Origin of the sequence: Clostridium sp. D5, assembly GCF_000190355.1 — a bacterium.
In the GTDB taxonomy this organism is placed as follows: domain Bacteria; phylum Bacillota; class Clostridia; order Lachnospirales; family Lachnospiraceae; genus Faecalicatena; species Faecalicatena fissicatena_A.
This window is the reverse complement of sequence record NZ_GL870821.1, coordinates 1-57,671: the sequence shown is the minus strand read 5'-3', so window position 1 is coordinate 57,671 and position 57,671 is coordinate 1. Positions and strand designations below refer to the sequence as shown.

The following is a 57,671-nucleotide window of genomic DNA, read 5'->3' as shown; positions in this document are numbered from 1 at the left end:
TCTCTGATAAAGTCTTTAATTTCTGCAATTGTAGAAGCATAGAACTGCGGTTTTACAGAAAGGACAACTACCTCTGACTTCTCAACGACTTCCTTGTTGTCCGCTGTCACATGAATACCATATAATGATCTTGCCTTCTCTCTCCCTGGCTCAAATATATCGGATCCGATGATCTCCTCCGCACCAAAGATTCCTTCTTTAATAATACCGCCCATGATAGCACCTGCCATATTGCCTGTACCAATAAATCCTAATTTCATAACTGTCCTCCTTGTCTAATTTTTATCAATCAGGCCCAAAGGGGTCAGACCCCTAATCCGGCCTTTTTTGTATACAATTTCATTATTTGTATACAATATATCATTTTCTCTCTATTATGTCAATTGCTATTTCTTAATCTCAACAAAACCACATCCAATACTCTTCCCCTTTTTACCGCACAGTAAAACAGCTTTCCTTCTCAAGAGGAATCTCCTCCGTATCCATCCATTCTATTGTTATAAAATGTCCCTGGTTAAGTCCTACAAGCAGCTTATTTATCATCGGCTCGCGCCCCTGGATTTCCATTACTACGGTACCATCCCATTCATTTTTCACCCAGCCGGTCAATCCCAGTGACTGGGCCAGATATTTGGCAGTGTAGCGGAAACCAACGCCCTGAACCCGGCCATAAAATACGATATGTTTTCTTACTTCTGACAATTTTATCACCTCTTTTTCTTTCCCCTTGTCCGTTATGTCTCATAATACCACAATTTTTCACTGCCCCACAGGTCTTTCGTTACTGTTCACACGGTAAGGTCTGAACAGTCATAATCTTTCCACTTAATCTACAATGTATCAGGTTGCATTCTTCCCCGACATCCTTTATAATTTGTATACAGTAACTCATTTCGTATACAATTGAGGTGTAATATATGGCTGAAAAACATATTTCGCTGGCCGACCAGGCTTACGAGACGATCCGCACGAACATCCTGAACCTGACCTACCCTCCGGGCATGCAGCTGACCGAGGCGAAACTGACTGCCGATTTAAACATGAGCCGCAATCCGGTCCGGACAGCAATCAAGATGTTACAATCCGAGGGACTCATCGTCACCGATTATTATAAATCCATGACAGTCAAGGAGATCACTGACAAAGACATCCGGGATATCTACCAGCTCCGGGAACTGCTGGAGGGAAACGCATTCCGCCTGATTTTCACAACAGGACGGCACGAGGAATATTCCTTCCGCATTGAAGAAAAAGTCGTACGCATGTGCGCTTCAGCGGGCGACATCTATCAGTGGGAACTGGCAGATACCAATATGCATATGGAAATCGTCAGTATCTTTGAAAATGAACGTATCAACCGGATCTATGAAAACAACTTGTCCGAGCTCATCCGGATGGGCCAGCGTTCCGTTAAAAATGGGATGAATATAACAAAAACAAATGAAAATCTGAAAAATATGGTACAGCTTATGCGGGAAGACAAATGCGAGGAGGCCTATGCCATCCTGAAGGCAGACCATTTTACAATTGGAAAAGAGACTGCTCTGGGATAACCAGACAGTCTCTTTTTTTGTCCTGAATTTACCTGCGGGCTGCTCCCTTACAGTTCGATCTCTATCCAGTCTTCCTCCGGATAATCCACTACATAGCAGTCATTTGCATAAACCCTTTCCGGCAGAACAATCAGCACATGCACAACGTCCTCTTCCACCGGCATCGGTCCGAGGTGCCATACACCTGTATTCAGCTTTACGACTGTTCCCTTCGGTACTACAAAGGCTTCTGTCAGCTCAGGTACCGGATCTTTCGTCGGAGGAGCCACATGAATCACTACATCACCGTCCAGCGGCAGGATGCCTTCCCCTGTGTAGTTATGATATTCCGCAGAGTTTACGATCATCTTGTCAGCTTTTTCCGTGACAAGAGAGGAAAACGTAACCGGGACATTCCCGGAAACAGGAAGTGCTACTTTGTCATTGAAAAAGGACCCAAGAGCGTTTCCTGCCGGCTCAACCAGATTATAGAATGCCCCATACTTTGAAAATGCTTCTGCTGTCAGTTTCTGTGCTTTGATTGTTCTCATTTTCTACCTCCAAGGATCTGAAATTTTTCTTCTATTTTACCACTTAATCCTCGAAAGCGAAATCTGTTGCCCGAACAAAATATTAGACAAAACAATTGTTCGTTAATAATTTCAAATATGATAAAGCTTCTTTAATGAAAGCTCTGCTCTGTTCTTTCAATTATCTCATCCTGCAGTGCCTTGCTCAGATTCCTGAAATGGTCGCTGTAGCCCGCCACACGCACAATCAGATCTTTGTAATCATCGGGATGCTTCTGCGCCTGGATCAGCGTCTCTCTGTCGATTACATTGAACTGGATATGATGTCCGTCCATATTAAAATATGCGCGCACCAGATTCGCCATCTGTTCCAGCCCTTCATCGCCGGATACCACACTTGGCGTAAACTTCTGATTCAGCAGCGTACCGCCGGTCTGCAGGTGGTCCATCTTTGCACAGGATTTCACCACAGCAGTAGGCCCATTCGTATCCGCTCCCTTTTCCGGAGAAATGCCTTCTGATACGGGTTTGTGTGCCAGACGTCCGTTTGCGCTTGCCATCATCACATCCCCGAAATACACATGACATGTGGTCGGAAGCATATTGATTCTGTACATTCCGCCCAGCATATTCGGCCGTCCTGTCACCTGTCCTCTGTAATACTCAAAGACCGAACGCATAATATCATCTGCATAATCATCGTCATTTCCGTACTTTGGAGTCTTGTTACGCACCAGATTCGCGATCCGGTCATGCCCTTCAAAATTATCCTCCAGCGCCTGCATCAGTTCTTCCATTGTAAATTTCTTTTGATCGTATACGTTATATTTGACAGCGGACAGGCAGTCGGTTATGGTACCGATGCCCACTCCCTGCAGATACTTCGTATTATATCTTGCACCCCCGCCGTTATAATCTTTTCCTTTTGAAATACAGTCGTTCGTAATAATAGAAAGGAATGGTACGGGCATCTGCTCGGCGTAAATCTTCTCAATTACATTACTTCCCTGGATCTTAATATCAATGAAATACTTCATCTGCTTCTTGAACGCATCATAAAGCTCCTCATACGTAGCAAAATCCGCCGCATTTCCAAGCCTTGGTCCCAGCTGTTTTCCGGTCATCTTATCAACCCCGTTATTCAGCGTCAGTTCAAACACCTTCGGTATATTAAAATATCCGGTCAGAATATAAGCTTCGTTTCCAAATGCCCCCGTCTCTACGCAGCCGCTCGTTCCGCCGCGTCTTGCGTCCTCCAGGGATTTACCTGCATTAAGCAGTTCCTGAACGATTGCTTCCGTGTTATAAAATGCAGGCTGCCCCCAGCCCTTTCTGGAAATCTCACATGCACGTTTCAGGAATTTCTGAGGTGTCTTTCTGCTGATCTGGACGTTTGAGCTTGGCTGCAGCAGCTTCATATCGTCCATGCAGTCCAGAATCAGATAGCTGACATTATTTACTCCATTCTCTCCGTTCGGCGTAATACCACCCGTGTTCAGGTTCGCAAAATCTGTATAAGTGCTGCTCTCCTTCAGCGTAATGCCTACCTTCGGCGGCGCCGGCTGGTTATTAAACTTCACCCAGAGGCACTCCAGCAGTTCCAGTGCCTTTTCATCGTCCAGAATTCCAGTCTCCACATCTTTCTCATAGAACGGATTCAGATGCTGGTCCAAACGCCCCGGGCTGTAGGCATCCCAAGGATTCAGCTCACTGGTCACTCCAAGATGCACAAACCAGTACATCTGAATCGCCTGCCAGTAAGTCTCCGGCTTGTGTGCCGGAACCACATCACAGTTGGCTGCAATCTGAAGAAGCTCTTCCCTGCGCTTTGCATCTGCTTCCTTTTCCGCCAGCTCTCTCGCATAGGCAGCATATCTTTCGCCCAGAATCATGATGGCATCGCAGGCAAGCTTCATGCCTTCCAGTTCATTTTTCTTATCCAGCGCTTCCGTATCATTCATAAAATCAAGCTGGCCGATTGCATTCTGAATATCCTCTTTATAATCCAGGAAACCTTTTTCATAAATTTTTACAGAGCCGACCGTATGCCCCGGCCCTCTCTGCTCCATAAACTCTGTAAAAATACCGGCCTCATACGCATCTTTCCACTCCGGTGTCATCTGGCGGAGAATACGGCTTCTCATCGAACGTTTCTCCCAGTATGGGATCATAACCTCTTCCTGTACTTTATAATCGGTTTCTTTCACCTTGAAATTAATCAAATCCCGGTCATTCATGACATGCATATCTTCTACCGTATGGCAGCAAAGTTCAGGAAATGTCGGCGCTGCCTGGGGGGAATCCCCCTTTTCTCCTACGATCAGCTCTCCCTCGCCGATATACAATGTCTTTGTTGAAAAATAATCCTTCAGAACCTGTCCGCGCAGTTCCGGTACGGACAATTCCCCTTCATACTTCTTATAAGTCTCAGTTTCACTCAGCGCGCGCTCCAGATCAATATGTGCAGGTGTCTCCAGACTCAGTTTTCTAAGTGCCTTCACGCGGGCATTCATACCTCTTTCTTCCATCTTTTTAACCTCCTATTTTTACATTCTGAAATCCGGCTTCCCGGAACATTTCCACAAAATGATTCATTTCTTCCTTGTCAGGTGCATGCAGGCCTGTGCCCTCATAGCACTTGCCTATTTTTGTATATTTCCCGGAACCGGTGTTGTGGTATGGGAGCAGATTCACTCCCGCTGCATGGATATTTTTCTCCTGCAGGTACCGGATCATCGCCTTCATGGCATCTTCATTCCCGTTCACCTCTTTGATTGTCGGAATGCGGATATAGATCCTGGCTCCATCGCGACTCAGCCTTTCCAGATTTCCCAGAATCAGCTCATTGCCCGCCCCCATATACTTTTTATGCAGCTTTGTATCCAATGTCTTGATGTCATACAGAAATGTATCCGTATATGGCAGTATCCGCTCATAATTTTCATACGGCGCCTGTCCGCAGGTATCAATTGTGACAGAAATCCCGAAGTGGTGCAGCTTTTTCACAAGCGCCTCCAGATAATCCATGTCCGCAGTCATCACTTCTCCGCCTGAAAGCGTGACACCTCCTCCCGATTCTTCGTAAAACATCTCGTCTTTCCTGAGTTCTTTTACAAGTTCATCGACTGTGTACTCTTTTCCGGCGATCTCCCTGAGGTTCAGATTGCAGTAATCCGTACATATCCCACAGGCTGTACATTTAGCCCTGTCTGTAACGGCCTTTTGGCCCTCCATCTTAATCGCCCCATTTGGACAGGCTTTCACACAGCTTCCGCAGCCAACACACCTTTCGCTGTCATACAGCAATTCTTTTTTTAAGCTCTGCGTCTCGGGGTTGTGGCACCAGACGCATCTCAGACGGCAGCCCTTGAAAAACACGGTTGTCCGGATCCCATCCCCGTCATGGATAGAATACTTCTGAATGTCGGTTATCAGACTCATAGTTCCAATCCTCACTTACCTTTTATAATGTAAATTAAAACATGTTTTAGACCATTGTTCGTACTATAGTCTAAATGTAACATATGACATCTGCTTTGTCAATATTTTATCAATGGTTTTCCCTGGATTTAATATGCCCTAAAAAACAGATAAATCCCTTGAAAATCTGGTTTAAAGCTGCGGTGATTTATTTTATCTTATCATCAAACTGCACAAAAATGTGAACCTTTTCCGAATCATATTGTAATATTTATTTATTGTGCTATAATTTATTATAAATTCGTTCTGATTATAAAGGGTAACACCTGAGTAAAAAGGCGCACAGAGATATTATACGGAATTTTTCCGTTATTAATAAGGGGATTACTGCCCCTTTTATCGCCTGCGCCTTTGGTGCAGGTATTTTTTTGCACTTGTTTAAATTAACAGAATAAGAGGAGGTTTTATGGAGACAAGAATCGCTCTGATTGGAATTGTCCTGGACTGTACAGATTCAGTGGATGAACTGAACCATCTGCTCAGCGAATATGGCCAGTATATTGTCGGCAGAATGGGGATTCCATATCGTGAAAAAAATATTTCTATTATCAGCATAGCAATGGATGCGCCAAATGATATCATCAGCGCGCTCTCCGGGAAACTGGGGATGCTGCCGGGCGTCAGCACCAAAACAATTTATGCAAAGGCAAAGTAGACATATGACTGCAGATTTTAAAACAATTCGAACGCTTTACTGCCGCGTTCTTAAAAAGGAGATTTTTTATGAAGCATTTGATCGATAAACTGGAGCAGACCGGCTCCCTTTCCAGAGATGAGTGGTCGGCCCTTATCCGGGGCCGCACGCCGGATCTTGCAGAATACTTATTTGAGCGGGCTCGCGCAATCAGACATAAATACTATGGTCACGATGTGTATATCCGCGGCCTGATTGAGTTTACCAATTACTGCAGAAATGACTGTTATTACTGCGGTATCCGCAGGAGCAACACCAGCGCGCACCGCTACCGTCTGGACAAAGAAGCCATTCTGGAATGCTGCACGAAGGGATACGGCCTTGGGTTCCGTACTTTCGTCCTGCAGGGCGGGGAGGACGGACACTATACGGATGAAATTATGGTTGATATCGTACAAAGCATTCGAGAACATTTTCCGGATTGTGCCATCACTCTCTCCATCGGAGAGCGCACACGGGAAAGCTATCAGCGCCTGTATGATGCCGGTGCGGACCGTTATCTGCTCAGGCATGAGACCTGTGATGCAGACCACTATCAGAAGCTGCATCCGGAATCCCTCACCGCCGCCCACCGCCAGCAGTGCCTCTGGGATCTGAAAGAGATCGGCTATCAGACAGGCACTGGTTTTATGGTAGGTTCGCCCTTCCAGGCTCCGGAAAATCTGGCCGATGATATGCTCTTCTTAAAAAAACTGAATCCGCAGATGGTAGGAATCGGTCCTTTTATTCCCCACCATGAGACGCCTTTCGCCGAATATACTGCCGGAACGCTGGAGTTGACGCTGTTCATGCTGGGGCTGATCCGTCTGATGCTGCCGAAGGTTCTGCTGCCTGCCACCACCGCTCTCGGGACAATTGCCCCAAACGGCAGGGAAAAAGGGATTCTGGCAGGTGCAAATGTAGTGATGCCCAATCTTTCTCCTGTAGAGGTACGGGGAGATTACCTGCTCTACGATAACAAAATCTGCACCGGGGATGAAGCCGCCGAGTGCCGGAAATGTCTGGAACGCCGCATGAATTCCATCGGCTATGATATTGCGGTTTCCCGTGGTGACTCGCTCAATACGGCCCCTGTTACCGCCGAGTAAAACCTGATCCTGTTAACTATATTTTTACATATAAAAGAAAAATGGAGGATACAAAAATGTATGATGTGAATTCCAAACACGCCGATGACTTTATTAACCATGAGGAAATTCTGGAAACGCTTGCTTATGCAGACGAGAACAAATGTAATGTAGCACTGATCGATTCTCTGATTGAAAAAGCAAAAAAGAGAAAAGGACTTACCCACAGGGAAGCCACTGTCCTGCTTGCCTGTCAGATCGAGGAAAAGAATCAGGAGATTTTCACGCTGGCGGAGCAGATTAAAAAGGATTTTTACGGCAACCGTATTGTTATGTTTGCGCCTCTGTATCTGTCCAACTACTGTATCAATGGATGTACATACTGCCCTTATCACAGCAAGAATAAACACATTGCCCGGAAACAGCTTTCACAGGAGGAAATCCGCAAAGAGGTTATCGCGCTGCAGGATATGGGACACAAGCGTCTTGCCCTGGAAGCCGGGGAGGATCCGGTCCGCAATACAATGGACTATTATCTGGAATCCATTAAAACGATCTACAGTATCAAGCATAAGAATGGAGCTATCCGCCGCGTGAACATTAATATTGCAGCAACTACGGTGGATAACTACCGTCTGCTCAAAGAGGCAGGCATCGGCACCTACATTTTGTTCCAGGAGACTTACCACAAAGAAAGTTATCTGGAGCTTCATCCTACAGGACCAAAGCATGATTATGATTATCACACCGAGGCTATGGACCGCGCTATGGAGGGCGGCATTGATGATGTAGGTGTTGGCGTGCTTTTCGGGCTGGACAAATTCCGCTATGAATTTGCCGGACTGCTGATGCATGCAGAACATCTGGAAGCTGCATTTGGTGTGGGGCCGCATACAATCAGTGTTCCGCGGCTGCGCCATGCCGATGATATCGATGCGGATTCTTTTGATAACGGAATTGATGATGATACATTTGCCAAGATTGTTGCCTGCATCAGAATCGCAGTTCCTTACACCGGAATGATTATTTCTACTAGGGAGAGCCAAAAATGCCGTGAAAGAGTACTGCACCTCGGAATCTCCCAGATCAGCGGCGGTTCCCGCACAAGTGTGGGCGGTTACTGCGAGCCGGAACCGGACGATGCAAAATCTGAACAGTTCGATGTCAGTGATAAAAGAACTCTGGACGAGGTCGTTCACTGGCTGATGGAAATGGATTATATTCCAAGTTTCTGTACCGCATGCTACAGGGAAGGACGTACAGGCGACCGTTTTATGTCTCTGTGCAAGAGCGGCCAGATCCAGAACTGCTGCCATCCGAATGCTCTGATGACTCTTAAAGAGTATTTAATGGATTATGCTTCTCCTGAGACGAAGGCACTCGGTGATAAACTGATTGAGAAAGAGGTATTGAACGTTCCAAACGAGAAGGCACGTGCAGTTGTGATTGATAATCTGCGTCTGATTGAGCAGGATAACAGGAGAGATTTCCGTTTCTAGTATATCGAAAAGTAAGTTAATTATTATTCGATGTACCAGTATATTTTACAGGAGGTTATATATGAGTTTAAATTCAACGCCGTCTTCAGACAGAGTCCATATCGGCATCTTCGGCAGGAGAAACGCGGGAAAATCAAGTATTATAAACGCGATTACCGGCCAGAACCTTGCCATTGTATCTGACATCAAAGGCACGACCACAGACCCGGTTCTCAAGGCGATGGAGCTGCTCCCGCTGGGACCCGTGGTTATCATCGACACCCCCGGGCTTGACGATACCGGGGAACTGGGTAAACTCAGGATTCAGAAAGCATACCAGATTCTGAATAAAACGGATATCGCTGTTCTTGTCATTGACAGCACTGCCGGAATGACAGAAGCGGATGCGGGTATCCTGGACCGGATTATGAAAAAGCAGATTCCTTTTGTTATAGTTTTAAATAAATCCGATATTGCAGGAACCTCGAATGCGGCTTCGTCTGTGAATATGCCTGATGTTCCTTCCGACAATATCATTGCGGTGAGCACTGTTACCGGAGAGAATATCCATGAGCTCAAGGAGCTGATTGCGCGGCAGGCACCGGCTGAAAATGAGCAGCGGATCGTGAGTGACCTGATTCAGCCATCCGACTTTGTGGTTCTGGTCGTCCCGATTGATAAAGCAGCTCCAAAAGGGCGGCTGATCCTTCCCCAGCAGCAGACAATCCGTGATATTCTGGAAGCCGGCGCTGTATCCATTGTAGTAAAAGAATCGGAGCTGGAAGAAACACTGCGGCAGCTGGGCAAGGCACCGGCACTCGTAATCACTGACAGCCAGGTATTCGCGAAGGTATCCGCTGTAGTGCCTTCCGATATACCGCTGACCTCCTTTTCCATTTTATTTGCCCGTTATAAAGGCAGTCTGGATACAGTTGTAAGGGGGGCAAAAGCACTGGATACACTGGCAGACGGAGATACCATTCTCATATCAGAAGGCTGTACCCATCATCGTCAGTGTGAAGATATCGGAACTGTTAAACTGCCCCGCTGGATTACCAGCTATACCGGTAAAAAAGTGAATTTTGAATTTTCAAGCGGCACAGAATTCCCCATGGACGTGTCGAAATACAGGCTGATCGTCCACTGCGGAGGCTGTACGCTGAATGAAAGAGAAATGAAATACCGCCTGAAATGCGCAGAAGATCAGGACATTCCTATTACCAACTATGGGATCGTTATCGCTCATATGCAGGGAATACTGGAGAGAAGTATCGAGATCTTTGGAGGGGTCAGACCCCTTTGAGCTCCATTTTCAGAATAGTTTTACAATTTAAAAACCCGGTTGCCCGGGTTTTTTTATTTGATCTGCAATGAGATAAATCCGTATAACATCAAGCCTGCCCCGCATAAAAACAATGCTGCAGATATAGCAATTAGTCCTATTACTGTTCCTGGTCTTCCTTTCGGGAACAGTTTGTCACGGTATCCAGGTGTACGGCTGTGCAGCAGGTAATTTCCGATATATAAACAGGCTGGAGCTGCTGCACACATCATCATATAGAGCCCCGCGCTCATCATAGGCAGCGATTTACTCTGATATCCTGCTGCATTCCATGCCCCAAGTTGTGCATACACATCCTTCATTCCAAAAAGCAGGATAATCGGCAGCAGATTGTTGATAAAGTGAAAAAAGCAATTATAAAACATATTCCCGCTTTCCAGTAATATCCATGCCAGGACCACGCCGCCTACAGCAGTAGGGATGAACCGGAAAACATCGCCATGGAAGGCCCCGAATATAGCCCCGCTTATTAAGATTGCTGCCCATTTATATTTCTGCGGCTTCAGACTTTTCAGAAAGATTCCGCGAAAAACAATTTCCTCACAAATAGCTGGCGTGACTGCAATGATAAGAAGCGCTGCCAAAAAAGGAATATTCAGCATTTCTGAACTCAGGCCCGCGTTCACCCCCTGGATTTCTTCCGGGAAGAAAATACTCACAAGCAGTACCAGCGTCATTTCAACAAGAAAGGCGCCCACCCACATCAAAACTGTACCAAAAATACCGACTCCTGCAGGCTTTCTGAAGGGAAACAGTTCCCGCGGGTTTCCTCTAAAAGCAAGCACCAACCCCAGTGCGGCCGCCAGCATCAGCCATTCTGCCAGCAAAGATCCATAAATACCAAACGGAGACAGCAACCCGGGTGAAACTATAAATATAACAACTGCCGCTGATGCCAAAACTGCCAGTCCCTGCCAAACTTTGAGTTGCTTATAATTTTTATCCATTTGTTAACTCCCCTCTAAAAAACTGCTTGGTAACCTTAAAATGTAAAACAATTCTGAAAACGGACTTCAAGGGGGTCAGACCCCTTTGCAGAAGGGTCTGACCCCCTTGAGCAGTAGGAAACTATTTTCTTTCCTCGTTTCCATCCTGCACCGTTTTATTCTGTTCTGATTCCCCATTGTGTGCCTCTGCTTCCAGCCTTTTTGGAAATATAATTTCTGCCTTATACAAATCTGCATCTGTCGAGATCTTCAGGTTGCCGTGCTGCAGTTCCGTAAAGGTTTTTGCAATTGCAAGCCCCAGTCCGGAACCTTCTGTATTTCTTGAAGCATCTCCCCGGACGAATCTGTCGGTAATTTCCTCTGTGTTGAAGCTCAGCTCTGTCGCAGAAATATTCTTCATGGAAATATACACCTGGTTTTCCAGTTCCCTCATTTCTACGTATACCCTTGTATGCGGCATTGCATATTTTGTGATATTTACGATGAGGTTCTCGAAAATCCTGTAAGTTTTCTGACTGTCCAGCCAGAGTACGATCTTGTGCTCTGGAAGATTCCATCGGAAATCCAAATTTGTTTCTTTTATTTTATTATCATACTCCAATCCCACCTGTTTTAGCAAATCAACAATGTCAACCCGCATAAAATTCATGGTTATATTTTTACTCGTGGCCTTGCTGATTTCAAAAAGATCCTCTATCAAAACCTTCAGCCGAAGAGACTTGCGCTCTAATACTTGAATATATTCTTTTCTTTTATCCACGTCTGTCTCGTTCTTTACAAGATCCGTATATGTTATGATTGCAGTCAGCGGTGTTTTCAGATCGTGCGAAACATTGGTGATCAGTTCTGTCTTCATCCTCTCACTTTTCACTTCCTCTTCCACTGCTTTTTTAAATCCGTTCTGAATCTTCTTGAGTTCTTCTTCAATCGGATTGAATATTCCCATATCACCTTCAATTGGAGTATCCAGATCTCCCTCGGCAAGCTGATTTGTTGCACTGAGAAGAAGCCTATACTTTCTCTGAATATCATTCGAGTATTTTTTCAAAAAGATAAACAATACGACAGAATAAACAAAAAGCGCTGCAATTCCATAAAACCAAAGGCTGCAGACAACAAGCAGCACGACAAAGTTAATGGCTATTATCTTAAAAATAGTCCGGTTTGTTTTATCCTGAAAATCAAGATGCATAAGCATATCATACTGCTTTTTAAAGAACCGTTTTATCCGGCTCCATATGCCCCCGGCACCTTTCTTTACTTTTTCCCCATATTCATCACCGCCTTGTTTCATCCAGCGCAGAAACCTTGCACATAAAGTTCTCTGCTTCCAGTATTCTTTTTTCATAGTAAACATCGCACTCAGACAAACAAAGCCCCAGAATGCAATTCCAAATATCAAAAGCCACATCGCTACATTAATGACAAAGGACAGTACTGAATTTATCTGGCCATTGATCCCTGTAAGGTATTCTACTATCCCGCCGTCAATTGTAATCCATACCATCTTTGCCGGGTAATACGCCGCACTAACCAGCACCCCCAGAACAATCAGTACAACTTCAAAGGGAACGCTGAATACTTTTTGTCTGCCATATTCAAAACTCTTATTTACGGAAAGGACGATTGCCGTTACTGCAAGTACAGCTGCAAATAACATGATAAATCCGCCGAACATGGCATTTGACATGAGTTCTGCCACCGAAGAATCAATATTCATATCATTACTTTCAATATAAGAATTTAGATTCTCTTCTGCCACTCCATAAACAATCTGTACCTCTGAAGGGTCAGAAATTCCTCTCCATTCGTTATTTATAACCTGCTGTTCCAGTAAATACTGCTCGATCTCATATTCTGTTCTTTCATTGAGCATACTTCCGTTTACCTGGATGTCGGACATTTCTCCATCCTCCTGGAAAGTAAACGCTGCACGGAAGGCATAATCGGTATCCTCTTTTTTTGCCAGATTCTCAAGTACCGTTTTACTGTTGCTTTCCAGAAGTGCATTTCCATCCCAGTCAAATACTTCATAATCCATGTATTTTCTTAACAGGTCAAAGCGATCCCCACCGTACCGTTGTAATACATATGCTCTGTCTGTTTCTTCATATACCTCATTATATAAAATATAGTTGCCTTCAATCAGACCTTCTGATATCCTCATGATTTCATCTGCACTGGCTGTATTCCCATCCAGCCTGGACTGCATTTCCCGTGAAAAAACAGGATACGCCAGCACCATCCCTAATGAACAGATAAGCAGAACCGCAATAGTCAGTATTGTTGCCAGTCTACGACTGCTTTTCAATTTTGTATCCAACTCCCCACACCACCTTCAAATATTTTGGATTCTTTGGATCCACCTCAATCTTCTCTCGTATATTCCGCACATGTACCATGATCGTATCTGTGCTTATTGCCTTTTCCTGCCATACTCTTTCATAGATTTCTTCCGCAGAAAAAACACGCCCCGGATTCTTTGCCAGAAGCAGCAAAATCTTATATTCAATCGGTGTCATTTTCACCGGATTGCCGTCCACCAATACTTCGACCCGATCCTCATTGATCTCCAGACCGCCGATCACATGCACATTTTCCTTGGGCTCCAGTTTTTCCATAAACCGGCGGTAACGCCTCAGCTGTGAGTTCACCCTGGCCATCAGTTCCATGGGCGTAAATGGCTTCGTCACATAATCATCTGCACCAATATTCAGCCCCATAATTTTATCTACTTCCTCAGACTTCGCCGAAAGCATAATCACCGGAAAATCATACTTCTCCCTCAGCTTCATCGTCATCCTGATTCCATCCATCCTTGGCATCATCACATCCACGATTGCCAGATGGATCTCTTCCTTCTCCATAACTTCCAGGCCTTCCACTCCATCCGCCGCCTGATACACCTTGTACCCCTGGCTTTGCAGATAAATCTGTACGCCTTCTCTGATTTCTTTGTCGTCCTCTACGATTAATATATGATTTGTTTCCATAACTTCCTCCTGATAATTTTTTTCAAAGGGGTCTGACCCCTTTGGCATAGGGGTCAGACCCCTAAACTTTTAAATTTCTTTTACCAGTATACCACATTTCGGCATATTTGCACCGGTTGGAAGTTCCGGAATATTCTTTTTATTGACTTCTCCGTAGTTATGGGCTGCGATTGTCACTGTGGAAAATGGAAGTGGAATCACGTATTTATCCCATCTCCAGGTCATTCTGAGTTTTGCGGAATAGGAAAGAGATATCCCGACAAAGTCTTCTTCAGCCTGTTCTGACAGATAAAATGCCAGTTTTTTCGGTTCGTGTCTGGGACCCAGCGGGCCGTCAAGGGCAACGGCGATGGAACGAGTTCTTTCATATGCGTTCTGCATAATGATTTTGAGCGCTTTGAAGCTGGCAAAGCCGTCCGGGACTCTAAGCGCGTGTCCTCCGCTGCGCTCTATCATCTTCTGAATATAATCCCCTCTTGTATCTGCAGTCACGATCACATCTACCGGACTGGTCTGTTTGGAAAGTTCTGAAAGCACCATATTCATAAAGAAACTGTCCTCGTGCCAGAATCCGAAGATCTGACTGCCACCGCTGATTGAATTTTCGGCCCACTGTATTACGACTGTTTTTTCAAGAAGCTTTAAATAGCCTGTAAATAGATGACCCAAAACGTTCTGCCCGATTTCTCTCATTTTCATATGCTGATCCCTCTTTCTCTCTTTCATTTATACACTGTGCATACAGCATTTCTTCATATATGGCCAGTCTGGATGATCTGAATCCCGATGCGGTCAGCCCGGCCTGCACTTTTAACTTCTCATAGTTCTCATTCTGCATTGCTTCCACAATTCTCGCAGACCACTCTTCTATATCTTCACTCGTGGCATAGCCGTTTTTCCCGTTCACTACAATGTCCTCCACACCGGTGGCATTGACAGCGACAACCGGAATACCTGCTGCAAATGCTTCTACTAATACGATTCCCTGTGTCTCGGATTTAGATGTGAATAAAAACAATTCACTGGCCCCCAGAAAATGTTTCATTTCCTGATTATCTACATTTCCTACAAACACTGTCTCCTCCGATATTCCAAGCTCCTCTGCCATCTTTTCGAGTTCGTCTCTCATACTTCCCTCTCCGATAAACAGCACCCGGAATGATTCCTCCATCCGCTCTTTCAGCCTTGCAATTCCCTGAAGCATAAACCGGGGATTTTTCTCCTCCTCCAGGCGGGATACTGTACAGAATAAATGTTTCCGCCCCTGCAGATACTGCGCTCTGACTGCTGCAGATTTTTCTTCATCCCTGATATAAAAGGAATCCTCCAGTCCTGTCGGAAATATTGCCGTCGGGGTCCTGGTCCCTCCATTGCGCATGGCTTCCTGCATACTGAAAGTCGGAGCCAGTACCAGATCGCACTGGTTCGTAAACCACCGCATAAAGCCCGGCACTACTGTTTCTTTTCCCAGTCGGTATATCTTCTGGCTCACGGCGCTTTTTTCCTCTATGGACTGAAATGGCCGTATATAGTGAAGATAGTCCTCATATTTTGTATGGTATGTGTATATCACAGGCAAATCATACTTTTTCCCCAGATATAATGCCATCGTCCCCACAAACATCGGATGATGTACATGGATACAGTCAAACTGTTCTTTTTCAAATACCTGTATAATCTCTCTGCTGACCAGCCTGGGATAAACCATTCCGTTTTCCATCTTTCTACTGCTGGTTTTATATCGGATTACACGCTCTCTGCGCCCTTCCTGCGGACCTTCTTCCTCTTCCCGAAGCCGTCCGTCATCTGTCTGTTTATATTCGGGGGCAAATACTGTCACCTCATGTCCTAGTTTTGCAAGTTCCCTGGCCTGTCTTTCGACGGAAATGGGTACCCCACCTACGAAAGGTTTATAATTATTGGTCAACATTGCGATTTTCATGCTTTGCTCCTCCTCTGTCTGCATCTTATCTGCCTTCTCTCTGCGCCTTCCCGGGCCTTCGTCTATGCCAGCAGCTTAATTGCCGCATCTCCGAAAAAGTACCCGGCTCCGACAAATACCAGGTTCCATAAGAAAATGCCAACTGTAGAACTAACCGTATATTTCAGGAAATCCATCTTTACCATCCCTGCCGGTATCGATATGATCGTCCGCACCATGGGCAGCAGCTTGCTGACAAATACTCCGATGCATCCCTTCTCACGCAGCATTTCCATCTTCTCCTCTATCACAACCTGATGTTTCGGAAATTTTTTAAAATAGAACCCCATCACTTTCGAGCCGCCCAGCCTTCCGAGAAAATACAGGATCCAGCTTCCAGTCAGCCCTGCCGCAACGGACAAAAGCATTACAATCGGAAAACTGATGTCGCCCTTTGCGGCCCAGATTCCTGCCAGCGGCATGATCAGTCCTGCCGGGAAACCCGGAAGATTCATATATTCCAATAGGACAATCAGGTAGATAAAAAAGGCACCATATTCAAGAAAATATTGAGTTAATGTCTGGATATTCATAGAAACAGCCTCCTTTAGCTGTTTATAGGATAAAACAGATTTCTAAAGGAGGCTGGTATAAGAACCAAAAGAAATTCTTAAGAGTTTATAAGATTTTATGAATCACGCCCCATCTTCCGAAAAATCGGAATATAGGCGACAAAGGAATACAGCATCAGTGCCCCGCACAGAAGGATCATTCCATTCACCGCGCTTTCCGGAAGCTGAGGAAAGAGGATCAGCAAAAACATCACAACATACAGCACCGCCGTACACACCTTACCGAACCATTTTGCCCCATCCAGCATCTTCCCTCTCCGGAGCATAATAATCCCCATAATGCCCATGAACCCTTCTTTTACAATAAACAAAACCATCAAGGCAATCATATATGGATAGCGGAAGCATAAAGACAGGACAATCGCACCCTGGATCAGCTTATCTGCTATGGGATCCAGCGCTTTTCCCACCTTTGTGATCATATGGAATCTGCGCGCCACAAAACCATCCAGGAAATCCGTGATTCCGGAAATTCCTATAATAACCGCAGCTATATAATAATCTGTCACAGTTTCCGCAGTCACATATCTCCATACAATTACCGGAATCAGCAGAATCCGAAAATAGCCCATCAGATTCGGTATAGAAAACAGCTGTTTGCGGATTGGTGTATCTTCATTCATTTTTATGCTCTTCCTCTCTGCTCATATTATGTCTTACTGTTCTTCCCGCCGCAATGCACAGGAGAGATCAGGCATGAGGGATATCCGTATATTCAGAAATCTCTCTGCTGATCGTACACAGATCATCCACATTCAGATCGTGAATATCTTCATGTCCTGTTATCCGCGCAAAAGTCCTTAATTCCTCAAAGCTGCAGTTCAGGAAATTACCAACTCTTCTTGCCGCTGCCTCTGACTTAAAACGCTCCCTGAGCTCCGGGTTCTGAGTGGCAACCCCTACCGGGCAGTTTCCGCTTCCGCAGATACGGAACTGCTGGCATGCTGCCGCAATCAGTCCTGCAGACGCAACGGCAACAGCATCCGCTCCCATCGCAATGGCCTTGGCAAAATCGGAGGACACCCGCAAGCCTCCTGTGATCACAAGGCTGATACCATCCGCTCCAACTTCCCGCAGATACTTCTTCGCACGGTAGAGCGCATATATCGTAGGAACGCTGGTTGCATCCCGGATCAGTCTCGGGCTTGCACCTGTGGCGCCGCCTCTTCCGTCAATGGTTATAAAATCCGGCTCCGCAAAAACACAGAATTCCAGATCCTTTTCGATCCTGCCTGCCGCAATCTTTACTCCGATCGGACGTCCGCCGGAAGCCAGCCTTAGCTGTGCTACCAGATCTTTCAAATCCTCTTTGCTGTTGATCTCTTCAAACTTGGACGGACTGATCACGTCCTTTCCCAAAGGCTTATTTCTGACCGCGGCAATCTCCGGAGTCACTTTTCCGCCTGGCAGGTGGCCGCCCATACCGGGCTTGGTTCCCTGACCGATCTTCAGCTCAATGGCATCCGCATTCATCAGGTTTTCCGGGGTCACGCTGTATTTATTCGGCACATATTCAAATATATACTTGTGTGCCGCCGCCATTTCTTCCGGGAGAATACCGCCCTCTCCGCTGCACATTGCCGTGCCCGCCATTGCAGAGCCCTTAGAGAGTGCTATCTTTGTTTCTCTGGACAAGGCACCGAAAGACATGTGGGATATGTACACGGGGCCATCCAGAACCATAGGTTTTTCCGCATTTTTTCCGATCACTGTTTTTATATTTACAGGGGCGTGTTCATCCAGCGGGGGTGGATTGAGCTGCGCACCCAGGAGCAGGATATCATCCCAGCCCGGCATCGGCATCTTTGTACCCATGGCCTCGATAATCGGCTTCCCGCTGACTGCCATCTGATGAATCTCTTCCATATACCGGCATGAATCATCTTTCCGGTAGAATTCGGGGGAATACGCCAGAGGATCTACTTCTTTTTCCACCGAAGGGATCTCGTGTTCCTTCTTTTCCTCTTCCTCCCCTTCTTTCTCAAATACACGAACCGGCTGTCTGCACACCGGACAGGCCGCTATTTCAGAAAAGGGCACGTCTTCCTTCTCCTCATCATAGATAAAACCGCACACACCACATTTAAACTTTGCCATCTTATACCTCCTAATTGTCGCTTCTGTTTTTCCCTGCCGCTCTGATTCCAGTTAATAGTTATATTATAGCTGTTAAAAATTTCCGGGTCAACATAAAAACAGGAATTATTATTATTTTTCTTGTAGTTTAAAATCCTGATAAAAAAGTAAAAGCCTACCGTGGAAATGCAGAAACTTTCCGGGCAGGCTTTTTATTCTGATCTGTTTTCAGATCCGCTTGTTGATTATATCATCAATCATTTTTGACGCCTCATTTTTCGTGATTGTATCCGGGTTCCACTCCATTTGAACCCCGTTGTTCAGCATCAGTTTCTTTAAAAACCCAATCTGCTTTGGAGTAGCAGGCATGGCTTTTTTCTGCTTATAGCTCAGTGTGACCGGCTGGAAAATCTTTGGCTCCTGTGCCTCAAAATAATGGGCAAGCGTCTGGTATAACTTGGCTGTGGCAAGAGCATCATGGTAGGCACGGTGGGCAGCATTATTTTCTATATGGTAGTAATCACACAGGCAGCCCAGACTTTTGGATTCCATATCTTTATGTACTTTTCTTGCAATCTTCAGCGTATCAATTCCCGCACGCTCAAAATCCAGGCCTTCTGCCATGGCTCCTATTTTCACAAAACTGTAGTCAAATATAACATTATGCCCGATCAAAATATCATCCCCGCAGAAATCAAGAAAATCCGGGATCACATTCCGGCTGCTTCTGGCATCTGCCACCATCTCATTGGTAATTCCGGTCAGATTCATAACAACCGGCGAGATATTCTCAGTGGGGCGGACAAACTCCATAAAACGCTCCTGCACCTTTCCATCGCGCACTTTCAGGGCGCCTATTTCTATGATTTCATTCTGTTCCGGGTTCAGCCCGGTCGTCTCCAGGTCAAATGCGATATATGATTTCAGCATACTGTATCTCCTGTATTTATCCTTCGTTCAAAAGCTTCAGAACATCAAAAAGTGTATCAAACCGATGCCAGACCATATTCAGAATCTCCTCATCGGGTTCTACCAGGTCCGGTATCATAATGGCACGCATCCCAGCAGAAACCGCAGACCTGATACCTGAAGGCGCATCCTCCAGTGCCACCGCATTAGCCGGGGCAACCCCGATTTCCAGGCAGGCCTTCTGATAGACCTCGGGGCTTGGTTTACTGGAAGTTACCATGTCTCCAAATATTGCGCCATGAAAATACCTCCAGAGTCCATGCTCTTTCAGAAGCGTGCTGGCATGTTCCCTTCGCGATGATGTGGCAAGGGCAATCCGGTAATCCTTATCTGCAGCAAATTCCAGGAGTTCCACAACCCCTGGTTTTATATCCAGCCCTTCTCCGCTTATAATCTTTTGATACTCCTTGCGGGTCAGCACCGTAAAATCCGCCATTGGAAAATCCGGATCCACATTTTCCTTGAAATACTCTTCCCGGCGTTTCACGTTAAATCCAATTGTATTATAAATATGTTCTCCGAAACATTCATAGCCAAGCACCGCTCCTGCCCATTCCCAGGACCGCTGCACGACTCTTTCCGAATTGAAAATGAGCCCGTCCATATCGAAGACAAGCCCATATACTGGTGGTTCAAATTGACTATTCAAAATAGAATCCCTCTGCCGCTTTGTCTCATTGCTGTTACTATTGTAACACTTTTATTGTACAAATCCAATTACTGCTGTTCACGAAATTTGATTGTCCCGCTCTCTGCATCCATACTCTCCACAATCGCCAGAGACTCCAGCTGGAAGCCCAGGTTCCGGATCATGCGTCCGCCGGACTGGAAGCCTTTTTCAATGGCGATCCCAATTCCTTCCACTGCACCGCCAGCCGATTGTACAATCCGGATCAGACCCTGAAGCGCACATCCATTTGCCAGGAAGTCATCGATAATCAGGATATGATCATCAGGAGAGAGGAACTTCTGTGCAACGATCACATTGTTCTTGCATTTGTGAGTAAAAGATTCCACCTCAGCAACATACATCTCCCCTTCCAGGTTAATGCTTTTAGACTTTTTAGCAAAAACAACAGGAACATTAAAGTGCTTTGCCACAATACAGGCAATTCCAATCCCGGATGCCTCAATGGTCAGAATCTTATTAATCGGCTTATCCGCAAAACGTTTTCTGAATTCCTTCCCCATCTCATCAAACAGATCAATATCCATCTGATGATTCAGAAAACTGTCCACCTTCAGCACATTCCCTTCCTTCACAATACCGTCTTTTAAAATTCTTTCCTCTAAAAAGTTCATTATTTTCCTCTCCTTTGCAAAGGGGTCTGACCCCTTTGCTCTTCATTTTCTCTTAATTCTCGTTTGTATGAAATATTTCGAAAACTTTACGCAATAAGAATGAGTTCAGCCAGGCAACCAGTGACACGCCGATGATGATCCATACTGCCAGACCGATCAGCAGATTCCGTGTGTTCAGCAAAGTTATGAAAACCGGGCCTGCAGTGATGATAAGCATCAGTACTGTATACGGCAGTTTGGCTACGGATAAAAGCACCGCGTTTTTGAACGTATTCTTGATTGTATTCTCGTAACGTGCCGTTAAAGGGAAGACATAGACCACCATACACAGCCATACTGCACCAAGCACTAAAAAGATACTCTGAAATACAGTACGCATTGTCGACTCCATGACTGCTGAGAAACGGAAATCGATGCCAATTATGATACCAACAGCCAGCAGGATCAGCCACATTATAGTACTTTTTTTGAAGTTCTCCTTAAATGCACCTAAAAATCCTTTTACAATATAGCCTTCTTCGTTCTTTACCAGTTTCAGCATCACGGTGTACAGAGCGGTTGTCGATGCCCCAATTGTGATAATCGGAATGGAGCATATAATCCACATGATGTTCAGCAGCATAAAATCACATACCCGGCCTAGTGCCCTCATAACAACGTTATCGGTCCAGTTCATTAAATCTTCCTCTTTTCTTTTTGTCTTATCCGAAAACCTCCCCCCGAAGTATTTCGAAACAATTGTATTTTGGTTTTACATAGAATAAAATAATTATACTTTAAATGGAGTAACTTCTCAACTTTCTTTTTGCGAAAATCCATGAAATTCTCTGGAAATTTACTAAAATCTTTATCTTACAAGATTTACTTATTTATCAGATATCGGTCGTTCCTGCTGTTCGCTTATTTTCTTATCTATTATGCCGAATCTTCATCCCGCATAAAAAGAAAAACCTTATATCAAATCCGGATCTCCGTTTGATATAAGGCTTTTTCTAAGCGGGTGATGGGAATCGAACCCACGTATCCAGCTTGGAAGGCTGGTGTTCTACCATTGAACTACACCCGCGTCATCTCTGACACGAGTGATATAGTATCATACCTGACGGAAAAAATCAATACCTAAACTCATTTTTTTATTCAAGCGACGTGAAAAAATGTTTTTTATTTTTATAATTTGGCAGGATTCCCTTCTTTTTCACTATAAACTTCATTGGTTTACGCCCAGCTCCTCCAAAAAATCTAACATCTTTTTTAAGTTCTCCCGGCCATATTTATCTCCCATAAATTCAAATGCGTGTCCAAGCTTTGCTTCTGTTTTAGAATATATATTCAGCACATTCTTCACATGCAGCTGGCTTAAACGCTTTGCAAGATCCCGGTTCTGGTCTGTAAAACTTCCCAAGTTGCCATCTGACAGGAAGGAGGGCGGAAATTCTTCCGTTACATTTTTTATTACATCAGACTGTATGACCCTCTGATTGCCGGATAACTTTCTGCTATTAAAATAAGCCCTGCCGCACCTTATAAACAGGAAATTTATAGCTGCACTATCCGTTTTTCCAAACCGTTCGTTATCCAGAAGTGCCGAGTTAAATAGTACTGCTTTGATATCCCCTCTATCTAGCACGGCCTTCATTCCCATCTCTTCCGCATATGCCGCATTTGTCTGTATATTGACAAACTGGCCTGCCAGCTGTCCGCCGGCACTTCCTCCGCCCATAATGATACGATCCATTCTGATTCCGTACTCCAGGCCATAAGCTTTTAAAAATTTAACTGCCTCCCCGATCTGAATAATGGGCGTAGGATAAAAATACTCCGGAGCTAATGCATAATTAACAGAAACGATGTTATAACCTGCTTTCATAAATTCAAGAAAAAACCAATCATGGTCATCGCCTTTTGCATTCGGATCCCCATCCGTCTTGTCCCCCAATGCATATCCGCCTCCATGGATATAAAAATAAGTACAGTACCCTTTGTCTCCTGCATCAGGCTGTGCATAGATATCTAAAAAGCCATTTGGAAATCTGCTTCCATATGGAATATCATGGTATAGTGTACATCCGTTACCCAACAGCTTTTTCCCTGTCTTTCCCTTTGGTTCAAAAGAGTTGCATACACACGCCTTTTTCTGCTTATGCTTTACAAGGTAATGCTTCATTCCGACTCCTCCTTATTTTGTTTTGGCCCCAACGCCCCCCATTTATCCGGGTTATACTTTCTGTACCGATAGCTGCCCGGACTGCATCCGACCTGTCTTTTAAAGACCTTGCCAAAATAATTTTCGTCATGAAACCCCAGGCTGTCAGAAATCTCACGGATACTCCTGCTGCTGTATACAAGCTGGCTTTTCGCACATTCTATTTTTTTCTGCAAGAAATATTGTATCGGTGTACAAGACAACTCTTTTTTTTAAAAGACGAATAAGCTGATTCGGAGAATACCCCGCATAATCAGCCATCTCACTCAGTTTCAAATATCCCGCCTTATATAATAAGTATATCAATTTAATCTCAGGAGGCAATCACATTTACGAAAATAACTTCACACCTAAAGAACGGATTCTGCGCTCTATTTCAGGAAAGGAAACTGACCGGCTTGCCTGGTCCCCCTTTCTGGCATATTACTGGGATTTCCTTCCTCACAGTATACAAAAGACAGGTGAATTGGCCTATCTGCAGGAAATCTATAATATATGAAACACCTGTGGGCAGCCTGACTGAAGGCTACATATTTTCAGAGGCAGCCAATTCACCCGGAGTTCGGGTGCTATATAAGATGCTGATCCATCATGCCTGCGGCCACATTAAAGATTTGCTGCCCCTTATGAACGAGACTGAGGTCGACATGATAGAGTCTGTATCTCCGCCGCCTACAGGCAATATTGATATTTCCGGTGCTTTTTCTCTTATCGGGAAAGAAAAAGGAATTATTGGTGGAATTGAACCCGCCTTTTCTGTGAGCTCCATTTCCATCTGCCCTATGGGATTATTGCGGGTGTCAATCTTTTCATCCCCCACAAATTCAATACATACTTCTTCTCCCAGAATTCTTCTCAATTCTTCTAATGGGCTGTCCACCTGCGTTGGGCTGGTTACTCTGGTGCTTCCGTCCCCACCAATGTATGGCTGGACAGCCGCCTCTCCTACTACATTTAGTCTATTTCCCAAGCAGAAGCGGCAGTGCATCCTGCAGCAGGTCATATTGCTTCATACACAGCGAATCCATTCCACTGGCATGGATATTGCCGCCGTTAATTCCAATGGCCTCAAACCCCGCCAGACGGATTGACATAATCCCGGCCGATGAATCCTCGAAGCCTACAACACGGCATTTTTCTTCCTCTGTAATTCCAAGACCGACCTTTGCTGTCTCAGAATACAGCCATGGGTGGGGTTTGGGGGCCAGCTCTCCGATGGTACCCGGCTGTCCTTTTTTAAACGTTTGCCCCGCCGTAATCACGGCATCATAAAAGTCCAGCGGATCTCCCATATTTAAAGTTCTGAAAGCGGAAATGATCTCGGGCATTGCCTTCGTATACAAACCAGAGGTAACAAGACCGATCCTGATACCATTTGCTTTTACTTCCTCAAGAAATTCCTTCAGACCCGGGGCTGGTGTAAAGGCTTCCTTCCGGCCCCTTCCTTCCATAATTTCATTCATCTCATATTCTGTGATTTCAAAATAATGGCTTCTGGCCTCTATGATACTTTTTCCCGGACAATATTTATCGATACAATACTGCAGATGCTCCGAAACAGAATGCCCGGAAACATGAGGCTCATCCTCCTTCTCCAGTTCAAAACGAGGATTCTTTAGTAATTTCGCGATTGTCTGCTCAATAATCCACATCCAAAATGCCTCGCTTCTTACACTGGTTCCGTCCAGGTCCATCAAAATAGCTTTGGCAGGCCCCTCATACTGTACTTCCGGCACTCTGTACCAGGCCGGATATCCCATGGCTGACTTAACCAGGCACATTGTTTTCTCCTGGAAAGCTACAAACTCTACTTTTCTGTCTGCCGGGGTAAAAATTGCTTCAACTCCGTCTTTTCCGCACATGAAACTCCCGTCAGAGGTCTGCGCTAATTCATTCATATTTTCTATATGCCCGATTCCCGGATACTGTTTTTTCACGTCTAATCTCCTACTCTGCTTTTTTCTGCTCAAACAGCAGTTTCAAGGTACAGATTTTATTACCTTCGATCTGTAGGTCAACCTGTCTGCCGTCTGTACTGAGTTCTTCTATTACCTCTTCCTTCAAATCCGTAATATATGCCGCTTTTATCATGCTTCCTAATGAAAGTGTGGCATTTTCTTCTTTTTCAGACAAGTTGTATAACCTGAAGATAACGCCTTCATCCTGATCCGCCTTTTTCATACAGGATAAGCATACATTTCCTTTTATTTCATAAAATGAATATTTCTGCGGAAGACTCCCTGCACCGGCATTGGGCACAGATGTCTGAACAGGTTTAAGCGGAACCTTAAATGCTTCTGCACGTTCTGCGAAGTTTTCTTTCTCATAAGTATCTGCCTGCGGGACAATCGCATAATGATACTCCAGAACCCGCTGAAGCTGCCCGCCGTCCTGATTTGGAAAGGCCCCTTCGCTTCTGAATTCTGTACAGATGATGTTTCTGACTGCACGGAACAGCGTGAGGGATAGTTCTCCTGATTTTCTAAGTTCATACTCGCCCAGACAGTCTGTAATCACCCCAAGTCCCCGGGACCCGCTGCAGACAGATACAAAGTTCTGCATAGGCTGTGTCAGAAGCTCGTTATAAAATGCTCCTTCTTTATCCTTAAGAGGCTCCGCATTACGGTGATCCACGGTAAAATGTCCCTGTGCATCCACTGTCCTTGTATCCACATTAACATCCATTACCACGCTCATTTTATGATCCCTGCACGCATTATCAAGTTCTACCTTTACATCCACCTGGCTGCTGCCCTTTTGCAGCGTATAATAGGTAACGATCTTTACAATCCCCTGTTCTTCACTTCTGCAGCTTTCTCCGTGAATATAATTTTCCGGTCTGTGAGCGTATTTCGGCAGTTCCATCTGAATCTCTGCCGCAATCGTTGATGAGAGGCTGCCATTATCCGTCATATAAATACGTGCATTCAGCCCTCTGCTTACATAAGTACTGTTGTTGTAAGGCGGGTAATACATCCAGTAATCACCCACATCTCCTGTGCTCTCATAATAGTTCAGGTTCTTATACAGCTCACCGGTTCTTCTGTCCTGTATGGTGATGCCGCCATCCTGATTGACTTTGACATTCAGAATTCCATTGTCCATCCGGTCGCAGCCGAGCCCTATTTCTTCGCCTTTGGTTTTACGGGTCTTAGCCCAAAACTTTGTCTTTCTGTTGAATGTACTGTTCTCTGTTATATGGTAAACCTGATATCCTCCTGCCGGAATCATCCCTGTGTCAAACCATACGTTATGACGGTCCGTATAATATGGATACGGCCTGGAGTGAAGATGCACCACTGGGTACGCGGCCTCTGTTCTTGCGATTTCCTGCTGCTCCCTGAGGTTGCCGTCACTGTCCATGATGTGGAAATCCCATATATTCCTTGTCTGCGGAGTATCAATATTAATCTGGAGTATCTCCTTCCTTGGTCTGGCACTCGGATTAAATACCACAAACACGATATCCTCCCGGCTATAATCGGAAAAATCAATGCTGCGCAGTATCTGCTGCAGACTGCGGTTATAAACTGTGTCAGCAATTTCTTCCGCCTGTGATAAGCGATACACAACATCATCTACGGTCTTATCCTGTGTCACACCATTGATCGAGTCGTGAGGATGGGAAAGCAGCATGTAATCCAGCGCCTTACCAAGGAAATCTCCCTCATATTCTCCGGTCATCATATAGAGAACAGTAGAGAATGGTTCTGCCTGTCCAAACAGCTTACTCTCCACCTTCTTATTCATCATTTTAATATGAGGTCTGGTCATCAGCGCATTACCTGACAGGGATGTTGTCGGGCCGTCCCGCATCTCTCCATGTATCTCCAGTAACTGATCCATCGGAAGCTTTTCTTTTAACACGGAAACATATTCTTCTATGGATGAACTCATGAACTCGACGTCTTCGCTCTGCTGATTCATCTCTGCAAGCAGGGCCATTAGCTGCGGCTGCCCTGTCGTGGAATCTGTTCCATCCATCATCGCCCGGTCATCTTCCAGCCAGGAGTCCTTCATCCCCTCCCATGCTTTTTTGGCTGCATCCTTAATCTTTTCCTTATGTATACATTCTGTCGCCTCTAATCGGAAATAATCCTGTATATACTGACTGCCGTCAGCCTGATGGTATATCTGTCCGTCCTTTCCATATTCATATTCGTATTCTTCCGTCTTATATGCTTTTCCAGTCATAACTTCCAGATATGCATTCATAAAGAAATTAGCCCTGGCATCATCGCCGAGCCTGGTTGCCAGAACCGCTGTACCATCTGCGCCAATCCACTTGAATTCACTTCTTGGTGCCCTGGATTTATCTACATTCTTTGAGACAATCACTGTATCAATCCCGAAGCCTTTATATACTTGAGGAAGCTGTGAAGGCTGCCCCCAGCCAAAAGACTCATAACCAACCGTCAGGCAGCCCCCTAACTTTTCAGACTCCATCCTGCCTCTTTGCAGATTCCTGACTATAGATTCCCCCGAAACCGGATATAAATCAGGCAGTGTATACCATGGGCCTACCTGAATCCGTCCGTTTTGAATGAGCCCCTCAAGCCGCTCCCTGTCTTCCGGACACACTTCAAGATAATCCAGCACAGCAACGGCCTGACCATCCATCAAAAAGCTTTTATACTCCGGATTATTTTCAAGTGTTTCCATCAGTTCTTTCATCAAATCACGCAGATACAGCCTGTTCTCCCATATAGGATATCTCCATTCCCTGTCCCAATGTGTATGAGGAATCACATATCCTCTTTTCTTCTCAGCCATTCCAGATTTCCTCCATATCAAATGTTTCCGCTTCCTCGTACATTGCAGCTGCATTCTCAGGCGGAATGATATCTACCAGCGTGTTACATGTGCTCAGGATATATCCGCTGCCTTTTGCTGCAGACTTTATTGTCATTCTGACATTCTCCCTTACCTCTTCCGGTGATGAGAACGTCATAATATAATCAAGGTCAATATTTCCGATCAGGCAAAGCCTGTGACCATATTTTTCTTTTATCTCTCCAATATCCATTCCCGCGGAAGGCTGTAAAGAATGCAGCCCGTCAAATCCCAGCTCCACGATCCTGTCCATAGCGTCGTTAATATTCCCGTCCGTATGAAGGATGACCGGAACATCTTTATATGCCTTAATCTCATGGATTGCTTCTTCATAGAATGGATAGGCAATTTCGTCCATAATATACGGCGGCAGGAAAAGTCCCATATTGAACGCCATATCGTCCGCAATCGTAATACCGTTTGCCCCGCTGTCAATAAACAGCTTTGCTTTTTCTATCTCATAAACCATAATCTTCTTCGCCAGCTCACGGACTTCTTCCGTATTCATCAGCGCAGATACCATATATTCTTCCATACCGATCAATTCATTGATCATACTGATGGGGCCGCCGATCTGTGCAAATACAAATAAATCGGTTTCCTCGGCAAAACGTTTGATTAAATCCCCTGATACTTTACTGATATCAGGTATTTCATAAGAGTCCGACTCTTCAATACTGTCAAATGGAAGAGCAATCATATGTTTGCTGACTCCATTATCAATATAGGTCTCACCATAATTGCTCTGAAAGATCGGATCACCATTCTCAGACGTTCCAATTCTGCTGCTCGGCCAGTCCCCGATATTGATGTAATCCATATGCAGCAGCTCCCGGACCGCCTTCTCGCGTTCAAAATCCTGAAACGCATCCGAATAGCCGCCACCCAGCATTTTTACTGCAAACCCCGGTGATATGGCCAGTTCTCCCTTTGGAATCTTATCAACCGGTTTATGATACAGCGCATTATATACTCGTTCTCTCTTTGTCATATATTATCCTCTTTCCTGAATCCGGGTCAGCAGTACCTCCAGTTTTCCGTCCAGTTCAAACATTCCCGACCCTGCCGGTAAAAACACACTGTCTCCCTTGCAGAGCGGCTGGATATCATCTTTGGTCTGTATGGTGCCGTCCCCGTCTATTATTAATAAATGAACAAATGAATCCAGACCTGCAAATCCCTTCATGGACTTCATATGAATCCCATCCAGATACAGTTTATCCACAGTAAAGTATTCACAGGACACCATGTGGGGGCTGAAGGACTGCACCGATTCTATCGGTTCCATGTTCAGTACATCCAGCGCCTTGTCTATATCCAGGCTTCTCTCTTTTCCATCCGTTCCAACTCTTCCATAATCATATATACGGTATGTAATATTGGAGTTTTCCTGAATTTCGGCAACCAGGATATCCGCGCCGATCGCATGGATTGTTCCGGCTTCAATAAAGAATACGTCTCCTTTTTTCACCCGTACTTTATTCAGCACATCGATCAGTGTTTTATTTTCAATGCGTTCTTTCAGTTCCTCTTTCGATATTCTTCTTGAGAATCCATAATAGATACATGCCTTCTCTTTGCAGTCGACAATGTACCAGACTTCGGTCTTTCCCTTCTGCCCGCTGTGTACCATTGCATACACATCATCCGGATGCACCTGTACCGACAGTTGATCCTTTGCATCAATTAGTTTAATCAGAATCGGAAGCTCTTTTTCTGATCTGCATCCTGTTCCCAGAACACGATTTCCTTTTTCCTGTATATAATCCTTTAATGTTTTTCCCCGGTCCGGGCCATTTAATATCGTGACCTGTCCCGCTTCATGACAGGACAGTTCCCATGTTTCTGCCAGCTTCTCCCCCTCGAATTCCTTGTGGAATTCATCCATTAAGCGGGTGCCTCCCCACAGATAATCCTTGCCTGCTGCTTTCAGTTTTAGAATCGCCATGCCATTATCCTTTCAAAGCTCCTGATGTCAGTCCTGCAACAAAGCTCTTCTGTGCCAGCAGATAAAGAACAATTACCGGTGCAGCGGCAAAGAATACATAAGCGAATACAACACCCCAGTTTGCAGAATATGGACCGACAGCAGTATATATTCCCACAGTAATCGTCTGCACCTGTCCCATCAGAAGAGGTGTCTGGAAGTCATTCCAGATTCCAAGGCCGACAAAAATCAGGATTGTCGCAGTACATGGCTTCAAAAGAGGAAACAGAATCAGCCAAAAGCGTTTAAAAGGGCCTGCCCCGTCTATGGAAGCCGATTCTTCAAGTTCCACTGGAAGCGCGCGGATAAAATTAGTGTACATAAATGTGGAAAATGCAATATTTCCCGAAACAAATATAAAAATCAGACTGGGCACTCCAAATGGAATTCCCGTATTTCTCATTAAAATACAGAGCGGCAGATAGATAATTACATAAGGAACCATCAAGCCTACTAAAAAGTATATTCTAAGTACTTTAGAGAACCTGCTTTTAACCCTTGCCAGGAAATAAGATGCCATAGACGATACCAGAATCGTGATGGCAGTTCCTGCAAACACCAGAATAAATGTATTCTTATACAGCTGCACCAGGTCAGTGTTAGGGCTATCCAGGACCGTCCGTATATTGTCGAAAATTGGCGGAAGCGGGAATGATAAAGGTTCGTTTAAAATAATCCCGGAATCTTTAAAAGTATTGACCAATGCTATATAAATCGGCAGAAACATAAAAATGCCTACTACCACTAATAACAGCTTTTGAATCACAAACGTGATTGTTGCGTTTTTCTTCATTGAATGCATTACATCTCCACCTCTTTCTTACCTAATGCCGTTACAACAAATACTGAAATTGCTCCGATTGCTATGAAAAGAACTACTGCAATTGCAGAGGAATAACCGACTATATTGCTGGTGAATCCCTGCGAAACGATGTTATATACAATGGTTTCCGTATCATAACCCGGACCGCCGTCCGTCATAATTTTTATGACATCATATATCCTTAATTCATTGATAATGCTCATCAGCACACTGACCGACATTCCCGGCACAATCAATGGCAGTGTTACATTTCTGAATTTGTTCCAGTGTCCTCCGCCGTCGACTGTACATGCCTCGTACAGCTCTGCCGGCACGGTCTGCAGTGCCGCTAAATACAGCATCATATGGTATCCAAGTGTTTTCCAGATCTCTACAATGATGATGCAGACAAGAGCCGTTCCTTTTTGTCCCAGCCAGTTTCCAATCATGCTGTCCTGCCCGATGGCTTCTAAAAGTCCGTTAAGAACACCGTTATAGGAAAGGATGCTCTTCCAGACAAAAGAAATTGCAACTGCACTGAGTACAAATGGAATGAAGAAAATGGTACGGAAGAAATTATTAGCCTTTGACGCTTTATTTACTAACATCGCCAGAAAAAGTCCTAAAACGTTAACGACAACAATAACAGTAACTGCTATAATAAGCGTATTCTGTACGGAGTTCCCCAGACGTGTATCCTGAAATAAATTGGCATAGTTCTCTATACCGATAAATTTCATATCTGTAAAGCCGTTCCATTTAAAAAAACTTATATAAAAGGCCATAATAATCGGAATCACAAGCAGTCCCGTATAAATAATAAATGCTGGAAGTGCAAAACCAAATGATACTTTATTTTTTTTCATATCGCCTATTCCTTTTCTATAAAAGAAAAGTTGCTGTAAATTCACAACAAACCTACAGCAGCTTTTCCTGATTTTACCTGTTCTTTTTATTGTGCATCCATTAACCGCTGATATTCTGTATCCCAGCTGTCAAGCTCTTTCGAAACATCTGCTCCGTTAAATGTATTCTGATGGGATTTATCCATAAAGGACTGCATTCCTGACGGCACGATATAGTCACCTGCAGTCTGATTAATCTCACATTTCACTTCATATCCGTCAAAGTTTTCAAGGAAGTCTGTTGTAACAGGTCCCATTTCATATGTAACTGGCTCTTTTGTGGTAGAGAACAGTCCGTCACATGCCAGCCAGTCTGAATATGGCTGTGTATTTTCGCCATAGATGTATTTCAAAAATGCCCATGCTGCATCCTGATTTTTGCTGTCTTTATATACACCCCAGGATGAAGTGTTTCCAATTGCTATTTTGCTTCCGTCCATTGTCGGGACAGCAAATACACCAAAGTCTTCATTTCCTGAACTATCCAGTGTTGCATTCATCCAGGCACCGTCAATCAGCATCGCAGCTTCCCCTTTCAGGAATGCTTCAGAACACTGGCTGTAGCTTAGGGATAAAGCACCTTCATAATAATATCCTTTTTTCACCATGTCCTGATACTCGGTCATTACTTTCTTGGTTACATCATTGTTCCATTTATACTTGCCTTCTGACAATCCCTGTACAAAATCCGGGTACGCTGCCTGCACCTGAGTGTCGCCTTCTGCTACCCAGAACATTGCTCCTGTTGCCCATGTATCACCAGTGCCGCCGCACATAAGCGGTACTTTGCCTGCATCTTTAATTGTCTGGCACACCTTCTGGAATTCATCCCAGGTTTTCGGCTCTTCTAATCCGAGCTCTTTGAAAATAGCTTTATTGTAGTAGCATTGTCCTTTGTACTGTACACTTGCAGGTATTGTCGTAACCTTTCCGCCGTACTCAATCAGCAGATCCGGGTTAAACAGCTCCTGTACGTCTCCCGGTACTTCAGCAAACACATCCATGGATGCCAGATTAGAAGCCTCCACTACAATATCCGGGAATTCTCCGCTGTTCAGCATGGTTCTCCAGAATGCCGTACGGTCATCACCGCTGGCAAGCACCTTTTCCACCTTAATTTCCGGATGCTCTTTTTCGAAAGAATCGATCATACCGCCCCAGATCTCTGAGGTAATATTATCTGTTTCGAATACACCAAGTGTGATCGTTGTCTGATCCTCTTTTACGGCCTTGTCTGAGTCTTCCGCTTTTTTTCCGCATCCCGCCAATGATGTAACTGCCAGGCATCCAACCATTGCCAATACTGCCAATACTCTTTTCTTATTCATTTCCTTCCTCCTTTTGTTTTGTTACATTTATTATATTTCATCAGCTTTGTAACCACAATTTCAATAATTATAAATATATTTCAAAAACAACACCCTAAAAAAATACTCTATTTTACTTATTATAGATTTCATTCAAAAATAATAAACTTTATTGCAATCGCATTTCATTTATTATAGAATTAATTTACAAATCATACACTAAGGAGCTGTCAGCTATGAAATATAAAATACGTTTACAGAATTCCAGTATTTTTAAAAAAATATCTTTTCTGACAGTACTTGTCGTCCTGGTGATTTCTTTTCTATTAACCGGGCTTCTTTTAACACAGCTTTCACAGAATATTCATGATAAAAACCGTCTTCTGGTTCAGGAGGCAACAGGTAAGGTTTTTACCTTCTTTCAGGATTCATACAATATAACTTATAACCAGAGGACTCTTCTGCATTCCACCGGATATATTGCCGACAGTATCGCTTCCACCCGCAGCAACCCCTCTGACATCTATAACCCTGAGCACCTCACTAAGATTACTGATTATATGGCTGCTCTTACCTATTCCAACTCAAGATTAGATGATGTAATTCTTTTTACTGCGGACGGAGAAAACCGCTTTTCCTACTCCGCCAAAAGCGGACGCAAGGTCTATCTTGGTTTCGACTTTAACGAGCTTTCCTATATCCAGGATTTTAAAGACTCCCCCGAGGTTATCACTGAGATCTATGATTCTGCCCCTCCCTACCTGACAATCTCTACATCCAAGGCTTCGGAGCCTACCATCACCTTCATTGCAAAGATTTTTGATATGAGCCTGCCTTCAAAACAATTCCCGCTGGGTTATCTCATGTTTAACTATTCTCCTGCAACAGTTGATGCAACCTATAGCGAAATCATAGAGGCGTCTGACGGCGACTACTTCGTGCTGAATGAGGGAAACCAGGTGATCTACAGCAATTCCGCCGAAAGAATCGGGCACAGGTTTTCCAGGGAATGGGCACCCGATATGGACATCGTCTATCAGAAGACAATCAGTCTTTCAGGCCTGCAGGTAATTGGCTCAGTATCTGACTATAAATTACAGCAGAAAACCGCTGATCTCGTAAGGCAGTCCATCCTGCTTACCGTATGTGGGATACTCTTGATTATTGTTGTGATTATTATACTGCATCATCACTATGCAAAAAAATTTCAGCTCCTTGCATCTGCCATGGGCAGCATCAGCGGAGGCGATTTTTCTCTGCAGCTTCCGGTAAATTCAGAGGATGAAATCGGTTATCTAAGCCGTACTTTTAATACAATGAGCAGCACACTGAACGATTATATCAATAAGAATTATCTGGCTGAGACGCAGCGCAGGACCGCCGAACTCTATGCACTGCAGGCACAGATCAATCCGCATTTTCTCGCCAATACCATAGAAAGCATCCGTATGCGTGCTTTGGAAAACGATGATTATGAAGCCTCCGAGATGCTTCAGGAACTTGGGCACCTCTTCCGCTGGATGGTGCAGTTTAATCAGGATATCGTCTATATAGAAGACGAACTTGAATATATCGGCTCTTATCTGGATTTACAGAAGTTCCGTTTTCCTGACAGGCTCTTTGTTGATATTGACCTTCCATCAGACATTTATTATTATGGGATCCCCCGTTTTACGCTGCAGCCAATTATAGAAAATGTACTTTCACACGGCTCACCTGTGCTTCGTCCACTCGAGATTCATATCCTTTTTACCATCCCGGACGAGGTTCTCACAATAACAGTAAAGGATAACGGCCCTGGCATCAATGAAACGGATCTTAATAACCTAAATGCACATATCCGCGGAAGTAAGACATTCCCTGAATTTGGTGTTGCCCTGCGCAATATCCACACCCGCATACAGCTTCTGTTCGGAGAACATTACGGTCTTCAGGTAAACAGTACCTACTGCCAGGGTACTACCGTCACAATCACACTGCCGGCAAAACCAAAAAAGGAGTTGGAAGATTATGTACAAACTACTCATCGCAGATGATGAAGCCTTTATCCGCACAGGATTACATTCCCTCATAGAATGGGAAGTCTATGGCATTGAGATTGCAGGGGAAGCAGAAGACGGCATGAAGGCTTATCTGGCAATCAAATCCCTTAAACCCGATCTTGTGCTTGTAGACATCTCCATGCCTAACATGACCGGGCTGGAGCTGATGGAGCTTTGCTCCCATCTGGAATCGTCTCCCACGTTCATTATCCTGAGTGGATATAATGATTTCCAGTATGTCCAGAAAGCCATGCAGCTCGGTGCCATTAATTATCTGCTGAAGCCCGTCAATCAGGATGAATTAACACAAACCGTGATCTCGTCTGTGAAGCTTCTTGATGACCTGCACGCGCACCAGCAGCAATTTCAGGAAAGTCTGGAATCCCTTCGCAATAACGTTCTGGTCCGGGTGCTCCGCAACCGGATTGATTCCCGTGAATTGCGTGAGAAATGTCAGATAGTAAGTGTCTCTTTACATTGCAGCCATATGCATGTTGGAGTCTTAAAACTGTTGGTGAAAGAAAAGGGGGCAAAGTCCTCGAATGAGAGCAGGGTTAAAATCTCCCCTTCACAGGATGCGCTCGGACGCTGCCAGGAAATTTGTTCCAGGCTCTGCCAATGTTATGTCGTTTCTGATACGGCTGATGTCATCGCTGTCATCTTTAAAGATCCTGCTTATACGCTGAAAGAAGAAGACTATCTTACCGCACTAAAATCCTGCTCTGACATACTTCTTGAAGAAATGCAAATGGCTGCCATCTTTGCACTTGGGATGGAAGCGAATCATTTACAGGAAATTTCTGTTTCATATGATGACGCTGTCTCGAAAATAGAAAAATCACTCATACTTGGCACCTCCATTGAAACACAGGTTTTAGGCAGCAGTTTCTATCCATCCGTCAGCTATCCTGATTTCCTGAGGCATCTCGAAGCAGAAGAAAAAGACAAAATACAAGCGACCATCCATACTTACTTTACTGAAATTCTTGCTTCCGGAGATGGGGAAAATATGGATATCCTGAAGTATTATCTGATTGAGCTGGTAACCTATGTTCTTCATTCAAAATATATGGTGTCCTTTTCAGAAACGGAGATTACACAGAAAAAGCAAAACGCCTTTTCGATCATCAGCGGGACAGATTCCATATTGCAGTTAGAGGAGAAACTGAATATTTTCTTCCTGTCCCTGATGGAGCATGCTGCTGATGCAAGCATGGAGGGGAGCTATTCCTTTATGGTCCAAAATGCGCTTACCTATGTAAACAGTAATTATACAAACGATAACCTGTCTTTAAAAACGATTGCGGCTGAAATGGAAGTCAACGCCGCCTATCTGGGAAGAGAATTTGCACGGGAAACCGGAGAATTTTTCAATGATTATCTGAACCGCATCAGAATAGCCAAGGCACTGCATCTTCTTACTACCACAACCTGGAAGACGGCGAAAGTGGCTAATTCAGTCGGATTTGTGAATATCAGTTACTTCTTTACCATATTTAAGAAGATCACTGGACAGAGCCCGGGAGATTATCGGGCAACACATGTATAAGCATCCATACTGATTATTTATTTGTATTTCATTCCAGTTTACATCACAATTCCAAAGATTATATCTATCCCCTAAATTAAACAGGCTTCCTTAAATCTATAGAATGCCGTCTCCTGCCTGATTGTAACTATTAAAATGATCCGGCCCCCTGGCAGTTATAATTGCTGTCAGGGGACCGGATCATTTATGTTTTAAGTCATGAGTGTTTGCCGTATTTTTGGAAGAACTCTTTTTTGAGCAGGGGGTGGGAGAAGAGGAAACCCTGCCCCATGTCGCAGTTGAATCCTTTTAGGATGTCCATCTGTTCTTTGCTTTCGATTCCTTCTGCCGTGGATATTACTTTGTTCAGCTGACGGCACATTTCTATGGAATTTTCGACTACTACTCTTGCTTTTGGGTTGTCTTTCAGGTTGTCTACCAGACTTTTGTCCAGCTTTAGTTCAACAAAATCCATGTTTGATAAAATAGACAGGTTGGAGTATTGATAGCCGTAGTCATCCAGGGAAACAACAAAATGGTATTTTTCAAATTCTTTCATGAGTTCTTTCAATGCCGGAGGTTCCATTTTACTTATGCTCTCTGTAATTTCCAGTACGAGCAGTTTTTCAGGAACTCCGTATTTTTCCCTGATCTGTGCCAGATCCCGTACTATCCCGCGCTGCATCAGACTGATTCTGGAAAAATTCACGGATACTGGAACCGCTTCTGCCCCTGTTTCTATCCATTCTTTTAGTATCCCGCATACTTCCTCAAATGCAAAACGGTCCAGAAACTGTATGACGCCTTCCTTTTCATAGAGGGATATAAACTGTTCGGGCAGATAATAATCTCCGTCTTCCTTTTTTCGTCTTAGCAGAGCTTCGGCACCAACCATTTCTCCTGTATCCAGGTAGATCTTTGGCTGTAGAAAGACTTCGAAGTCCCCTTCCTTTATATCATTCACAAGCTGCCTTGCCGCTGCCCTGTGCTGTACGGATCTGCCTTCCAGCGTATTATCGTAGTAGATCTGCTTCTCCGTATACATCATCTTGTCACTGCCGCTAATGAGCTGATCCACATTAATATTCCCCTCCCCAAAATTCACTCCCATGGAGAAGTCACAGATACATTCATTTTGCGCATAATCTTTCAGGGCTTCAAACCGTTTATAAAATGCCTCTTTTGTCCCATTGATATACAGTGCAATAAACTCGTCTCCACCGATTCTGTATGCATACTCGGGAAAAGTCTGTTTCACTCCGTCTGCAACACTCTGAATCATCTTGTCACCGTAAGCATGTCCGAAATGATCATTTGCATACTTCAGCCCATTAATGTCACAGAAAACAACTCCCAGAGACCCGAGATCCAGCTTTGCCAGACTCTCCAGCTTTTCCATATAATAATTTCTGTTTCCCATTCCGGTAAGAACATCAATCCTGCTCATCTCTTCGAGTTTCATAATCATACGGCGCTTCTGGATTTCATTATATATAAAAAATGCAACTGACTGAAGCAGTTTAATATGTTCTGCCCCGCGTGTAGGATCATCTACGCCAATGAATCCATAGAGCAGCTTCTGCCCATCCTCGCCCCGAGAATCCGCGTCCCATATGGGCGCTGCCATCAGACAGCCTATTCCCTGCTGCTCAAGTATATCTGCTTCCGGAGCATTTTCCTCCGCTCTGCGTCTGACAGAAGGCAAGTGAACTGCACCATAATCGTGGAAAAGATCCATCCACTGCTTACTCACCTCTGCAGGAACACTCTGAAGATTCTCCTTTTGTGGTGTGATTCCTTCTCTGCACCATTCGTTTGTATTGACCAGTATATTCTTCTCATAATTGTATTCGAAAATGTATGCCCTGTCAGCCTGATAAAACTCTCCGATGATACGCAGCAGCCCATTCATGGACATATCGATATCTGAATTGTCAGTAAGCATATGAATACACTGGACCAGAGTCTCTTCAATGGAAAGCTGCCTTTCCAGATTCTTATGCAGCATCTCACTCTCGGTAATATCCACACAGATCTCCATACGGTACAAATGTCCTTCGATCTCAACCAGCTTATCCCTAAGGCTGTAATATCTGTTCAGCTTTTCGTTAAAATGTTTCCACGTATAGAACTTGTCCGTTGTCAAAAGAGCATTGGTACAGAATGAACACGGTGCACGCTGTCCCTGCAGCAGTTCATAGCAGCACCTTCCCTGGTAATCTTTACCCGGTTCTAAATCCAGGGTACCTTTCATTGCCTGATTCAGATAAATGATTTCATATGTCTCAGGATCTGATATATATATAATATTTTCACTTTCATCTACAATCACGGGATAAATCTTATCCTTCTCAATCATTTGTATTCACCTGTCTTCTTCATTCATCTCTGCAGACCAATCCGCAGCCGCCGGTTTTCCCGGCTCTTTTATACCCGCAGACAGCGGGCTCGTGCCATGCCTGCATGGCTCTGACTGCTGCCACAACGGGGGGTGGGCTTGTAATCGTCATTTCCTCAAACTTCTTGCTTCATTATACAATACTTTAGCGGGATTTGATACTAAAAACTATAGGTGTTTCAGCCAATATTTCACATCACTGTTCCCAAACCGCAAAGGGCAGCCTGAGATTGGCTGCCCGCCTTTTCCGGCCGCCGAAAGCGTACAGATCAGACCGTCTTAAAAAGACAATTGATGGAACGAGGGGGCACATTTTCTTCTGCTCTGTGATATAATACTATTACTTTTTATTACGAAACGAATTGATTATATAATGGAGGATATTTATGAAATTGCTATTTATTAATTCCTGCGTAAGAGAACAGTCCAGAACACTGCAGTTGTGTGAAACATATATGGAACGTTTTTCAGACGAATGGGAGATACAGGAAGTAAATTTACAGAAAGAAAATCTCATACCGTTTACGGACCAGATGCTCAGCAAACGTAATGAAGATATAGAAAACCTTGATTACTCAGATCCAGGTTACCAGTATGCCAAAGATTTTGCACAGGCGGATGCGGTTCTGGTAGGAGCACCTTATTGGGACCTCTCTTTTCCGTCCTCGCTGAAGGTCTATTTCGAGCATATCTGTGTAAATGGAATTACATTCGGATATACAAAAGCAGGACTCCCGGCCCCCATGTGCCGTGCAAAGGAACTCATATATATCACAACCTGCGGTGGTTATATTGGAGCGCAGAATTCGGCGGTCCAGTATATAGAGAATTTATGCAGTATGTTTGGTATCGAACAGACACGTATCTACAGCGCTGAAGGTCTGGATATCGCTGAAAACAATGCGGATCAGATCATGGAAGAGACCAGAGAAAAATTACGGCAGCAGCACCTTTTCCCAGATAGTGATTTTTGACTTCTTTGCCGAAAAGTACTATAATTCATAAGACATTACAAAAAGGGAGCAGACAAAGATGAGCAAAAGAATTGATAAGAAAAAACTGAAGAAACAGACAGAAACAGCTGCGTGTACGGTTGCCGCCGCACCTTGCGCACAAGAAGATGCCGGCAGAATAAACTTATATATTCAGTATCAGGACCAGGAATATCGGGCAGATAAAATCATAGAAAAGGTCAAAGAAAACTGCAGGATGAAGGGGATATTGGAGGCGGAGGAAATTTCCATATATCTTAAACCGGAGGAACAGAAGGCTTATTATACATGCAGCGGTAAAAGTGGGGGCATAGAGGTCTAGGGGCGATTTACTTGATAGGTGGCACGGGGGCGCTTTGCGGAAGGGGAAATGGGAGGGGCGCAAAAGCCCTGTCCTGTTTTGCTGGACGGTCCGCGGGCTGACCAGCAGTAAGAGGAAAAACAAAGGATTGCAGGGAATCAGAGACATTCACCGTTTAAGCCGATGCTTAAACGGCTCAGGTCTCTTTGGAAATTGCTTTGGTGAGCAATTTCCATCCCTGCAATCCTTTGTTTTTCCTCTAACTGCTGGTAGGCCCGCTCTATGTCCTGCAAAACAGGACAGGGCTTTTGCGCCCCTCCCATTTCCCCTTCCGCAAAGCTGGGTGCATCAGGTCGGATGGTGAATCGCTCCTGATGGAGCTCAGACGGGAGTGCGGGCGGAGTTGGGCTGGGATTCACGGGACTTTTTTGTTATTTGTAATAGGTTTCTATTGCTTTGGCAAAGTATTCTGCTGAGCCTTCTCCGTATCTTTGGTCTGTTATGGAGGCCTGATCGGTTTTGTAGCTTGAGGCTATTGTTTGCATGATTCCTGCTTCGTTTTTCATTTGGTAGAGTTGCTTCATTAGACGGGCGTATTCGGATATTATTTTTTGGATGGGTGGGGCGTCTGTGGGAAGGTCTTTTTGGGCCGACAGGTTTTTTAGGAGGGCATCAGTTTTTTTCTCGCATTCTCGGACGGCTTCAGGGGAAGGGGGATTGAGCATGGCATCGAGGGCTTTTTCTTTGTCTCCGAACCATTGGATCCATTTCTGATAGCCTTTCTGCATGTCCTCTTTTGAGGCACGCTCGATGTAGTGTTTCTTCCACTGCTCTATCCCGCCCCATTCCCGGATGATACTTTCCCTCAGAAAGTCCGGCATGTGGTTAATCGTGGACTGGCAGATTGCCTCGATTTCGGACCGGTTAAATACTTCAAAATCCATCTTATTTTCTCCTTTCAGAATATCATCAATACTGGCAATCAGACGCTCCATCCGTTCCTTCTTGCTCACCAGCATCTTCCTCTGCATCTGCAGAATATCCCGTTTCCCAAGAGACGGATCATTCATAACATCCCGGATCTCCTTCAGCGGAATATCAAACTCCCGGAAAAACAAAATCCGCTGCAGCGTCTCCAAAGCCTCATCATCATAAAATCGATACCCGGCCTCACTCTTAACCGTAGGCTTCAAAAGCCCAATCTCATCGTAATAATGCAGTGCACGCACACTAACCCCCGTAATTTTCGAAATCTCCTTCACTGTCTTCATCCCCTTCATCCCTCCTGTCCACCCAAATAGTCACTCGCATAAACAATTCACTCCCGTCCCCATAAAAGTTAAGCACTGCGATCTATAAATATCATACCCTATAACGTTCCGTCAGAGTCAATAGTTTTTTACCATTTTATCAATTTCCCCCCAGCAGCCATCCTACCGCCTTAGGCCCCCCAGCCTGCGCTACTCGGGAGGGAAAGCTTTGCGGGGAACCTGTCCGATGTTTTCCAGAGCATAGAACGCGCGATTAGAGCCCGTTACATCAAATCGGGAGACTCGCATGGGCAGGCTTTGCTTCCGAAGCAAAGCCTGAGACGGCCTGAGCTGTGTAATCCATCAGGATTACACAGTGAATGCCGTTGATCCCATGCGAGTCTCCCGATTTGATGTTACGGGCTCTTCGCAAGTGGAAAGCTCCGGAAAACATCGGACAGGTTCCCCGCAAAGCTTTCCCTCCCGGGCAGCGCAGGCGTCCCCTATTCCCACATCCCGCCCCCTTGATTTACTTTCTCTTTCTGCCTCCGATATTCCTGCGGCGTGCATTTCATCATACCGCGGAATACTTTAGTATAATAACTCTGGCTGTCAAATCCCACCATCTCAGCCACCTGCATGATACTGTAATCCTTCTGGTCCAGAAAATCCAGGCTCCTTTTGATCCTGTACTTTTTCACATATTCCATAGGGCTCTGCCCCACCTGTCTTTTAAACATTCTGCAGCATTCTGTATTGCTGATGCTGCACGCATCTGCAATGTCTGACAGGTAAATTTTCCCACCCATATGTTCCCGTATGTATTTCACTGCTTTGTAGATCAGTTCATCTTTGGTATCTTTCTCCGGCTGGACGGGCCTGCTGCACAGCACATTTTCATACAGAATCCGCCAGCACCTTAGCAGCGTCATCTGCAGGTCAAGTTCATACCCTTTGGCCTGGGCCTCAAATATCCTATCTGCCTCGAAGACAGCTTTTATATATTCTTTCTGCCAGGCTTCCTCCCCTGACAGGCAGATGTCTAAGAACGTTTTATTTCCCGCAAAGTAAGGATAAATATATTTTTTAGAAATTCGGCCTTCATTACTGTACCCAAGCAGCGACGGATGAAAAATCATGACCAGATATCTGCATTCTTTCATTTCTTTCCGCCTGTATGAATGAAGGACATTTCCGTTTACCAGAACCCCCTGCCCCTCAGACAGCATATACTCTGAATTTTCTCCGATATAATCCAGACATCCTTCCAGGACAAGAATAAATTCCAGTTCAATATGCCAGTGTGACAGCACTTCTCCGTCACGGTAATCGGAAATACGCCTTTCGTATATATAGAACGCAAAGTCCTCATCAAGAAACATTCCCGTCTCCATTTTATCCTGGTTTCTTTCAATATGTTCCATAAACGTCCCTCACAATCAAATATAATCACTGCGCTGTTCCTGCTGCCAAACCTGTACCATATTATGACCGTAGGATACTCCTGTGTCCGTCTCCTGCAGTCTCCACACCGTCTGGTAAGATTTTTATAAATTCTGTGCGGATTGTTATATATTTCTGCACTTTATTTTATTATAATCACAATTAGGAAGAAAAGAAAGAGGGGAATAAGTTATGAAGAGATTTGGCGTAAATCATCTGTTTTCCAGAATATTTGAAACAATTGCAGCCTGTATGAAACCTATTATTCCACTTCTTATGGCAGCAGGTTTTATAAAACTTTTGAATATTCTGCTCGGCTATACACCGTTGTTTACCGTTTATCCTCAAACTGAGATAATTCTGGCAGCAGTCAGCGATGCCACCTTTTATTTTCTGCCGATTTTGGTGGCTTACTCATCGGCCTGCCATTTTAAGGTCAATCCCCTGTTCGCCATGGTGTCTGCAGCGGTTCTCCTGCTGCCGGATCTTATTGAACTTTTGAACTCACAGGAAAAGATCCAGTTTCTGTTTCTGCCTGTATACAAGGCTTCCTATGCCTATTCGGTATTGCCTGCTATGCTTCTGGTGTACCTGATGTCAAAGCTGACCGGCCTGCTTGAGAAAATATCTTCGAAAACATTCCAGTCATTTTTTATGCCGCTGGTTACTGTTTTGCTGACTTCAATGATCGGAATCTTATTCGTAGGTCCGCTCTGTACAATCGCAGGAAATGGGATTTCAACGTTTATTTTTACACTGCAGGATTTAAATCCAGTACTATCCTGGGCTGTTTTTGCAGCACTCGCACCGTTCCTGACAATCACCGGAACGAGCTGGATCTTTACGGCTATTGTACTTGAGAGTCTGGGAAATACCGGACAGGACATCGGTTATCTGGTCAGCTTCTTTGTCTGCACCATGGCCATTGCCGGTGTGGCTCTGGGAGCATTTATCACGGAACCTGACTCTCCTGACCGTCCCACATATCTCTCTGCGGCGCTTGTAGCACTGTTTTCCGGCGTATCGGAACCGACACTGTACGGGATCTGTATTCCGAAAAAGTCCCTGCTTGCTGTTACGGTTACGGCCAGCTTTTTAGGCGGTATTTATCAGGGGATCTTTACACCATGTGGTACGGTATATTCTTTCCCCTCCGTATCAACCGTGCTTATGTTTTATCAGGAAGGGAACCCGGCCAACCTGTTCCATGCGGTCGTAGCAGCGGCCATCGGTTTTATAGCAGCGCTTTCCATCACGATAGCCGTCAAATATGTTCCCAAACTGTTTGTCCGTAAACAATCCGCGGTCAGCTCCTGATCCGAATCTGTTTTACACATTCGACTCAGTAACATATATTTTCTTTATTTATAAAAGCATGCGGCAGACAGATTGCACAATTTCTGATTTTACATTATATGCCCAAAAAAGCCGCGCACGTAAGTTTTCATACTTCGTGTGCGGCCTCACCTTTTTCAAATCGATGCTTCTATTCTTTTCCGTCAAAGCAATATGTGCAGAGTTTACATGGAGACAGTCCTATAGATTCCACCAGATCGTCCAGCCTGTGGTAGCGCAGTGTTGTAAAGTTCTGGCGTCTGCGTACTTCCTCTACCATCTCATTGTATCGGCTGCAGGAGGGGTTTGCATACTCTTCCAGCACTTCCTGAGTTACTTCCTCTTCTCTTTCCTGAATGATCCTTCTTGTTATCAGATCAAGTTCGGACTTGGAACGGGAAAAATTCAGATATTTACATCCAAACAGCAGCGGAGGACAAGCGGGACGCACATGCACTTCTTTAGCACCGCTCTGATACAGGAACTCGGTTGTCTCATGGAGCTGGGTTCCCCTCACGATAGAATCATCAATCAGCAGTAATTTCTTATTCTCTATCAATGCCTGTACCGGGATCAGTTTCATCTTGGCAATCAGACTCCTCTGGTTCTGGTTCGTCGGCATAAAGGAGCGCGGCCATGTTGGTGTATATTTGATAAACGGTCTTGCATAAGGTATGCCTGATTCATTTGCATATCCGATGGCATGCGCGATTCCGGAATCCGGCACTCCCGCAACGATATCCGGTGATACAGTGTCCCCGTCCCTTTTCGCAAGCATGCTTCCGCATTTGTAGCGCATCTCTTCGACATTGACCCCTTCGTAGGAAGAAGTCGGGTAACCATAGTATACCCACAGGAAGGAACACATCTTCATCTCCTCCCCCGGAGGGCTTACCGTCTCAACACTCTCCGGTGTGATAAATACAATCTCCGCAGGCCCAAGTTCCTTATATTCGGTGTAGCCCAGATTGATATAGGCAAAATTTTCGAAAGAAACGCAATGAGCATCTTCTTTTTTGCCAACCACGAGCGGTGTACGTCCATATCGGTCTCTCGCCGCATACAGTCCGTCAGTTGTCATCAGAAGCAATGTCATGGAACCATCCACAAGCTGCTGAACGTATCGGATTCCTTCTACAATCGAATCCTTTTTGCAGATCAAAGATGCAATCAGTTCCGTCGCATTGATCTGCCCGCCGCTCATCTCCTGAAAATGTGTATGTCCATTTTCATATACTTTTGACAGGAGCTCCGGCATATTATTCACTTTGCCGACCGTGGTGATTGCAAAGCTTCCCAGATGGGACTGGATCAGCAGCGGCTGCGGTTCGTAATCTGATATACAGCCGATTCCAAGGTTGCCTTCGAGTTCCTCTACATCTTTCTCAAATTTGGTACGAAATGGCGAATTCTCGATATTATGAATCGCACGCTGAAATCCGTCCTTACCAAATGTTGCCATCCCACCTCTTCTTGTTCCCAGATGTGAATGATAATCCACACCATAAAACAACTCTAACGTACAGTCCGTTTTTGAAGCTACACCAAAAAAGCCTCCCATTTTTTTGTCTCCTTCTACAGTAAATTTCTGAATATAACAGGCAGCGCCAAAAAGCCCTCTCCTCACATCCTGTTTCCGCAACCAGTTTAACACATACTGATTCCCAACGTAAAGACCGGGATGATCAGTTTTCCAAATATTTATTTCTAAGCTGATTCTTTTCCTCATCTCCAAGCAGGATCCGGCTGCGCAGATATTCGTCCATGGAACCATACTCCTGATCAATTACATCCAAAGCCTTTACCAGGTGTTTCACTTCCGCTCCGGCCGTGGACCGGGCGGCCTGTACGGCTTCATCGCCTAATCCTTTGCTTCTTAAAAACTGCTCCATGGCTTTTATATTGTCCTTGTAATAGTGATTGGTCTTCTCATAATCTTCCAGGATAACACCACGCTCCACACCAAGTGCGGACAACACCAGCACAGAGCCGAATCCGGCCCGGTCTTTTCCTGCTGTACAGTGCCACAGGACCGCGCCCTGTTCATTTTCTAAAAGAATCCTGAAAAAGCGGGCATACGCCTTCTGGGAAAACGGGGTAGTGGCAATCTCCACATACATATCTGCCATAGCACCGCTCTGTAAGTACTTCAATGCCTCAGCCGCTGTGAATGCACCGCTCGCTGCGGCTGCAGCCATGCTCCCGTTTTCTTCATCCAGAACCGGCACATGATAATTCTTCACCCCTGCTATCTCCGGGTCCGGTGCCTTATCTCTTTCAAATGAAGTTCTGAAATCTATAACTTCCGCCAGGCCAAATGTCTCTTTCAGCCTCTTGAGGTCCTTTGGCAGCGCATCCGCCAGTTTCCCGGTCCGCAAAAGCCTGTCCATTTTTATTTTCCTGTTATCAGCCCCAATGTATCCTCCAAGCTGCCTTGCATTTCCAACGCCGGTAAGCCCAATTGATTTTAATTCCATATGATTCCTTCTCAGCCTCCTGTTTCCGCCACATTTTTTCACATCGTATTTTATTATAGGTAACAGTTCAGGCTTGCCTGAACTGTTACTATTATAGACCATTTCCTGCCCCCGCACAAGATTCTTACAAGCCGCTTTCCTCTGCCTGCCGAAGTATGAAATGATTCTTATGATAGCTCAGCAGCCCGTCCTTCTGCATTTTTGAAAGCTCATTGGAAAGCGCGCTTCGGTCTACCGCCAGATAGTCCGCCAGCTGCTGCCGGTTAAACGGAACTTCGATCTCTTTTTTCCCCTGCTTCACCGCCTCTGATGAGAGGTAGGACAACAGCCTTTCGCGAATAGATTTCGGTGTAATATGATTTATTTTCTGCGCCAGATTCAGATTCTTGGATGCCATAATCATGAGCAGGTTGCGGACAAGCCTGGCGTGATGGCTGCAGGAGGACGCGCAGCTCTTAATCACCTTCCCCACATCCAAAAACAGCACCGTAGACTTCGTTGTCGCGATGACATCTGCCATCATAGGAGCTTTCTGGCTGCAGGCATACGTCTCCGCAAAAACTTCCCCCGGCAGTATATGTCCGATAATATTTTCATTTCCCCAGATATCCGGCCTCACAATATTCACGCCGCCCTCCAGAAGCAGTCCCATCCGCTCTATGCACTGACCCACATGATAAATGACTTCGCCCCTGGAGTAGGACTTCTCCTGTGCTCCCAGACATCCCAGCATCGCTTCTGCGTCCTCCACGCTAACCCCCTCAAACAACTTGGTGCCTGCAATAAAATTGTAATCCATAAATTTTCTCCATTTCGTTGTGATAACAACATTTATTCTTCTTAAAGTATAGTACAATGCCAGTATAGACACAAGGATAACTGTTCATGGTTCTGAGCGTTACGTACAAAACAATCAAACAGGAGGAATTCAAATGATACGTAAAATAATTGAAATAAACGAAGAAAAATGCAACGGATGCGGATTATGTGCCGAAGCCTGTCACGAAGGAGCAATCGGCTTGGTCAACGGAAAAGCCCGCCTGCTGAGAGATGATTACTGCGACGGCCTGGGAGACTGTCTCCCCACCTGCCCTGCAGATGCCATCAGCTTCGTGGAACGGGAAGCCGCAGCATACGATGCCGAAGCAGTCAAAGCCAATCAGGAGCGCAAAAAAGCTGCTCCTCTCCCCTGTGGCTGCCCGGGCACACAGGCAAGAGAACTAAAACCTCACGTTTCACCGAAGGTCTCCCCGCATGCCCCGGCCCCCGCAGAATCCCAGCTTCGCCAGTGGCCGGTCCAGATCAAACTCGTCCCCATCCAGGCTCCATATTATGAAGATGCAGAACTGCTCATAGCCGCTGACTGCACCGCATACGCCTACGCAGACTTCCACCAGGATTTCATGAAAGGCAAGATCACCCTCATGGGCTGTCCCAAACTCGACAGCGTAGATTACGCCGAAAAACTCACCGAAATCCTCCGGCAGAATACCATAAAAAGCCTCACCGTCGTACGCATGGAAGTACCCTGCTGCGGAGGAATAGAACAGGCAGTAAAGACCGCACTCAAAAACAGTGGAAAACTAATCCCCTGGCAAGTAATTACATTGTCTACTCGGGGAGAGGTTCTGTAGAAGGGGGGCGCAGCGTGAACCGGACATAGGGGTGGCTGGAAACGGGGTTTGACTGTAAGATAGAGTAAAGTAAAAGAGAAGGAAAACCGGGGCAACCTGGCCACATCGTCCGAAGCCCTGATGGCTTCGCACGCTGGGGCCAGGAGAATGTAATTTGGAAATTACATTTTTTGCCCCGGTTTTCCTTCTCTTTTACTTAACTCTATCTAACAGCCAAACCACGCTTCCTGCCACCCCTATGTCCGGTTCACGCTGCTGGGCTCATCAAATCGGAAGACTCGCTCCCCCCGGTGGGGGGACTCAGACCGGAGAGGCGGATGGGGCAGTATTCCAGATACTGTACTGGAAAGGTTACGAAAATCTGATCTTCCTTTCTGATAGCTGCAATATCCGCTGCCGCCTCGGATGGCAGAAGTATTACCTTTCAGTCGCAATCTACATGGATAAGAAAACCGCATCCCCCTTCTGGCAGTTGCAAAATCCGCACATCCACCACCATCCGCCGCCCCCGTCGATTCCTCCCCATGCTGCGTTGACTCCCGTCTGGATGCGCCCAGCCTGCCTGGGATGGCGTCCCTCCTACCCCCGTTCAACCCAGCAAACAATCGCCTTCTTGAGGAACTCTGCGCAGCCGGTTATGTCTTTATCATAATACGCTGTAAACCGGGGATCTGCCACATACATTTCAGCTATTCCGATATGCCCCTGCGGCGTATACTGTTTCCAGTTCATTCCCAGCCATTCTTTGTGGAGACGCACGATGTTTCCCGCCCGCTCGCTTTCCGGGCTTTCGCCGTCTTTTACGGCTGCGTTTAACTCTTCGCGGATCTCATTTTCCAGGCTTTTCAGGCGGTCGTACTCTGCTTCTGTCATGTTCAGCATACTTTTGTTGGATTCCTCCACCTCTTTTTCTCCGTATTTGCTGCGGATCTCTTCTCCGTATTTTTCTTCGTTGTTCTTTATCATCTCTTTTTTAAATGATTCAAATTTTTCTGCGTTACTCATTGTAATTTCTCCTTTCATTGACGCAATTGTCTTTCTTACGGCAGTGATCATATTGTCCAGTCTGGCCTGCTGTAATTCCAGGTCTTCCAGATGCTCGTGGAGTGCGGACATGATGTCAAAGTCGTCACTTTGTATGATCGCGGCAATCTGCTCCAGCTTCAGGCCTCTCTCTTTGTAAAATAAGATCTGCTGCAGCAGCTCCAGCTCTTTTTCGCTGTAATAGCGGTAGCCGGATTCCCGTACACATGACGGTTTGAGAAGACCTATTTTGTCATAGTACCGCAGAGTACGTGCACTGATACCTGCGATTTCCGATAATTGTCTGATACTGTATTCCATATTCATTTCCTCCTGCCGTGATATGAATATAACAGTTGACGCTGCGTCAAAGTCAATAGTAATTTATAATTTTTAATTTTTATTTATTTTCTTCTATATTTATTATAACAACTTATTACAGGTTATCATGCTTCTTTATATACATGTCTATTGTAACCCGAAATTTTACAATAGACCAGCATCTTGTTGATAAATTGCTTTACTTCTCCCCCCTTTCTCTACTATAATGTTCTTTGACAGGTAGAGCCTATTATATAAATTTATTTTAAAATACACAGGAGGGCAAGTTATGTCACAGAGAACAGACATTCACAAGGTACTGATTATTGGGTCAGGCCCAATCATCATCGGACAGGCATGCGAGTTTGATTATTCCGGTACTCAGGCTTGTAAGGCACTGAAAAATTTAGGATATGAGATTGTATTGGTCAATTCCAACCCTGCAACTATTATGACTGATCCCGAAACAGCGGACGTCACTTACATTGAACCACTTAATGTGGATAGACTTGAACAGATTATTGCAAAGGAACGTCCCGACGCGCTGCTTCCCAATCTTGGCGGCCAGTCTGGACTGAATTTATGTTCAGAGCTTGCTGCAGAAGGAATTCTGGATAAATATAAGGTTGAGGTTATCGGCGTTCAGGTTGACGCAATCGAGCGCGGCGAGGACCGGATCGAATTCAAAAAAGCAATGAATGAACTTGGCATAGAGATGGCACGCAGCGAGGTTGCCTATACCGTAGAGGAGGCCCTCGATATTGCGGATGATCTGGGATACCCTGTCGTGCTGCGCCCTGCTTATACAATGGGCGGTGCCGGCGGCGGCCTGGTGTACAACAAAGATGAGCTGAAGACGGTATGCGCCCGCGGCCTGCAGGCAAGCCTTGTAGGACAGGTTCTGGTAGAGGAATCTATCTTAGGCTGGGAAGAACTGGAGTTGGAGGTTGTCCGCGATAAAGAAAACAACATGATTACGGTATGCTTTATTGAAAATATTGATCCGCTTGGTGTGCACACCGGAGATTCTTTCTGTTCCGCACCTATGCTTACGATCTCCGAGGAATGCCAGAAACGCCTTCAGGACCAGGCTTACCGGATTGTAGAGTCTGTGCAGGTTATCGGCGGGACGAATGTACAGTTTGCGCACGATCCTGTCAGCGACCGGATTATTGTTATTGAAATCAATCCGAGAACATCCCGTTCCTCAGCGCTTGCATCCAAGGCTACCGGTTTCCCGATCGCGCTCGTATCTGCTATGCTGGCTACAGGCCTTACTTTAAAGGATATTCCGTGCGGCAAATACGGCACACTGGATCAGTATGTTCCGGACGGAGACTACGTTGTAATCAAGTTTGCCCGCTGGGCATTCGAGAAATTTAAAGGTGTAGAAGACAAGCTGGGAACCCAGATGCGTGCTGTCGGTGAAGTCATGAGCATCGGCAAGAACTACAAAGAGGCTTTCCAGAAAGCCATCCGAAGCCTGGAGACCGGCCGTTACGGACTGGGACATGCAAAAGATCTTGATCAGAAGACGAAAGAAGAACTATTGCAGCTTCTGATTACCCCGTCCAGCGAACGTCATTTTATTATGTACGAAGCGCTTCGCAAGGGTGCTTCTATAGAAGAGATCCACGAAATCACCAAGGTAAAGACCTATTTTATAGAGCAGATGAAAGAGCTGGTCGAGGAAGAAGAAGCACTGCACCAGGAAAAAGGAAAACTTCCTTCCGATGAAAAGCTCACTGCAGCTAAAAAAGACGGTTTTTCCGATAAGTATCTGAGTCAGATCCTTGAGATTCCGGAGGCAGATATCCGAAACCGCCGTATTGAGATCGGCATAGAAGAAGCCTGGGAGGGCGTGCATGTAAGTGGTACCAAAGACAGTGCCTACTACTACTCCACCTACAACGCTGAGGATAAGAACCCTGTCAGCACCGAAAAGCCAAAGATTATGATTCTAGGCGGAGGTCCGAACCGTATCGGACAGGGCATCGAATTCGACTACTGCTGTGTACATGCCTCTCTGGCGCTGAAAAAACTGGGATTCGAAACGATTATTGTAAACTGTAACCCAGAAACAGTTTCCACAGATTATGACACCTCCGACAAGCTGTATTTTGAGCCTCTGACACTGGAGGATGTATTAAGCATCTATAAAAAAGAAAAACCACTGGGTGTAATCGCACAGTTCGGCGGACAGACTCCTCTGAACCTGGCTGCAGACCTGGAAAAGAATGGCGTGAAGATTCTGGGGACCGCTCCATCCGTCATTGATCTTGCCGAGGACCGCGATCTGTTCCGGGAAATGATGGAAAAGCTGCAGATCCCAATGCCTGAATCAGGAATGGCTGTCAATGTGGAAGAAGCAATTTCTATCGCACAGAACATCGGCTATCCGGTTATGGTACGTCCGTCTTACGTATTAGGCGGCCGCGGCATGGAAGTTGTATATGACGATAAAAGTATGGCGAATTACATGGCAGCTGCCGTAGGTGTCACTCCGGACCGCCCGATCCTGATCGACCGTTTCCTGAACCACGCACTGGAGTGTGAAGCGGACGCAATCAGCGACGGTACCCACGCATTTGTCCCTGCTGTCATGGAGCATATCGAGCTTGCCGGTGTACATTCCGGTGACTCCGCATGCATCATCCCATCCGTACATATTTCTGAGGAAAATGTAAAAACAATCAAAGATTATACAAGAAAGATCGCAGAAGAAATGCATGTCAAAGGTCTTATGAACATGCAGTACGCAATTGAGAACGGCAAAGTATACGTACTGGAAGCCAACCCGCGTGCATCCAGAACGGTTCCTCTTGTGTCAAAGGTCTGCAACATCCGTATGGTACCGCTTGCGACTGATATCATTACTTCAGAGATCACAGGCAGACCGTCACCGGTGGCCGAACTAAAGGAGCAGAACATCCCGAATTACGGTGTCAAAGAAGCCGTATTCCCGTTCAACATGTTCCCGGAGGTAGACCCGGTACTCGGACCTGAGATGCGTTCAACAGGTGAAGTTCTCGGACTTTCCGCATCCTATGGAGAAGCATTCTACAAGGCGCAGGAAGCAACCCAGACCAAACTGCCGCTGGAAGGAACCGTATTGATCTCCGTCAGCAGAAAAGACAAGCCAGAGGTTGTGGAAATCGCAAAGAGCTTTGCAGAGGATGGCTTCAAGATCATTGCTACAGGAACTACTTATGACCTCATCCGCGAAAACGGAATCGAGGCCGAAAAAGTAAAGAAAATGTATGAAGGCAGGCCAAATGTCCTGGATCTGATTACCAATGGAAACATTGACTTAATCGTCAATACTCCGGTCGGAAAAGACAGCATCCATGATGACAGCTACCTCAGAAAAGCAGCAATCAAAGCCAAAATCCCTTATATGACCACCATGGCTGCGGCACGCGCAACGGCTAAGGGTATCAAATACATAAAAGAACATGGAGACGGAGACGTAAAATCACTCCAGGAACTCCACGGGGAAATCTCTTAGGGTGGATACTGAGTTGAAAAGGCTTTGCAGATATGAGAAAACGAACGCACCCGGAAGATTTTGTATCGGTTAATATAGCCTTATTTTACCGAAAAAATATATAATAGAAAAGCCCAAATTTTAGATACATCTGACCTGCCGGACACCATCCTGATGGATTTTGCCCGGCAGGTCAGATGTTTTCTGTGATCACTGCCACCTTATTTTATCTTAAAAGGAGATGGGACACGCGCCTTACAGCAAATCCGCAAGGATGTGTTTAAATTTTTATGATTTGAGTTCTATGCGGCGGATAACCGCATAAGATCCTATTCCCAATACAACCACAAATAAAAGTAAAGTCAGGACAGGGAACAGATAAATAATTGTTCCATCCGGCATAAATCCCATTGCTTTCGCGGCAGTTTCTATGATTTTATTTACCGCCTCATTTGACAGAACATATTGAAATACGGCAGTAATCAGTAATACGGTGCCGCCAAGTGCAACCCCAAGACAAATTGATAAAGTCTTTCCGATTTTATATATGACAAGTATTGCCAAATACAATAAAACACAAATAAACATATATAAAAGAAATAGCCAGAGCCAGCTTATAAAAATATTATCATATCCGTAAATACTTCCAAACAGTGTTGTATAACCATATACTATATGCCGTAAGATATTTCCTGCAGCCGTGTCAAAAAGTGCCATTATCCCGGACATAAATACGAACAGAGAAACCGTAGAAATAAAGATATATTTACGCATAAAGCCGTTTTGTATCAGCATTTTAAAATCTTCTGTCATACCTAATATACTTACAATACCAACATAGATAAATGTGTTTGTTTCCAGGCAGCTTACGCCTAACCGTTCTGTACTTCCTGTGCTAATTGAAAGAATTGCATAGATCAGTGCAACGATTGCATACTGTATTGCATAGAAATACCAGATATACTTAAATGAAGTAGAACACTCATATCGGATAGCTTCTTTTAATTTACCCATATTAATTTCCCCCTTTCTCCGTCAGCTTGACAAACAGTTTCTGTAAATTCATAGCTGTAATCTGTAAATGGCTCCCATGCGGCAGCGGTGATTTTTCTCCTAATATATAGGCCAGCTTCAAATTACCCAATTCATCGTTTCCAATCACGTTTTTATCCCGGCAGTAGCTGACAACCTCCTGTTCCGGGCCGGAAACACAATAACCGGTTCCTAACAATGTATCTACACTTTCCTGAAGCAAAACTTTTCCTTTGTCGATTAAAACAACCTCTTCAATAATATTTGCGATTTCTTCAATCAAATGTGTTGCGATAATGATTGTTCGTTCGTTATTCTCATAGTCTTTTAAAAGCAGATCATAAAACAATTCCCTGTGGTTTACGTCCAGCCCTAATACCGGCTCATCAAATACAATATATGGTACATTAAGAGCTAAAGCTGCTGTCAGCTTAAAAATTGACTGATAGCCCTTTGATAATGCCTTAAATCTCTTGTTCGTATCCAGATTAAATTTTCTTGAAATATCAAACGCTTTTTCTATATCAAAGCTGTCATAAAAACGGCTGATCCACTTAAACTGGTCCTTAACTTTCAAACTGGTATCGTATAAATCCACTTCGCTCATACAGAAAATCTTTTCGTGTACTTCCATATTTTCTTTTGCTGAAACTTGATCAATAACAACTTCTCCTTCATCAGCAAAAATTCTGTTTGCCATAATATTGATGAGAGTAGATTTGCCGGCTCCATTTCTCCCCAAAAATCCATATATCTTCCCGTACTCAAAAGAAAACGAAACATTATCAAGTGCTGTAACACCTTTGTATCTCTTTGTAATATTCTTAATTAGAATTGAGTTCATGGTCATAGCCCCTTTCTATCAGCGTGATAATTTCTTCTTTTGACATTTGCAGTTTTGAAGCTTCCTCGAGCAGCGTTGCAATGTACTGATCATAAAATTGATTTTGCCTTTTTTGGCGTATCTTTATAACTGCACCCTCTTTTACGAACATTCCCAGCCCTCTTTTCTTATAGATGATTTCCTGGTCAACCAGCATATTCATTCCTTTTAGAACCGTATGGGGATTTATATTCAACAGTACAGATATTTCATTCGTTGAAGGAATTTTTGTTTCCTCCGGATAGATTCCTGTGAATATAGAGTCCTCCAGCTGTTCTGCAATCTGAATGAAGATAGGCTTATCAATATTGGGATTAATATACAACTCTATCCCTCCTTTCAGTTTGCATGTTTGTTAGTCAAGTAACTAACTACATCTCCCTTATAATATATCCATTTTCCCAAATGTTGTCAATGATTTTTCAGAAATTTATTTTTTATTAGTAAAAAAAAAGAAAGTATGCAAATCGGTGAAGAAATGCACACTTTCAATAATGATAATACTATTTTCACTCGTTGTCCTGATACCGTATATACCACTGAAGCGTCCCCCTCTAAGGAAGTAAATGCCCCGCACTCAAATAAATCTGATACCACTCTTCACGCGTCAGGGTGATTTCGCTTCCGAGTGCGATCTCTACCAAGCGTGTCAGGTTTGTGGTTCCTGCGATCATCTGTATATGCGCCGGATGCCTTAAGATCCAGGATGTTGCTATGGTTGTCGGCGTTACATCGTAGCGTTCCGCCAGTTCCTCCAGCAGCTGGTTGAGTTCCGGATATTTGTCACTTCCAATGAATACGCCCTCGAAGAAGCCGTACTGGAACGGGGACCAGGCCTGGATCGTCATGTCTTTCAGGCGGCAGTAATCCAGAATGCTCCCGTCACGGTCAACGGCTCCATCGGTCAGCATATTGACCTCCATTCCATTTGCAATCATATTGGAAAATGGGACACTGAACTGGAGCTGGTCTGTTACGAGATCCTGCTTTACATATTTTTTCAGTAATTCTATCTGCATCGGTTTATGGTTTGATACTCCAAAATTCCTTACCTTGCCGGATGCATTGAGCAGATCAAAGGCTTCTGCAACTTCTTCGGGCTCCACAAGGGCATCCGGACGATGGAGCAGCAAAACGTCCAGATAATCTGTATTCAGCCTCTTCAGACTGTTCTCCGCGGATTTTATAATGTGCTCTTTTGAGAAATCATACATAACGCCGGGGATAATACCGCATTTGGACTGCAGTATAATATCCTCTCGCCTGAATTCTGTTCTCTCAAACGCCTCTGCAAACAGCGTTTCGCATTTTCCGCTTCCGTAGATATCTGCGTGTTCAAAAAAGTTTATTCCCAGTTCCATGCATTTATTGATATAATTCTCCAGACCTTCTTCATCCAGACCGTTGATTCTCATACATCCAGCCGCGATTACAGGAACTTCAAGGCTGCTGGTCCCCAATGTCATTCTTTTCATCTCTTGTATCCTCCCGCACATTATAATAATCCCAGAGTGTGTCTGATTGTTTTCTTCACCTTGAGATAAACAAAAGACCCAACGAATTCCGCCTTGGGAAGCGTCATGTTGGGTTCTGTTTCTATCATTATATGCTCTGAAAAAGAACTTCGTCAAGGACTTTGGGACAAATATCGGGATTTAGTTCACGCGCTTTAGTTGCGGGAACGGATGGGGGACGCTTAATGACAGGGATGCCGGGAAGGTACTGGGGCTGTATATGCCGTTGCGATATGCACCCGTGCTGCCAACTGCTCCTAGGGCACCCACTGCCGGCCAGGCGGGTACGCAGAACACATCACGGGAAATCTGAGGATTTCCCGCGCTGGGTTCTGCAAAAACTTGATTTGGTGATCAAGTTTTTCCCCGCCTGCCCGGCAGTGGTTGTCCAAGGAGCAGTAAGCGCACTCCAGCATTTCGCAACGGCATATACAGCCCCAGTACCTCCCCGGCATCCCTGTCATAAAGCTGGCTCATCCGGACGGTAGGAAAGGGCTCGTTACCCGGAGGGGATCCCGGACCGGAGCAACGGATCTGGACTGACGGCGCGTAATCGTTCATCTGCAAGAAGGGACTTAGTGTCGCTTGCCGGAAAGAGATTCATTATATTAAATATACCGAAAAAACCCATATTTGAATCTACTGGGGATATGAAAGTTACACCAATTCTATTCCATCCGCTGTCCCGGTCTGGGATCCAACCGGGGAAAGAGTTCTTTCCTATCGGCGGATGAACCTAGCTTACCGTGAGCCGGGACGGACTGTGAAAAGTACCTGTCCTGTTGGAAATGCTTTTAGCGAGCATAGCGGCAGTTAGAGGAAAGCCGTGAAATCAGTCAGAAAAAATCTGCTTCCGAAGCAGATTTTTAGAACGCCTGAGGCGTTTAATCATCAGATTAAACGGTGAATGCGTTCGGTTCTGACTGATTTTGCGGATTTCCTCTTACTGCCGCTTAGCGCAGCGGCTGTATTTCCAACAGGACAGGTGCTTTTCACAGTCCGTCCCGGCTC

General features: G+C 45.0%; 49 protein-coding genes and 1 tRNA gene (1 of these 50 running past the window's edge). 12 read left to right on the top strand and 38 right to left on the bottom strand.

Translation table 11 applies throughout. The annotated features are described in order from the left end of the window. Both proC and HMPREF0240_RS21200 read right to left on the bottom strand, forming a co-directional pair. Window positions 1-260 carry the start of a pyrroline-5-carboxylate reductase gene (gene proC, locus HMPREF0240_RS21205; RefSeq protein WP_009005450.1) on the bottom strand. Its footprint begins 535 nt before the window's first position, so the window shows 260 of its 795 coding nt (coding positions 1-260); it begins with the start codon at window positions 258-260; the stop codon falls past the left edge of the window. Window positions 261-432: 172 nt separating this feature from the next. Further along, a complete protein-coding gene (locus tag HMPREF0240_RS21200) occupies window positions 433-711 on the bottom strand; it encodes an acylphosphatase (RefSeq protein WP_009005449.1) in 279 nt (92 codons plus the stop codon). A 206-nt stretch (window positions 712-917) separates the two neighbouring features. Here HMPREF0240_RS21200 and HMPREF0240_RS21195 point away from each other — a divergent pair, with 206 nt between their 5' ends. After that, window positions 918-1,553 (top strand): GntR family transcriptional regulator, encoded by a 636-nt coding sequence (locus HMPREF0240_RS21195; RefSeq protein ID WP_009005448.1) that lies wholly within the window; start codon window positions 918-920, stop codon window positions 1,551-1,553. A gap of 47 nt (window positions 1,554-1,600) precedes the next feature. On the opposite strand, the gene HMPREF0240_RS21190 is transcribed toward HMPREF0240_RS21195, so the two are convergent. The 3 genes from HMPREF0240_RS21190 to HMPREF0240_RS21180 all read right to left on the bottom strand — a co-directional run bounded on the left by HMPREF0240_RS21190 (window position 1,601) and on the right by HMPREF0240_RS21180 (window position 5,503). After that, complete coding sequence (locus tag HMPREF0240_RS21190) at window positions 1,601-2,083, bottom strand: ureidoglycolate lyase (RefSeq protein WP_009005447.1); 483 nt, start codon at window positions 2,081-2,083, stop codon at window positions 1,601-1,603. A 131-nt stretch (window positions 2,084-2,214) separates the two neighbouring features. Next, window positions 2,215-4,590 (bottom strand): trans-4-hydroxy-L-proline dehydratase, encoded by a 2,376-nt coding sequence (gene hypD / locus HMPREF0240_RS21185; protein ID WP_009005446.1) that lies wholly within the window; start codon window positions 4,588-4,590, stop codon window positions 2,215-2,217. A gap of 4 nt (window positions 4,591-4,594) precedes the next feature. Next, window positions 4,595-5,503, bottom strand: a complete 909-nt coding sequence (locus HMPREF0240_RS21180; RefSeq protein ID WP_009005445.1) for a trans-4-hydroxy-L-proline dehydratase activase — start codon at window positions 5,501-5,503, stop codon at window positions 4,595-4,597. Window positions 5,504-5,948: 445 nt separating this feature from the next. Here HMPREF0240_RS21180 and HMPREF0240_RS21175 point away from each other — a divergent pair, with 445 nt between their 5' ends. The 4 genes from HMPREF0240_RS21175 (at window position 5,949) to hydF (ending at window position 10,084) form a co-directional block, all read left to right on the top strand. Next, window positions 5,949-6,197, top strand: coding sequence for a TM1266 family iron-only hydrogenase system putative regulator (locus HMPREF0240_RS21175; RefSeq protein ID WP_009005444.1), 249 nt, complete (start codon window positions 5,949-5,951; stop codon window positions 6,195-6,197). 68 nt (window positions 6,198-6,265) lie between these two features. Next, entirely contained in the window at window positions 6,266-7,324 is a 1,059-nt protein-coding gene (hydE, locus tag HMPREF0240_RS21170; RefSeq protein WP_009005443.1) for a [FeFe] hydrogenase H-cluster radical SAM maturase HydE, read from the top strand. A 56-nt stretch (window positions 7,325-7,380) separates the two neighbouring features. Next, a complete protein-coding gene (hydG, locus tag HMPREF0240_RS21165; protein WP_009005442.1) occupies window positions 7,381-8,802 on the top strand; it encodes a [FeFe] hydrogenase H-cluster radical SAM maturase HydG in 1,422 nt (473 codons plus the stop codon). A 61-nt stretch (window positions 8,803-8,863) separates the two neighbouring features. Continuing rightward, the gene (gene hydF, locus HMPREF0240_RS21160; RefSeq protein WP_009005441.1) at window positions 8,864-10,084 is read left to right on the top strand and encodes a [FeFe] hydrogenase H-cluster maturation GTPase HydF; all 1,221 of its coding nucleotides are present in this window, start codon (window positions 8,864-8,866) and stop codon (window positions 10,082-10,084) included. 53 nt (window positions 10,085-10,137) lie between these two features. Here the strand turns inward: hydF and HMPREF0240_RS21155 are convergent, their stop codons facing one another. From HMPREF0240_RS21155 to HMPREF0240_RS21045, 22 genes are all read right to left on the bottom strand, one after another. Continuing rightward, window positions 10,138-11,070 (bottom strand): type II CAAX endopeptidase family protein, encoded by a 933-nt coding sequence (locus tag HMPREF0240_RS21155; protein ID WP_009005440.1) that lies wholly within the window; start codon window positions 11,068-11,070, stop codon window positions 10,138-10,140. A 121-nt stretch (window positions 11,071-11,191) separates the two neighbouring features. Further along, entirely contained in the window at window positions 11,192-13,393 is a 2,202-nt protein-coding gene (locus tag HMPREF0240_RS21150) for a HAMP domain-containing sensor histidine kinase (RefSeq protein ID WP_050794592.1), read from the bottom strand. Then, on the bottom strand, window positions 13,365-14,063 hold the full coding sequence (locus HMPREF0240_RS21145; RefSeq protein WP_009005438.1) for a response regulator transcription factor: 699 nt from the start codon (window positions 14,061-14,063) through the stop codon (window positions 13,365-13,367). The genes HMPREF0240_RS21150 and HMPREF0240_RS21145 overlap by 29 nt, the downstream gene beginning before the upstream one ends. 69 nt (window positions 14,064-14,132) lie before the next feature. Further along, the gene (locus HMPREF0240_RS21140) at window positions 14,133-14,762 is read right to left on the bottom strand and encodes a hypothetical protein (RefSeq protein WP_198137835.1); all 630 of its coding nucleotides are present in this window, start codon (window positions 14,760-14,762) and stop codon (window positions 14,133-14,135) included. After that, window positions 14,695-16,005: a glycosyltransferase gene (locus HMPREF0240_RS21135; RefSeq protein WP_009005436.1), complete on the bottom strand. Its 1,311-nt coding sequence runs from the start codon at window positions 16,003-16,005 to the stop codon at window positions 14,695-14,697. The genes HMPREF0240_RS21140 and HMPREF0240_RS21135 overlap by 68 nt, the downstream gene beginning before the upstream one ends. Window positions 16,006-16,067: 62 nt before the next feature. Then, window positions 16,068-16,577: a DedA family protein gene (locus HMPREF0240_RS21130; RefSeq protein WP_009005435.1), complete on the bottom strand. Its 510-nt coding sequence runs from the start codon at window positions 16,575-16,577 to the stop codon at window positions 16,068-16,070. 95 nt (window positions 16,578-16,672) lie between these two features. Beyond that, on the bottom strand, window positions 16,673-17,239 hold the full coding sequence (locus HMPREF0240_RS21125; RefSeq protein ID WP_009005434.1) for a CDP-alcohol phosphatidyltransferase family protein: 567 nt from the start codon (window positions 17,237-17,239) through the stop codon (window positions 16,673-16,675). Between the two features lie 67 nt (window positions 17,240-17,306). After that, entirely contained in the window at window positions 17,307-18,713 is a 1,407-nt protein-coding gene (locus HMPREF0240_RS21120) for a glutamate synthase-related protein (RefSeq protein ID WP_009005433.1), read from the bottom strand. A 207-nt stretch (window positions 18,714-18,920) separates the two neighbouring features. Further along, entirely contained in the window at window positions 18,921-19,622 is a 702-nt protein-coding gene (locus tag HMPREF0240_RS21115) for a 3'-5' exonuclease (protein ID WP_009005432.1), read from the bottom strand. A gap of 16 nt (window positions 19,623-19,638) precedes the next feature. Next, window positions 19,639-20,310, bottom strand: coding sequence for an HAD family phosphatase (locus HMPREF0240_RS21110; RefSeq protein ID WP_009005431.1), 672 nt, complete (start codon window positions 20,308-20,310; stop codon window positions 19,639-19,641). A gap of 68 nt (window positions 20,311-20,378) precedes the next feature. Next, window positions 20,379-20,963 (bottom strand): xanthine phosphoribosyltransferase, encoded by a 585-nt coding sequence (locus tag HMPREF0240_RS21105; protein WP_009005430.1) that lies wholly within the window; start codon window positions 20,961-20,963, stop codon window positions 20,379-20,381. Between the two features lie 52 nt (window positions 20,964-21,015). Next, on the bottom strand, window positions 21,016-21,639 hold the full coding sequence (locus HMPREF0240_RS21100; RefSeq protein ID WP_009005429.1) for a DUF624 domain-containing protein: 624 nt from the start codon (window positions 21,637-21,639) through the stop codon (window positions 21,016-21,018). A 319-nt stretch (window positions 21,640-21,958) separates the two neighbouring features. Further along, window positions 21,959-22,029: transfer RNA gene (locus tag HMPREF0240_RS21095), tRNA-Gly, on the bottom strand. A 141-nt stretch (window positions 22,030-22,170) separates the two neighbouring features. Then, window positions 22,171-23,127 (bottom strand): alpha/beta hydrolase, encoded by a 957-nt coding sequence (locus HMPREF0240_RS21090; protein WP_009005428.1) that lies wholly within the window; start codon window positions 23,125-23,127, stop codon window positions 22,171-22,173. Window positions 23,128-23,755: 628 nt separating this feature from the next. Beyond that, window positions 23,756-24,025: a hypothetical protein gene (locus HMPREF0240_RS21080; protein WP_157290712.1), complete on the bottom strand. Its 270-nt coding sequence runs from the start codon at window positions 24,023-24,025 to the stop codon at window positions 23,756-23,758. A 100-nt stretch (window positions 24,026-24,125) separates the two neighbouring features. Continuing rightward, window positions 24,126-25,103: an HAD family phosphatase gene (locus HMPREF0240_RS21075; protein WP_009005425.1), complete on the bottom strand. Its 978-nt coding sequence runs from the start codon at window positions 25,101-25,103 to the stop codon at window positions 24,126-24,128. A 10-nt stretch (window positions 25,104-25,113) separates the two neighbouring features. Further along, entirely contained in the window at window positions 25,114-27,939 is a 2,826-nt protein-coding gene (locus HMPREF0240_RS21070) for a glycoside hydrolase family 38 C-terminal domain-containing protein (RefSeq protein WP_009005424.1), read from the bottom strand. Beyond that, window positions 27,932-28,990 (bottom strand): uroporphyrinogen decarboxylase family protein, encoded by a 1,059-nt coding sequence (locus HMPREF0240_RS21065; RefSeq protein WP_035314491.1) that lies wholly within the window; start codon window positions 28,988-28,990, stop codon window positions 27,932-27,934. The genes HMPREF0240_RS21070 and HMPREF0240_RS21065 overlap by 8 nt, the downstream gene beginning before the upstream one ends. Before the next feature lie 3 nt (window positions 28,991-28,993). After that, on the bottom strand, window positions 28,994-29,947 hold the full coding sequence (locus HMPREF0240_RS21060; RefSeq protein ID WP_009005422.1) for a type I phosphomannose isomerase catalytic subunit: 954 nt from the start codon (window positions 29,945-29,947) through the stop codon (window positions 28,994-28,996). A gap of 4 nt (window positions 29,948-29,951) precedes the next feature. Then, complete coding sequence (locus HMPREF0240_RS21055) at window positions 29,952-30,788, bottom strand: ABC transporter permease subunit (RefSeq protein WP_009005421.1); 837 nt, start codon at window positions 30,786-30,788, stop codon at window positions 29,952-29,954. Beyond that, window positions 30,788-31,654 carry a sugar ABC transporter permease gene (locus tag HMPREF0240_RS21050; protein ID WP_009005420.1) on the bottom strand — a complete coding sequence of 289 codons (867 nt, stop codon included), beginning with the start codon at window positions 31,652-31,654 and terminating at the stop codon, window positions 30,788-30,790. Before HMPREF0240_RS21050 ends, HMPREF0240_RS21055 begins: the two co-directional genes overlap by 1 nt. 86 nt (window positions 31,655-31,740) lie before the next feature. Next, the gene (locus HMPREF0240_RS21045) at window positions 31,741-33,021 is read right to left on the bottom strand and encodes an extracellular solute-binding protein (protein WP_009005419.1); all 1,281 of its coding nucleotides are present in this window, start codon (window positions 33,019-33,021) and stop codon (window positions 31,741-31,743) included. 215 nt (window positions 33,022-33,236) lie between these two features. On the opposite strand from HMPREF0240_RS21045, the gene HMPREF0240_RS21040 reads away from it, so the two are divergent. Continuing rightward, window positions 33,237-35,036, top strand: a complete 1,800-nt coding sequence (locus tag HMPREF0240_RS21040; RefSeq protein WP_009005418.1) for a sensor histidine kinase — start codon at window positions 33,237-33,239, stop codon at window positions 35,034-35,036. Beyond that, the gene (locus HMPREF0240_RS21035) at window positions 35,011-36,591 is read left to right on the top strand and encodes a response regulator (protein ID WP_009005417.1); all 1,581 of its coding nucleotides are present in this window, start codon (window positions 35,011-35,013) and stop codon (window positions 36,589-36,591) included. Before HMPREF0240_RS21040 ends, HMPREF0240_RS21035 begins: the two co-directional genes overlap by 26 nt. Before the next feature lie 196 nt (window positions 36,592-36,787). Here the strand turns inward: HMPREF0240_RS21035 and HMPREF0240_RS21030 are convergent, their stop codons facing one another. Further along, window positions 36,788-38,929: a bifunctional diguanylate cyclase/phosphodiesterase gene (locus HMPREF0240_RS21030; RefSeq protein ID WP_009005416.1), complete on the bottom strand. Its 2,142-nt coding sequence runs from the start codon at window positions 38,927-38,929 to the stop codon at window positions 36,788-36,790. Between the two features lie 425 nt (window positions 38,930-39,354). On the opposite strand from HMPREF0240_RS21030, the gene HMPREF0240_RS21025 reads away from it, so the two are divergent. Together HMPREF0240_RS21025 and HMPREF0240_RS21020 are read left to right on the top strand one after the other, a co-directional pair. After that, the gene (locus HMPREF0240_RS21025; RefSeq protein WP_009005415.1) at window positions 39,355-39,942 is read left to right on the top strand and encodes an NAD(P)H-dependent oxidoreductase; all 588 of its coding nucleotides are present in this window, start codon (window positions 39,355-39,357) and stop codon (window positions 39,940-39,942) included. Window positions 39,943-39,976: 34 nt separating this feature from the next. Further along, a complete protein-coding gene (locus HMPREF0240_RS21020) occupies window positions 39,977-40,282 on the top strand; it encodes a DUF6465 family protein (protein ID WP_278245616.1) in 306 nt (101 codons plus the stop codon). Window positions 40,283-40,692: 410 nt separating this feature from the next. On the opposite strand, the gene HMPREF0240_RS21015 is transcribed toward HMPREF0240_RS21020, so the two are convergent. Further along, window positions 40,693-41,532 (bottom strand): MerR family transcriptional regulator, encoded by an 840-nt coding sequence (locus tag HMPREF0240_RS21015; protein ID WP_009005413.1) that lies wholly within the window; start codon window positions 41,530-41,532, stop codon window positions 40,693-40,695. A gap of 482 nt (window positions 41,533-42,014) precedes the next feature. After that, complete coding sequence (locus tag HMPREF0240_RS21010; RefSeq protein ID WP_009005412.1) at window positions 42,015-42,935, bottom strand: AraC family transcriptional regulator; 921 nt, start codon at window positions 42,933-42,935, stop codon at window positions 42,015-42,017. 211 nt (window positions 42,936-43,146) lie between these two features. On the opposite strand from HMPREF0240_RS21010, the gene HMPREF0240_RS21005 reads away from it, so the two are divergent. After that, window positions 43,147-44,271 (top strand): PTS transporter subunit EIIC, encoded by a 1,125-nt coding sequence (locus HMPREF0240_RS21005; protein WP_009005411.1) that lies wholly within the window; start codon window positions 43,147-43,149, stop codon window positions 44,269-44,271. Between the two features lie 169 nt (window positions 44,272-44,440). Here HMPREF0240_RS21005 and HMPREF0240_RS21000 read toward each other — a convergent pair whose 3' ends face one another. The 3 genes from HMPREF0240_RS21000 to HMPREF0240_RS20990 all read right to left on the bottom strand — a co-directional run bounded on the left by HMPREF0240_RS21000 (window position 44,441) and on the right by HMPREF0240_RS20990 (window position 47,565). Further along, window positions 44,441-45,850: an amidophosphoribosyltransferase gene (locus tag HMPREF0240_RS21000; RefSeq protein WP_009005410.1), complete on the bottom strand. Its 1,410-nt coding sequence runs from the start codon at window positions 45,848-45,850 to the stop codon at window positions 44,441-44,443. A 124-nt stretch (window positions 45,851-45,974) separates the two neighbouring features. After that, entirely contained in the window at window positions 45,975-46,766 is a 792-nt protein-coding gene (locus HMPREF0240_RS20995; protein WP_053058738.1) for a tyrosine-protein phosphatase, read from the bottom strand. Window positions 46,767-46,890: 124 nt separating this feature from the next. Then, window positions 46,891-47,565, bottom strand: a complete 675-nt coding sequence (locus tag HMPREF0240_RS20990) for a Crp/Fnr family transcriptional regulator (protein ID WP_009005408.1) — start codon at window positions 47,563-47,565, stop codon at window positions 46,891-46,893. Between the two features lie 133 nt (window positions 47,566-47,698). Between HMPREF0240_RS20990 and HMPREF0240_RS20985 the strand changes: the two genes are divergently transcribed. Continuing rightward, window positions 47,699-48,400, top strand: a complete 702-nt coding sequence (locus HMPREF0240_RS20985; protein WP_009005407.1) for a 4Fe-4S binding protein — start codon at window positions 47,699-47,701, stop codon at window positions 48,398-48,400. Window positions 48,401-48,979: 579 nt separating this feature from the next. Here HMPREF0240_RS20985 and HMPREF0240_RS20980 read toward each other — a convergent pair. Continuing rightward, window positions 48,980-49,744 carry a MerR family transcriptional regulator gene (locus tag HMPREF0240_RS20980; protein ID WP_009005406.1) on the bottom strand — a complete coding sequence of 255 codons (765 nt, stop codon included), beginning with the start codon at window positions 49,742-49,744 and terminating at the stop codon, window positions 48,980-48,982. A gap of 289 nt (window positions 49,745-50,033) precedes the next feature. On the opposite strand from HMPREF0240_RS20980, the gene carB reads away from it, so the two are divergent. Beyond that, window positions 50,034-53,252: a carbamoyl-phosphate synthase large subunit gene (carB, locus tag HMPREF0240_RS20975; RefSeq protein WP_009005405.1), complete on the top strand. Its 3,219-nt coding sequence runs from the start codon at window positions 50,034-50,036 to the stop codon at window positions 53,250-53,252. Window positions 53,253-53,519: 267 nt separating this feature from the next. On the opposite strand, the gene HMPREF0240_RS20970 is transcribed toward carB, so the two are convergent. The 4 genes from HMPREF0240_RS20970 to HMPREF0240_RS20955 form a co-directional block, all read right to left on the bottom strand. Then, complete coding sequence (locus tag HMPREF0240_RS20970) at window positions 53,520-54,245, bottom strand: hypothetical protein (protein WP_009005404.1); 726 nt, start codon at window positions 54,243-54,245, stop codon at window positions 53,520-53,522. Between the two features lies 1 nt (window position 54,246). Further along, window positions 54,247-55,107, bottom strand: a complete 861-nt coding sequence (locus HMPREF0240_RS20965; RefSeq protein ID WP_035314488.1) for an ABC transporter ATP-binding protein — start codon at window positions 55,105-55,107, stop codon at window positions 54,247-54,249. Continuing rightward, entirely contained in the window at window positions 55,088-55,471 is a 384-nt protein-coding gene (locus HMPREF0240_RS20960; RefSeq protein ID WP_009005402.1) for a GntR family transcriptional regulator, read from the bottom strand. Before HMPREF0240_RS20960 ends, HMPREF0240_RS20965 begins: the two co-directional genes overlap by 20 nt. Window positions 55,472-55,700: 229 nt before the next feature. After that, a complete protein-coding gene (locus HMPREF0240_RS20955) occupies window positions 55,701-56,621 on the bottom strand; it encodes an aldo/keto reductase (protein ID WP_009005401.1) in 921 nt (306 codons plus the stop codon). Window positions 56,622-57,671: the final 1,050 nt, after the last annotated feature.

What these genes read in the sequence shown, in the direction of transcription:
- hypD (WP_009005446.1), bottom strand. Translation starts at nt 4,590, where the DNA reads ATGGAAGAAAGAGGTATGAATGCCCGCGTGAAGGCACTTAGAAAACTG.
- HMPREF0240_RS21190 (WP_009005447.1), bottom strand. Translation starts at nt 2,083, where the DNA reads ATGAGAACAATCAAAGCACAGAAACTGACAGCAGAAGCATTTTCAAAG.
- HMPREF0240_RS21130 (WP_009005435.1), bottom strand. Translation starts at nt 16,577, where the DNA reads ATGAATATCCAGACATTAACTCAATATTTTCTTGAATATGGTGCCTTT.
- HMPREF0240_RS21135 (WP_009005436.1), bottom strand. Translation starts at nt 16,005, where the DNA reads ATGAAAATCGCAATGTTGACCAATAATTATAAACCTTTCGTAGGTGGG.
- HMPREF0240_RS21040 (WP_009005418.1), top strand. Translation starts at nt 33,237, where the DNA reads ATGAAATATAAAATACGTTTACAGAATTCCAGTATTTTTAAAAAAATA.
- hydE (WP_009005443.1), top strand. Translation starts at nt 6,266, where the DNA reads ATGAAGCATTTGATCGATAAACTGGAGCAGACCGGCTCCCTTTCCAGA.
- hydG (WP_009005442.1), top strand. Translation starts at nt 7,381, where the DNA reads ATGTATGATGTGAATTCCAAACACGCCGATGACTTTATTAACCATGAG.
- HMPREF0240_RS21055 (WP_009005421.1), bottom strand. Translation starts at nt 30,788, where the DNA reads ATGCATTCAATGAAGAAAAACGCAACAATCACGTTTGTGATTCAAAAG.
- HMPREF0240_RS21140 (WP_198137835.1), bottom strand. Translation starts at nt 14,762, where the DNA reads ATGAAAATGAGAGAAATCGGGCAGAACGTTTTGGGTCATCTATTTACA.
- HMPREF0240_RS21060 (WP_009005422.1), bottom strand. Translation starts at nt 29,947, where the DNA reads ATGGCGATTCTAAAACTGAAAGCAGCAGGCAAGGATTATCTGTGGGGA.
- HMPREF0240_RS20985 (WP_009005407.1), top strand. Translation starts at nt 47,699, where the DNA reads ATGATACGTAAAATAATTGAAATAAACGAAGAAAAATGCAACGGATGC.
- HMPREF0240_RS21070 (WP_009005424.1), bottom strand. Translation starts at nt 27,939, where the DNA reads ATGGCTGAGAAGAAAAGAGGATATGTGATTCCTCATACACATTGGGAC.
- HMPREF0240_RS21155 (WP_009005440.1), bottom strand. Translation starts at nt 11,070, where the DNA reads ATGGATAAAAATTATAAGCAACTCAAAGTTTGGCAGGGACTGGCAGTT.
- HMPREF0240_RS21045 (WP_009005419.1), bottom strand. Translation starts at nt 33,021, where the DNA reads ATGAATAAGAAAAGAGTATTGGCAGTATTGGCAATGGTTGGATGCCTG.
- HMPREF0240_RS21090 (WP_009005428.1), bottom strand. Translation starts at nt 23,127, where the DNA reads ATGAAGCATTACCTTGTAAAGCATAAGCAGAAAAAGGCGTGTGTATGC.
- HMPREF0240_RS21015 (WP_009005413.1), bottom strand. Translation starts at nt 41,532, where the DNA reads ATGAAGACAGTGAAGGAGATTTCGAAAATTACGGGGGTTAGTGTGCGT.
- HMPREF0240_RS21175 (WP_009005444.1), top strand. Translation starts at nt 5,949, where the DNA reads ATGGAGACAAGAATCGCTCTGATTGGAATTGTCCTGGACTGTACAGAT.
- HMPREF0240_RS21180 (WP_009005445.1), bottom strand. Translation starts at nt 5,503, where the DNA reads ATGAGTCTGATAACCGACATTCAGAAGTATTCTATCCATGACGGGGAT.
- HMPREF0240_RS20980 (WP_009005406.1), bottom strand. Translation starts at nt 49,744, where the DNA reads ATGGAATACAGTATCAGACAATTATCGGAAATCGCAGGTATCAGTGCA.
- hydF (WP_009005441.1), top strand. Translation starts at nt 8,864, where the DNA reads ATGAGTTTAAATTCAACGCCGTCTTCAGACAGAGTCCATATCGGCATC.
- HMPREF0240_RS21035 (WP_009005417.1), top strand. Translation starts at nt 35,011, where the DNA reads ATGTACAAACTACTCATCGCAGATGATGAAGCCTTTATCCGCACAGGA.
- HMPREF0240_RS21195 (WP_009005448.1), top strand. Translation starts at nt 918, where the DNA reads ATGGCTGAAAAACATATTTCGCTGGCCGACCAGGCTTACGAGACGATC.
- HMPREF0240_RS20955 (WP_009005401.1), bottom strand. Translation starts at nt 56,621, where the DNA reads ATGAAAAGAATGACATTGGGGACCAGCAGCCTTGAAGTTCCTGTAATC.
- HMPREF0240_RS21145 (WP_009005438.1), bottom strand. Translation starts at nt 14,063, where the DNA reads ATGGAAACAAATCATATATTAATCGTAGAGGACGACAAAGAAATCAGA.
- HMPREF0240_RS21115 (WP_009005432.1), bottom strand. Translation starts at nt 19,622, where the DNA reads ATGCTGAAATCATATATCGCATTTGACCTGGAGACGACCGGGCTGAAC.
- HMPREF0240_RS20965 (WP_035314488.1), bottom strand. Translation starts at nt 55,107, where the DNA reads ATGAACTCAATTCTAATTAAGAATATTACAAAGAGATACAAAGGTGTT.
- HMPREF0240_RS21030 (WP_009005416.1), bottom strand. Translation starts at nt 38,929, where the DNA reads ATGATTGAGAAGGATAAGATTTATCCCGTGATTGTAGATGAAAGTGAA.
- HMPREF0240_RS21000 (WP_009005410.1), bottom strand. Translation starts at nt 45,850, where the DNA reads ATGGGAGGCTTTTTTGGTGTAGCTTCAAAAACGGACTGTACGTTAGAG.
- HMPREF0240_RS21105 (WP_009005430.1), bottom strand. Translation starts at nt 20,963, where the DNA reads ATGAACTTTTTAGAGGAAAGAATTTTAAAAGACGGTATTGTGAAGGAA.
- HMPREF0240_RS21065 (WP_035314491.1), bottom strand. Translation starts at nt 28,990, where the DNA reads ATGACAAAGAGAGAACGAGTATATAATGCGCTGTATCATAAACCGGTT.
- HMPREF0240_RS20995 (WP_053058738.1), bottom strand. Translation starts at nt 46,766, where the DNA reads ATGGAATTAAAATCAATTGGGCTTACCGGCGTTGGAAATGCAAGGCAG.
- HMPREF0240_RS20970 (WP_009005404.1), bottom strand. Translation starts at nt 54,245, where the DNA reads ATGGGTAAATTAAAAGAAGCTATCCGATATGAGTGTTCTACTTCATTT.
- carB (WP_009005405.1), top strand. Translation starts at nt 50,034, where the DNA reads ATGTCACAGAGAACAGACATTCACAAGGTACTGATTATTGGGTCAGGC.
- HMPREF0240_RS21100 (WP_009005429.1), bottom strand. Translation starts at nt 21,639, where the DNA reads ATGAACTGGACCGATAACGTTGTTATGAGGGCACTAGGCCGGGTATGT.
- HMPREF0240_RS21120 (WP_009005433.1), bottom strand. Translation starts at nt 18,713, where the DNA reads ATGGCAAAGTTTAAATGTGGTGTGTGCGGTTTTATCTATGATGAGGAG.
- HMPREF0240_RS21050 (WP_009005420.1), bottom strand. Translation starts at nt 31,654, where the DNA reads ATGAAAAAAAATAAAGTATCATTTGGTTTTGCACTTCCAGCATTTATT.
- HMPREF0240_RS21125 (WP_009005434.1), bottom strand. Translation starts at nt 17,239, where the DNA reads ATGAATGAAGATACACCAATCCGCAAACAGCTGTTTTCTATACCGAAT.
- HMPREF0240_RS21025 (WP_009005415.1), top strand. Translation starts at nt 39,355, where the DNA reads ATGAAATTGCTATTTATTAATTCCTGCGTAAGAGAACAGTCCAGAACA.
- HMPREF0240_RS21005 (WP_009005411.1), top strand. Translation starts at nt 43,147, where the DNA reads ATGAAGAGATTTGGCGTAAATCATCTGTTTTCCAGAATATTTGAAACA.
- HMPREF0240_RS20990 (WP_009005408.1), bottom strand. Translation starts at nt 47,565, where the DNA reads ATGGATTACAATTTTATTGCAGGCACCAAGTTGTTTGAGGGGGTTAGC.
- HMPREF0240_RS21010 (WP_009005412.1), bottom strand. Translation starts at nt 42,935, where the DNA reads ATGGAACATATTGAAAGAAACCAGGATAAAATGGAGACGGGAATGTTT.